The 57671-nt window shown below is 37.4% G+C and carries 47 protein-coding genes and 2 pseudogenes (1 of these 49 running past the window's edge); 24 read left to right on the top strand and 25 right to left on the bottom strand.

Annotated elements, in window-relative coordinates:
* Window positions 1–90, top strand: partial view of a PTS fructose transporter subunit IIBC gene (gene fruA / locus H5084_RS01585; RefSeq protein ID WP_182689330.1) — the 3' portion only. Its footprint begins 1671 nt before the window's first position; 90 of the gene's 1761 nt are visible here — the last part of the coding sequence; its start codon lies beyond the left edge, outside the window; it ends in the stop codon at window positions 88–90.
* 130 nt (window positions 91–220) lie between these two features.
* On the opposite strand, the gene proB is transcribed toward fruA, so the two are convergent.
* Window positions 221–1324 (bottom strand): glutamate 5-kinase, encoded by a 1104-nt coding sequence (gene proB / locus H5084_RS01580; RefSeq protein WP_028867545.1) that lies wholly within the window; start codon window positions 1322–1324, stop codon window positions 221–223.
* Between the two features lie 664 nt (window positions 1325–1988).
* Between proB and ahpC the strand changes: the two genes are divergently transcribed.
* The 4 genes from ahpC to H5084_RS01560 all read left to right on the top strand — a co-directional run bounded on the left by ahpC (window position 1989) and on the right by H5084_RS01560 (window position 5154).
* Window positions 1989–2546 carry an alkyl hydroperoxide reductase subunit C gene (gene ahpC / locus H5084_RS01575; protein WP_028867546.1) on the top strand — a complete coding sequence of 186 codons (558 nt, stop codon included), beginning with the start codon at window positions 1989–1991 and terminating at the stop codon, window positions 2544–2546.
* A gap of 205 nt (window positions 2547–2751) precedes the next feature.
* A complete protein-coding gene (gene ahpF / locus H5084_RS01570; RefSeq protein ID WP_182689329.1) occupies window positions 2752–4347 on the top strand; it encodes an alkyl hydroperoxide reductase subunit F in 1596 nt (531 codons plus the stop codon).
* A gap of 326 nt (window positions 4348–4673) precedes the next feature.
* Entirely contained in the window at window positions 4674–4919 is a 246-nt protein-coding gene (locus tag H5084_RS01565) for a hypothetical protein (protein WP_028867548.1), read from the top strand.
* A 76-nt stretch (window positions 4920–4995) separates the two neighbouring features.
* Window positions 4996–5154 (top strand): YqaE/Pmp3 family membrane protein, encoded by a 159-nt coding sequence (locus H5084_RS01560; RefSeq protein WP_037070811.1) that lies wholly within the window; start codon window positions 4996–4998, stop codon window positions 5152–5154.
* 84 nt (window positions 5155–5238) lie between these two features.
* Here H5084_RS01560 and H5084_RS01555 read toward each other — a convergent pair whose 3' ends face one another.
* Together H5084_RS01555 and H5084_RS01550 are read right to left on the bottom strand one after the other, a co-directional pair.
* Entirely contained in the window at window positions 5239–5934 is a 696-nt protein-coding gene (locus H5084_RS01555; RefSeq protein WP_051368947.1) for a hypothetical protein, read from the bottom strand.
* Between the two features lie 353 nt (window positions 5935–6287).
* Window positions 6288–6701 carry a hypothetical protein gene (locus tag H5084_RS01550; protein WP_028867550.1) on the bottom strand — a complete coding sequence of 138 codons (414 nt, stop codon included), beginning with the start codon at window positions 6699–6701 and terminating at the stop codon, window positions 6288–6290.
* Window positions 6702–7233: 532 nt separating this feature from the next.
* Here H5084_RS01550 and H5084_RS19615 point away from each other — a divergent pair.
* Both H5084_RS19615 and H5084_RS01540 read left to right on the top strand, forming a co-directional pair.
* Window positions 7234–7371, top strand: a pseudogene (locus tag H5084_RS19615) (excalibur calcium-binding domain-containing protein); the annotation flags it as partial.
* Window positions 7372–7446: 75 nt separating this feature from the next.
* The gene (locus H5084_RS01540; protein WP_245600357.1) at window positions 7447–7923 is read left to right on the top strand and encodes a DUF3465 domain-containing protein; all 477 of its coding nucleotides are present in this window, start codon (window positions 7447–7449) and stop codon (window positions 7921–7923) included.
* A 104-nt stretch (window positions 7924–8027) separates the two neighbouring features.
* On the opposite strand, the gene H5084_RS01535 is transcribed toward H5084_RS01540, so the two are convergent.
* On the bottom strand, window positions 8028–9242 hold the full coding sequence (locus H5084_RS01535) for a DEAD/DEAH box helicase (protein WP_182689327.1): 1215 nt from the start codon (window positions 9240–9242) through the stop codon (window positions 8028–8030).
* Window positions 9243–9481: 239 nt separating this feature from the next.
* A complete protein-coding gene (locus tag H5084_RS01530) occupies window positions 9482–11098 on the bottom strand; it encodes an ABC-F family ATPase (protein ID WP_182689326.1) in 1617 nt (538 codons plus the stop codon).
* A gap of 805 nt (window positions 11099–11903) precedes the next feature.
* On the opposite strand from H5084_RS01530, the gene H5084_RS01525 reads away from it, so the two are divergent.
* Window positions 11904–12311 carry a DUF2513 domain-containing protein gene (locus tag H5084_RS01525; protein WP_259396660.1) on the top strand — a complete coding sequence of 136 codons (408 nt, stop codon included), beginning with the start codon at window positions 11904–11906 and terminating at the stop codon, window positions 12309–12311.
* Between the two features lie 438 nt (window positions 12312–12749).
* Here H5084_RS01525 and H5084_RS01520 read toward each other — a convergent pair whose 3' ends face one another.
* Window positions 12750–14993 (bottom strand): peptidase U32 family protein, encoded by a 2244-nt coding sequence (locus H5084_RS01520; protein ID WP_182689324.1) that lies wholly within the window; start codon window positions 14991–14993, stop codon window positions 12750–12752.
* 295 nt (window positions 14994–15288) lie between these two features.
* On the opposite strand from H5084_RS01520, the gene H5084_RS01515 reads away from it, so the two are divergent.
* On the top strand, window positions 15289–15762 hold the full coding sequence (locus H5084_RS01515) for a peroxiredoxin (RefSeq protein WP_182689323.1): 474 nt from the start codon (window positions 15289–15291) through the stop codon (window positions 15760–15762).
* A gap of 95 nt (window positions 15763–15857) precedes the next feature.
* On the opposite strand, the pseudogene H5084_RS19485 reads toward H5084_RS01515, so the two are convergent.
* The 3 genes and pseudogenes from H5084_RS19485 to sfsA form a co-directional block, all read right to left on the bottom strand.
* A pseudogene (locus H5084_RS19485) lies at window positions 15858–16373 on the bottom strand (fumarylacetoacetate hydrolase family protein); the annotation flags it as partial.
* A 24-nt stretch (window positions 16374–16397) separates the two neighbouring features.
* A complete protein-coding gene (locus H5084_RS19480; RefSeq protein WP_220485874.1) occupies window positions 16398–16676 on the bottom strand; it encodes a DUF2437 domain-containing protein in 279 nt (92 codons plus the stop codon).
* A gap of 100 nt (window positions 16677–16776) precedes the next feature.
* Window positions 16777–17472: a DNA/RNA nuclease SfsA gene (sfsA, locus tag H5084_RS01505; RefSeq protein WP_182689322.1), complete on the bottom strand. Its 696-nt coding sequence runs from the start codon at window positions 17470–17472 to the stop codon at window positions 16777–16779.
* A 281-nt stretch (window positions 17473–17753) separates the two neighbouring features.
* On the opposite strand from sfsA, the gene H5084_RS01500 reads away from it, so the two are divergent.
* Both H5084_RS01500 and H5084_RS01495 read left to right on the top strand, forming a co-directional pair.
* On the top strand, window positions 17754–17951 hold the full coding sequence (locus H5084_RS01500) for a hypothetical protein (protein ID WP_028867559.1): 198 nt from the start codon (window positions 17754–17756) through the stop codon (window positions 17949–17951).
* A gap of 291 nt (window positions 17952–18242) precedes the next feature.
* On the top strand, window positions 18243–19871 hold the full coding sequence (locus H5084_RS01495) for an NAD(P)/FAD-dependent oxidoreductase (RefSeq protein WP_182689321.1): 1629 nt from the start codon (window positions 18243–18245) through the stop codon (window positions 19869–19871).
* Window positions 19872–20061: 190 nt separating this feature from the next.
* On the opposite strand, the gene H5084_RS01490 is transcribed toward H5084_RS01495, so the two are convergent.
* Window positions 20062–21657, bottom strand: coding sequence for a B12-binding domain-containing radical SAM protein (locus H5084_RS01490; protein WP_182689320.1), 1596 nt, complete (start codon window positions 21655–21657; stop codon window positions 20062–20064).
* A gap of 213 nt (window positions 21658–21870) precedes the next feature.
* Between H5084_RS01490 and H5084_RS01485 the strand changes: the two genes are divergently transcribed.
* Complete coding sequence (locus tag H5084_RS01485; RefSeq protein ID WP_182689319.1) at window positions 21871–22803, top strand: D-2-hydroxyacid dehydrogenase; 933 nt, start codon at window positions 21871–21873, stop codon at window positions 22801–22803.
* 140 nt (window positions 22804–22943) lie between these two features.
* On the opposite strand, the gene H5084_RS01480 is transcribed toward H5084_RS01485, so the two are convergent.
* The 7 genes from H5084_RS01480 to queF all read right to left on the bottom strand — a co-directional run bounded on the left by H5084_RS01480 (window position 22944) and on the right by queF (window position 33893).
* Complete coding sequence (locus H5084_RS01480; protein ID WP_182689318.1) at window positions 22944–24239, bottom strand: NCS2 family permease; 1296 nt, start codon at window positions 24237–24239, stop codon at window positions 22944–22946.
* A 411-nt stretch (window positions 24240–24650) separates the two neighbouring features.
* Complete coding sequence (locus H5084_RS01475; protein WP_182689317.1) at window positions 24651–26387, bottom strand: hypothetical protein; 1737 nt, start codon at window positions 26385–26387, stop codon at window positions 24651–24653.
* A 435-nt stretch (window positions 26388–26822) separates the two neighbouring features.
* Window positions 26823–27611, bottom strand: coding sequence for a flap endonuclease Xni (gene xni, locus H5084_RS01470; RefSeq protein WP_182689316.1), 789 nt, complete (start codon window positions 27609–27611; stop codon window positions 26823–26825).
* 1 nt (window position 27612) lies between these two features.
* Window positions 27613–28965, bottom strand: a complete 1353-nt coding sequence (gene ppnN, locus H5084_RS01465; RefSeq protein ID WP_028867566.1) for a nucleotide 5'-monophosphate nucleosidase PpnN — start codon at window positions 28963–28965, stop codon at window positions 27613–27615.
* Between the two features lie 209 nt (window positions 28966–29174).
* On the bottom strand, window positions 29175–30644 hold the full coding sequence (locus H5084_RS01460) for a GGDEF domain-containing protein (protein WP_182689315.1): 1470 nt from the start codon (window positions 30642–30644) through the stop codon (window positions 29175–29177).
* 71 nt (window positions 30645–30715) lie between these two features.
* Window positions 30716–32746, bottom strand: a complete 2031-nt coding sequence (locus tag H5084_RS01455; protein ID WP_182689314.1) for a lipopolysaccharide assembly protein LapB — start codon at window positions 32744–32746, stop codon at window positions 30716–30718.
* Window positions 32747–33035: 289 nt separating this feature from the next.
* A complete protein-coding gene (gene queF, locus H5084_RS01450; RefSeq protein ID WP_028867569.1) occupies window positions 33036–33893 on the bottom strand; it encodes an NADPH-dependent 7-cyano-7-deazaguanine reductase QueF in 858 nt (285 codons plus the stop codon).
* 104 nt (window positions 33894–33997) lie between these two features.
* Here queF and syd point away from each other — a divergent pair, with 104 nt between their 5' ends.
* Complete coding sequence (gene syd / locus H5084_RS01445; protein ID WP_028867570.1) at window positions 33998–34561, top strand: SecY-interacting protein; 564 nt, start codon at window positions 33998–34000, stop codon at window positions 34559–34561.
* A gap of 171 nt (window positions 34562–34732) precedes the next feature.
* Here the strand turns inward: syd and H5084_RS01440 are convergent, their stop codons facing one another.
* Window positions 34733–35587 (bottom strand): delta-class carbonic anhydrase, encoded by an 855-nt coding sequence (locus H5084_RS01440; RefSeq protein WP_028867571.1) that lies wholly within the window; start codon window positions 35585–35587, stop codon window positions 34733–34735.
* Between the two features lie 258 nt (window positions 35588–35845).
* Between H5084_RS01440 and H5084_RS01435 the strand changes: the two genes are divergently transcribed.
* The 5 genes from H5084_RS01435 (at window position 35846) to H5084_RS01415 (ending at window position 41006) form a co-directional block, all read left to right on the top strand.
* A complete protein-coding gene (locus tag H5084_RS01435; protein ID WP_028867572.1) occupies window positions 35846–36730 on the top strand; it encodes a DMT family transporter in 885 nt (294 codons plus the stop codon).
* 450 nt (window positions 36731–37180) lie between these two features.
* On the top strand, window positions 37181–38029 hold the full coding sequence (locus H5084_RS01430; protein ID WP_028867573.1) for a PA4780 family RIO1-like protein kinase: 849 nt from the start codon (window positions 37181–37183) through the stop codon (window positions 38027–38029).
* 304 nt (window positions 38030–38333) lie between these two features.
* Window positions 38334–38768, top strand: a complete 435-nt coding sequence (locus H5084_RS01425) for a TerB family tellurite resistance protein (RefSeq protein ID WP_182689313.1) — start codon at window positions 38334–38336, stop codon at window positions 38766–38768.
* A 68-nt stretch (window positions 38769–38836) separates the two neighbouring features.
* Window positions 38837–40579, top strand: a complete 1743-nt coding sequence (locus H5084_RS01420) for a SagB/ThcOx family dehydrogenase (RefSeq protein ID WP_182689312.1) — start codon at window positions 38837–38839, stop codon at window positions 40577–40579.
* A 43-nt stretch (window positions 40580–40622) separates the two neighbouring features.
* On the top strand, window positions 40623–41006 hold the full coding sequence (locus H5084_RS01415; protein WP_259396659.1) for a 4a-hydroxytetrahydrobiopterin dehydratase: 384 nt from the start codon (window positions 40623–40625) through the stop codon (window positions 41004–41006).
* A gap of 256 nt (window positions 41007–41262) precedes the next feature.
* Here H5084_RS01415 and H5084_RS01410 read toward each other — a convergent pair whose 3' ends face one another.
* The gene (locus H5084_RS01410) at window positions 41263–41790 is read right to left on the bottom strand and encodes an N-acetyltransferase (protein ID WP_182689311.1); all 528 of its coding nucleotides are present in this window, start codon (window positions 41788–41790) and stop codon (window positions 41263–41265) included.
* Between the two features lie 158 nt (window positions 41791–41948).
* Here H5084_RS01410 and H5084_RS01405 point away from each other — a divergent pair, with 158 nt between their 5' ends.
* On the top strand, window positions 41949–42578 hold the full coding sequence (locus H5084_RS01405; protein WP_182689310.1) for an alpha/beta family hydrolase: 630 nt from the start codon (window positions 41949–41951) through the stop codon (window positions 42576–42578).
* Between the two features lie 213 nt (window positions 42579–42791).
* Complete coding sequence (locus tag H5084_RS01400) at window positions 42792–43859, top strand: branched-chain amino acid aminotransferase (RefSeq protein ID WP_182689309.1); 1068 nt, start codon at window positions 42792–42794, stop codon at window positions 43857–43859.
* Window positions 43860–44105: 246 nt separating this feature from the next.
* Here the strand turns inward: H5084_RS01400 and H5084_RS01395 are convergent, their stop codons facing one another.
* Complete coding sequence (locus H5084_RS01395) at window positions 44106–45065, bottom strand: LysR family transcriptional regulator (RefSeq protein WP_182689308.1); 960 nt, start codon at window positions 45063–45065, stop codon at window positions 44106–44108.
* 190 nt (window positions 45066–45255) lie between these two features.
* Between H5084_RS01395 and H5084_RS01390 the strand changes: the two genes are divergently transcribed.
* From H5084_RS01390 to H5084_RS19475, 3 genes are all read left to right on the top strand, one after another.
* Window positions 45256–46461 (top strand): multidrug effflux MFS transporter, encoded by a 1206-nt coding sequence (locus H5084_RS01390; RefSeq protein ID WP_182689307.1) that lies wholly within the window; start codon window positions 45256–45258, stop codon window positions 46459–46461.
* Window positions 46462–46633: 172 nt separating this feature from the next.
* Entirely contained in the window at window positions 46634–47422 is a 789-nt protein-coding gene (locus H5084_RS01385) for a M48 family metallopeptidase (protein ID WP_028867761.1), read from the top strand.
* A 410-nt stretch (window positions 47423–47832) separates the two neighbouring features.
* Entirely contained in the window at window positions 47833–48081 is a 249-nt protein-coding gene (locus H5084_RS19475) for a hypothetical protein (protein WP_211235619.1), read from the top strand.
* Between the two features lie 327 nt (window positions 48082–48408).
* Here H5084_RS19475 and H5084_RS01375 read toward each other — a convergent pair whose 3' ends face one another.
* The gene (locus tag H5084_RS01375) at window positions 48409–49392 is read right to left on the bottom strand and encodes a hypothetical protein (protein WP_028867760.1); all 984 of its coding nucleotides are present in this window, start codon (window positions 49390–49392) and stop codon (window positions 48409–48411) included.
* Window positions 49393–49859: 467 nt separating this feature from the next.
* On the opposite strand from H5084_RS01375, the gene H5084_RS19470 reads away from it, so the two are divergent.
* Complete coding sequence (locus H5084_RS19470) at window positions 49860–50126, top strand: Lrp/AsnC family transcriptional regulator (protein WP_211235618.1); 267 nt, start codon at window positions 49860–49862, stop codon at window positions 50124–50126.
* 133 nt (window positions 50127–50259) lie between these two features.
* Here H5084_RS19470 and pntB read toward each other — a convergent pair whose 3' ends face one another.
* From pntB to rapA, 4 genes are all read right to left on the bottom strand, one after another.
* Window positions 50260–51630: a Re/Si-specific NAD(P)(+) transhydrogenase subunit beta gene (pntB, locus tag H5084_RS01365; protein ID WP_028867759.1), complete on the bottom strand. Its 1371-nt coding sequence runs from the start codon at window positions 51628–51630 to the stop codon at window positions 50260–50262.
* A 2-nt stretch (window positions 51631–51632) separates the two neighbouring features.
* Window positions 51633–53177, bottom strand: coding sequence for a Re/Si-specific NAD(P)(+) transhydrogenase subunit alpha (locus H5084_RS01360; RefSeq protein ID WP_028867758.1), 1545 nt, complete (start codon window positions 53175–53177; stop codon window positions 51633–51635).
* Between the two features lie 358 nt (window positions 53178–53535).
* Window positions 53536–54198 (bottom strand): RluA family pseudouridine synthase, encoded by a 663-nt coding sequence (locus tag H5084_RS01355; protein WP_182689306.1) that lies wholly within the window; start codon window positions 54196–54198, stop codon window positions 53536–53538.
* A 78-nt stretch (window positions 54199–54276) separates the two neighbouring features.
* On the bottom strand, window positions 54277–57189 hold the full coding sequence (gene rapA, locus H5084_RS01350; RefSeq protein ID WP_182689305.1) for an RNA polymerase-associated protein RapA: 2913 nt from the start codon (window positions 57187–57189) through the stop codon (window positions 54277–54279).
* Window positions 57190–57671: the final 482 nt, after the last annotated feature.

Genomic DNA, 57671 nt, shown 5'->3' with positions numbered 1-57671 from the left:
GTGGCAATCGCAGCGGGTACAGCTGTAACAGGTTTCACCTATGCTTTCTTGAAAAATAAAGAAGAAGTAAAACAAGCTGTTGTAGTTTAAAACAAGCTTAAAAAATATAAGTGAGTTTTTAAATCACTCAATAAAAAAAGGGAGCTTACGATATTAGTCGTAAGCTCCCTTTTTATTTACAGGGGCTTTTATGATGAGTTTTAGCCCTAAACTTATCGCTTTATTGGTCTAGTATTGCAATATTCTTATCTGATACTAACGGACCCGTTTGATGCAGATATTCATTCTCATCATCTTGATTGTCATGTTCTGAAATGAAGTTAAGTAAACAGCTGCTGTAGTTCGCTTCAGCTTTAGCCAAGTGTTTACCATCATCACTACGAATTAAAATAGTATCTCCGGCTGAGAATTCGCCGACCACTTCAACTATTTCATTACTCGTTAGCTGGTCACTATTTTCATGTAGAGGGTATTCAAATCCATCTCCAATAACAACTTCACCCTGTGCTCTTGATGTATGAGTCATCCAATGTAAATCTTCTTCCATTGGTTTTGCATAAGGTGCAAAAACAGTACCGGGGTTATTACCCAGTATTAACTGCTCAAAGGAGCTTTCTTTAAAGCCATTGATTATATAGGTAGTAAGACCATGTGATGTTGCTTTTTCAGCTGCTTCTATTTTAGTTTGCATACCACCAGTACCAACGCTGCTATGTGCGCCACCGGCCATATCGTAAATGCTTTGATCGATAGCACTCACGTTTTTAATCATCACCGCATCGTCATTAGTATGTGGGTTTTTATTATATAAGCCGTCAATGTCAGAACATATGATTAATGCGTCTGCATCTGCCGCCGCTGCAACCATTGCTGATAAATTATCGTTATCACCCACTTTTAATGCATCTGTTGTTACTACGTCATTTTCATTAACAACGGGTAAAATGCCATGTTCGAGCAATGCGAAGATAGTTTCACGCACACTGTCATATCTCTCTCTATCTTGGAAATCACCATGCGTTAAAAGAATTTGTGCTGAAGGGAAATCAAAGAAACGATCCCATGCTGCCATCATTTCATTTTGACCTGCTGCGGCCATTGCTTTTTTTATTGGGAGAGATGGGTTTTCTATTTCACCGAAAAAGTGTGCGCCAGCTGCAACTGAACCTGAAGAGACAAGAATAACTTCAATGCCCATATCTCTGCACTGTAATATAAATTTGGCGATATGTAATAAGTAGCGTGAACTACAACCTTTTCTCTCTGGTGCAATGAGTGCGCTACCGACTTTAAGTACAATTCGATTCCATTTATGATTTTTCATATTTTCTCTTTTAACTTTACTGCATTACTCTTTTTATAAATGTGCAACATCAATCGCAAGAGTAAGAAGCGATTTGTCGCATTGAAAATTTTATAGTTATTTTTAGTTTGGAAAAGTGCTGGATCTTGGTGGGGGAAGCGTGGTTGATATATTATAACTTCTCAATAGAGTCATTATTCTATGTCCTGCCTTACTAAGTTGATTTAAAGGTTACTCAGATGAAGTAATTCCATATGATTTGTGTAGTATATCACAAAATTATGCTTATATTTTGTTTGATTTTTGTTTGAATTAAATACGTTTATTCCTAAATATGCTGCTTTTACACTAATCATGGGCCTGTGAGGCTATTTTTGTATTTTAAAAATCATTCTAAATTTTATTTTTTATTGATATAACTCAAAACATTTTTATCTCTAAAATCATCTACCTGTAATAATCTTTTTAAGTCCCCACTTTATTCGCTATCTGTGTTTTAACTACCCCTCTTTCTAGCTAGCAGCTTTATCTTACGTTCTATCGATGTTACTTTGATTTGCTTTGGCTATTAATTTAATTGAAATTAACAATTTTACCTATCAATCGATTTGCTACACAATGCTTTCCATGGACTCGCAGAACGAGCCCAATTAATGTAACTAACTCACTTAATAGGAATAATAAAATGATCAATTCTAAACTTAAACCATTTAACGCGACTGCATTTAAACAAGGTGAATTCGTAGAGATTTCTGAGAAAGACGTACTAGGTAAATGGTCTATCTTTTTCTTCTACCCAGCTGACTTTACGTTTGTTTGCCCTACTGAGTTAGGCGATGTTGCTGACCATTACGAAGAATTACAAAAACGTGGTGTAGAAGTTTTCTCTGTATCAACTGATACGCACTTCACCCACAAAGCATGGCACGATAGTTCAGACACCATTGGTAAAATTAACTACTTCATGGTTGGTGACCAATCAGGCGCTATCACAAATAACTTCGGTATGATGCGTGAAGGTCAAGGCCTTGCAAACCGTGGTACGTTCTTGATGGATCCAGAAGGTGTTGTGCAAGCACTAGAAGTTACTGCTGAAGGTGTTGGTCGTGATGCTGAAGACCTAATGCGCAAAGTGAAAGCGGCGCAATATGTTGCTGCACACCCAGGTGAAGTATGTCCTGCTAAATGGAAAGAAGGTGAAGCAACGTTAGCACCTTCATTAGACCTAGTAGGTAAAATCTAAGTCTACAGAGCTAAACCTAAAAGCTAAGTAACCTATACGTTGCTTAGTAATAATAGACCTTAGTCCTATCGACTGAGGTCATTTAAAAATAGATTTTTATAAAGCCTTGTTGACCAGAGAGTCGATTTTTAAATTAACCAAAATTGCTCATTACGTTTTTAACTAAGCGTAAATAAATACAGCCCCAAAATATAAAGGTGACATTATGTTAGATCAAAATATGAAAACCCAGCTTAAAGCTTACCTAGAAAACTTAAAAACAGACGTACAATTAGTATTAAGCCTTGATGACAGTGAAACGGCAACAAAATTACACTCGTTAGCAACTGATATTGCTTCATTACACGATAAAATTACTGTGATTGAAGATGCCGCTGCAAGTGAACGTAAACCTATTATGCAAGTGGTTAATCCAGCTAAAAACACCGCTATCGGTTTTGCTGGTTTACCAATGGGTCATGAATTCACATCATTAGTGCTGGCTCTGTTACATAGCGGTGGTCACCCTATGAAAATTGACTCAGAAGTGATCGAGCAAGTAAGAAACTTAGAAGGTGAGTTCAACTTTGAAGTGTTTATTTCTTTAAGCTGTCAAAACTGTCCTGATGTTGTACAAGCATTAAATATGATGGCTGCGATTAATCCAAAGATTAGCACAACCATGATTGACGGTGGAGCCTTCCAAGCTGAAGTCGCTGAACGTAATATTATGGCAGTACCCAGTGTATTTTTAAACGGTGAAGTTTTTACCCAAGGCCGTATTACATTAAGCGAAATATTAAGCAAAGTTGATACAGGAGCAGCTAAGAAAAAAGCCGCGGTATTGAATGAGAAACAACCCTATGAAATATTAGTTGTAGGCGGTGGACCTGCGGGTGCATCAGCTGCCATTTATGCCGCACGTAAAGGTATTCGTACTGGCGTCGTTGCTGAACGTTTTGGCGGACAAGTCATGGATACAATGGCGATTGAGAACTTCATCTCAGTAAAAGAGACACAAGGCCCTAAATTAGCTGCTGCACTTGAAGAGCATGTAAAAGAATACGACGTTGATATTATGAATGAGCAACGTGCCAGTGCAGTTGTTGCTGCTGAAAAAACAGAAGATGGTTACATTCATGTCGAGCTGGAAAGCGGTGCAATATTGAAAAGCCGAAGTGTCATTTTATCGACTGGTGCGCGCTGGAGAAAAATGAACGTACCCGGTGAAGAGCAATACAGTAATAAAGGCGTTGCTTACTGCCCACACTGTGACGGCCCATTATTTAAAGGCAAAAAAGTAGCGGTAATTGGTGGCGGTAACTCAGGTATTGAAGCAGCTATCGATTTAGCAGGGTTAGTTGAGCATGTAACAGTATTAGAGTTTGCAGATACACTACGAGCAGATCAGGTACTTGTAAACAAAGCAAACAGTCTGGCTAACGTGACTATTATTAAAAGTGCACAAACAACAGAGGTCATTGGAGATGGTACTCGTGTGACTGCTCTCAACTATGTCGACCGTGTGAGTGGTGAAGAAAACCAAATTGAGCTTGCTGGGATCTTTGTGCAAATCGGTTTAGTACCAAATAGTGATTTCTTAAAAGACAGCGGTGTTGCTTTATCTGCTCGTGGTGAAATTGAAGTGAATGCTAAAGGGGAAACATCGTTACCGGGTGTATTTGCTGCAGGTGATGTAACAACCGTACCTTATAAGCAAATTATTATTGCGATGGGCGAGGGTTCAAAAGCGAGCTTAAGTGCCTTTGACCACTTAATTAGAACACCTGCGCCTTTTTCAAAATCGGAACAAGTTGCTTAAGTTATGTTTTATGATTAAGTTAAAGTTATTAGATAATTTTAACTATAAATAATTAAAATCAAGTGAGTGTGTCTCCTGTTATTGTGCAGGTTACACGCTCTTTTTTTGTTTATTCACCTTTGAATTTAAGTTACTCATTAATACGCTCAATCATCATTTACATAAACAGATATAAGTTCTACTACTAATTTTTCTACTGGTAATTGGTATGATTTTTTATAATAAATTGGTATGTATTAATATTTAATATTGGCTATTAATCATCATTTGGTTATTCTTTTGATAAGCTTATTATAAAAAGAGTCTCATCTTTTTGAGGTAATTATATGTTAATCTTAAATAAATTAGGGGTACCTTTTGCCTTCTTGTTCTTATCTCATGTTGTCTTTGCGGGAGATAATGAAAAAATTAATGCCCACTCATGTGCGCAGATTGATAATAAAATTGCTAAAGTTAAAACTGCAATGGAAAATCGTTATAGTGAAAAAAGAGGGCAGTCTTTAAGAGCAAAGTTAAAAGGCTTACAAAAACAAAAAACGTATTGTAAAAGGAAAAATTTTTCTACATCTTAAATGAATATAGATTATGGGTAATCTACATAACTTATTTTTATTTTATTAAGCCATTATATTTAATTAGGAGAGTATTTTGAATCAATTACTAAATATTATCATCTGTATCTTATTACCACCTTTGGCTGTTTTTCTAAAATTTGGACTAGGGAAAGATTTTATTATTAATCTTGTTCTTAGTATTTTCTTTTTTGTACCCGGCATTATTCATGCGTTATGGCTTACAACCAGATAAAGTGTTTTTAGGTAATAAAAGAAGTGCAAAAAAGCCATAAATAGGACCATTTATGGCTTTTTTATAGTACTTTTTTGATGCTTTCTAATCAGAACAGACAATGTGTTCTGAATATAATTGTTGTTCATCTGCTGTTTTAGTTGTCGCTTGCCGTCCAGCTAAAAAACTCTTTAAATATCCCATAGCAGCATAAAATATGACGGTATAGCCTAATACCTCCAACCCTTCCTCTACCACGCGTTTTATAAGGCGCTCATAATCGGGACCTAAAATGCCTTGCCATAATTCACCCATTCCAAAAATACGTGAAAAGACCAGTAATAATGTCATGCCAATGCTTAAACTAATAAAGTGTCGACTTTGTACGAATCTAGCGAAGGCGCTTAATGTCTTTTCAGGGGCTTTTAAAGCATGGATAATCGACAATAAAGCAACCAACGTAGCAGGGTAAACCCAAAAGCCGTGTTGAATAGTATCCAGTAAACCATCAAGTTCCCGAATTAACATACAGGCAAAAAAGCCTGCAATAAGCACACTGAAATGTCTGACTGAAGGGTCTTTATAAGCGGTATAGGTAAAAGATAAGGTGGTACAAAATAATAAAGTTTCCTGTAAAAGCTCTGTTGCTGAATACTCAGAGATACCTTGATCTAAGTTGATCACACCGTGCTGCATATAAATAAGATCAAAGGCAAGAGCTAAAATAGGTAAGGTCACTAAAAGAGATAACAGCAAAAATTGTTGAAAGCCTTTTAGGATGATGCGTAAATCAGATGACATAGTTACTCCGCTAAAATAAAGTATGGTGTATTGTCCTTAATGCGAGATTCCGTTCTACTTTATTAATGAGACGCAATATTATATCTTCACAAACAAAAAATCACACCATTTAAATGATGAAAAAGTAAAGAAAAATAATCGTAACATGTGATTTTTGTTGTGTTTTTTTGTGTTTTTTTTGTGTGTCTTTTATTGTTAACTGTATTAGTTTTTGTTGGATTATTTGCTTGGATTTATTGTTTAGTCTCAAACGGTAATATCTAATTACTTTAAAAATAACTTACAACAATCGCTAACCCATTATAGATCATTGAGTTAGCGATCAATTGATAAGATTAACTTAGGTGTAAAAACTACTTAACCGTTAGTTTTACATCTGCATCTCTTAGTAGATAAAGCGCAATACAAGCCGCAAGCATAGGCCACGCAGCAAAAAATAATAGGTTATTGAAACCGTCAATGTAGCGAGGGAATGAAGAAAAAGTGGATGCAGCGTGCATTAATAAAATAATACCGTAAGTAAGGCGTTTTTTGATGCCAGCAACAAATGCAAGAACTAACAACAGTTGTAGTGCGCCAAGAATATAAAAGATGGTATCACTTACTCCATTGATACCATAAAATGCTTTCATAACCAGCGCACTGTGTGCTGGATTGATAAATTTATCTAATGTCCACATAAAGAAAACGATAAAAATACCTAAGCGTAATGAAAAAAGTGACCACTGAAGGCGGTTTTGTAGGTTTGCTGAAACAGGTTGTGACATAGGGAAATCCTTAAAAATGTTAAACGGTTTAATACAGAACATATCAAGACCGTTGCCTATGTTGTTTTATTTCACAAATTTACAATTAATTTTAAAATAATGACGCGTTAGTTCATAAGTATCATTCGTGATGCTTTACAAAAAGCATTAATTTAGACCCTTCTTGTGTTGCTTATCGTCATTAACTTCATACTAGTAGCCAAAGAATCAGGATAAATTAAAGAGACTTTCAATGATCAAAATGTTCACAATATTAATACTACTTATTGCTGGTGGATACGCTTACTTTTTATATTCAAATAATGAATTGCCTTTTATTACTGCTAACACAGCAAGTGTTTCCATTGATGACAAAATAAAATGTACGACTAAAGAAGGCCGAATTTTATACGGGAAAGTTCCTGATGGTGTGATTTGTGAGCGCCTTGAGTCAGTAAAAGGATCGATTATTATTTTGCCAAGTGAAACTAAAAGTGAACGTAAAGCTTCTATTAATTTATTTAATAAAAAAAGTGAACTAGCAAATTCAAAATACCGATGTGATGGTCGAACCTATTGCAGTGAAATGCGTTCAAAAGCGGAAGCGATCTTTTTCATAGAGAACTGCCCAAATACCAAAATGGACGGTGACCACGACGGCGAGCCCTGTGAAAGTGATTCTCGTTTTTAAATTCATTTATAGTCATTAACGAAGAGGAGGATTAATAGCTATAAATAATCTCAACTCGGATAAGGAAAAGTATTGATGAAAAATAGCATGCTTATGCTGTTAGCGCTGTTGCTTGCTGCGTGTGATAACCAAAGCCAACCTAATGGGGTTACTTCAGAGCCATTAGCCAAATATGAGCAGATAAAAGAAGCAGCTTACACAATCAGCATTTCGGCTAATAGCGAACAACGCCTGAGTGATGCTTTTAAAGATAAGCGTTCAGATTTACAGATTGCTGGTAAAGGAACAGTGGTGAAACTACTTACTGATGACCTAAAAGGTTCTCAGCATCAACGTTTTATTATAAAAACGAATACTGGGCAAACATTACTGGTCGCACATAATATAGATTTAGCGCCAAGAATAAACACTCTAAAAGTCGGTGATAGCATTGAATTTTATGGTGAATATGAATGGAATAAACATGGTGGTGTGATGCATTGGACACATAAAGATCCTAAGCAACGTCATATCGATGGGTGGTTAAGGCATGCTGGTCTAGTTTATCAATAACAACAAAAGTGCCGTTAAACTTAAAATGAGCTCAGCATTCGAGCTCATTAATTTGCCTTAAAAGTTGTTTATCACTGTTAAGGCAAGTGATCACTAATATTAGTTTAGCGTTTGATCGATGATTGGCGACGACGGCCTTTTTGCGCTTTTTTCGGTGCGTGTGCAGCGTTTGAATCAGGCACAACCAACTTCGCTTCAAAGCCTTCAATCACTTCACGGTTAATGAAGTAACCTAAATGACGTTCGATAGCACATAGGTTTCTAAAGTCATCACGCGATACCAATGAAATAGCTTCACCTTCAGCGCCAGCACGACCAGTACGACCAATACGATGTACATAATCTTCGGCTTCATCAGGTAAGTCGTAGTTAATTACACGCTCTAAATCATCAATATCAATACCACGAGCAGCGATACCCGTTGCTACTAAGAACTGAATTTTTCCCTCTTTAAAGTCTGCCATTAACTGCTCACGCACCGCTTGGCTTCGTCCACTATGGAATGATTCTGCTGCAATCTCTCGCTTTTCTAACTGACTGACTAGTTTAGCGGCACCACGTTTAGTTTCGATGAATATCAAGGCTTGTTGCCATTTATTCTCATGGATCAAATGGCTTAATAATGCCGATTTAAACTCTTTATCGACAGTGATCAAACGCTGGGCAATTTTAGGAACAGTAACATTTTCTGGTGCAATTGATATCTCTACCGCATCGGTCACAGCTGTTCTTGCTAAAAAGCGTACTTGCTTTGATAAAGTCGCTGAAAATAACAGGTTTTGACGTTGTTCAGGCAACTTCTCAACGATTTTATTAATATCTGCGATGAAACCCATGTCTAACATGCGATCCGCTTCATCAATCACTAGAATAGAGGTTTCATCAAAGTGAATGGCACGACGTGTGTACATATCTAACAAACGACCAGGGGTCGCTACTAAAATATCAACACCTTCAATCAAGCTTTGCTTTTGTGGTTCAACATCCACGCCACCATACATAGCCATCGAAGTAATATTAAGGTGCTTGGCATAAAGTTGAATATTGGCTTCCACTTGAATAGCTAGCTCACGCGTCGGTGTTAAAATCATAGCGTGAACACGTTTAGGGCGAACTAAAGGCGCATCAATTAATTTTTGTAATATCGGTAAAACAAAACTCGCTGTTTTGCCGGTACCTGTTTGAGCGGCAGCAATTAGGTTTTTGCCTTTTAATACAACAGGGATTGCTTTTTCTTGGATAGGAGTTGGCGTTGTATAACCTTGTTCAGTTACGGCTTGTACAATTGGATCACTTAATCCAAGGTATGAAAATGTCATTTTTTGTCTCTACTTATCAAGTTAAAATGGTATAAAACGGCCACATTTTTACATAAGCAAAGTATCAAGCGTATCTCACTGTCGCTAACGCTAAACGGTGATGTGCATAACAAAGATGGAAAAGTGACAGGTTTTATGAATTATTCGGTTTTATTTGTTGTTTCTTTCTTTATTTCTTTTTTTATTACAACCTCAAATCAGAAGCGCTGAATACAACGGCTGATTTGAGGTTTTATCTTCTATTGCAGGTTTAAGCTTAATTTTTTAGCTTCTGCCTGACTTGCTAGGTATTCATTATAAGTACCTTGGAAATCAATTACTTTTTGATCTTTAATATCAAGAATACGCGTCGCTAATGAAGATACAAATTCACGGTCATGGCTGACAAAAATCAACGTGCCTTTAAAGTCTTTTAATGCGTTATTTAATGCATCAATTGCTTCTAAATCCATGTGATTAGTGGGTTCATCCATTACTAAAACGTTAACATCTTGCATCATTAACTTGCCGAATAATAAACGGTTTTTCTCTCCACCAGAACAGTTACGTGCTTTTTTATTCGCATCATCATCGGTAAATAATAAACGACCTAACATACCGCGTACGATTAAATCGCTGTGTTTGCTAGTGCGCCATTGACCCATCCAATCCATCAAGGTTAAATCATTATCAAAATCGTCAGTGCTGTCTTGTGGGCAGTAGCCGATAGACGCATTTTCAGACCATTTAACAACACCTTCGTTATGTTCAAGGTCATTCACTAAACAACGCATAAAGGTTGTTTTACCCACACCATTTTCGCCGATAATAGCCAGTTTAGCACCGGCTTCTAAAATAAGGTCACCACCGCTAAATAATGGACCTTCATCAAATCCATGACCTAAACCTTCCAATACTAACGCTTGGCGATGCATTTTTTTACCTTCATCAAAAGATAAAGAAGGGTGCATACGGCTTGTAGATTTTACTTCATCAAGTTTGATTTTATCCATCTTTTTAGCGCGTGAACTTGCTTGTTTTGCTTTAGAAGCATTAGCACCAAAACGGTTTACAAAGTCTTGTAATTCGTCGATTTCTGCACTTTTCTTAGCATTTTCAGATAATAACTGTTCACGGATCAATGAAGATGCTTCAAGGAAGTATTCGTAGTTACCTGGGTAAATACGTAATTCACCGTAATCGATATCAGCCATGTGCGTACACACAGAGTTTAAGAAATGACGGTCATGTGAGATGATAACCATAGTACAACGGCGTTTATTCAACTCTTCAGACAACCAGTTAATGGTATTAATGTCCAAGTTATTGGTTGGCTCATCTAATAACAATAAATCTGGGTTTGCGAATAGGGCTTGTGCTAATAGAACACGTAGCTTCCAGCCCGGTGCCACTTGTTTCATTAAACCAAAGTGAAACTCTTCTTCGATACCAGCGGCTAATAAAATATCACCGGCACGGCTTTCAGCAGTGTAACCATCCATTTCAGCAAACTCACTTTCAAGTTCACCTACTTTCATGCCATCTTCTTCTGTCATTTCTGGTAAGTTATAAATACGGTCACGCTCTTGCTTGATTTTCCACAGCGGTTTGTCACCCATAATAACGGCGTCAATTACTGTGTATTCTTCAAAAGCAAACTGGTCTTGGCTCAAAGTACCGACTTTAACACCCGGATCTAATGATACATTACCTGAGCTAGGTTCTTGAGCACCAGTCAGAATCTTCATAAACGTTGATTTTCCGCAACCATTGGCACCAATCAAACCGTAGCGGTTGTAGTGTCCAAATTTGGCTGAAATATTTTCAAATAAAGGCTCGGCGCCAAATTGCATTGTAATGTTTGCGGTAGATATCAAAGTCAAGATTCCATCAGTTTAGAGCAGCACTTATTCACCTAAAAGTGATTAACAGCGTTGCAGAAATAATAAGGTCGCGAAGTATACAGATTAAGCAATTAAAATGTCGAATTATGTGAGTAAAAGCAGGTTATTTTTTGTTTTATTTTTAATCACATTGAGATGGTAGTTGGATAGAGTGAGATTGGTCTAAGCAAACTAAGTGTGAAGTACCGTAAATAAAGGGGGAGTTTTGTTTAATGATTGGTTAAGTACTTTTGTGCTTTCATAGCTAGAAGTTCGGCTTTGTAAGTGTTTTGTTGTTTTATAAGTGTATTTAGAATTTTGTAAGTGGTTCCTTTCAAAAATATGTGGATAGCGGTTAACAAACTTATCTAAGCTACTTTATACCTATATTACTTTCCATTTTTTATTTATTAATAATTTAACTGACATCTCGAATATTAAGTTAGATATCATTACATCAATTGACATTTAGTGGTGATGGGAAAGTGTTAAAAGCTAAACGAAGCTATATTTCTCTCATATCGATCAAAAGCTATCTCTGTTAAATAAGATTATAACATTTCAAACTTAGTTGATTATATATCCACTAAGCTAAGCCATCCTCATTATGAATTAAATATATTGCTGACTATAAATATTTGATTAGAAACATTGAAGTTAGATTTATAGCTAGCTAAGCGATTAATTAGTAATGTAATGTTCTCTTTTGTGTTAATAAATCAACTTGGTCATATAAGCCATTGTAACTTTGTTCTAATATAAACTTTAGAGGGTCACAATAATATGAGGATAGATAACTATGCGACAAGATAATGAATACTTAAGAACTCTTATGTTAGAACTAGAAGGGGTCCCTGATTATGACTTTAATATTAGAGACATTAAGAAATTGGGGTACGATATTGAAGAGCCAAAATTTATTCTTCATTTCAGGTTGCTATGCGATAGCAGTTTAATTGTTCCATCTGGCAAAGATGGTTATGGGTTTGGCTATGATGGCGCTAATAATTTTTCTTGGGAAAGTATTGTTCCTTTGAGGTTATCTGCTACAGGTCATGATTTTCTTGCTGCAGTCAAACAATCTGAGGTGTGGGATAAGTTAAAAAAAGAGTTTTCTGATGCAAGCATTAAAACATTGGTAGCTGCTGGGCTTAAATTAACAGAAGCGTATGCAAAAAAGAAGGTTAATGAGATGCTTGAAAATTAGTAGAAAACTGTGAAAAGTAATGGACTTTATCCTTACTTTTCTTATGTAGAATAAACGATATTACAGAAAATTATTAGCATAACTCCAGTTAACTACAAGCTTAAAACATTAATCAATGTGACTACTTCATTGTCCCGTCAAGTTTCCCCAAGGTAACGATTCATTTTAGCAACAGCAAACAGGACGTTTGCTGTAATTTCAGAATGGCCATGGACGGCCATCCTGAAATGGTGCGTTTAAAATGAATAGTTAGCTTGGATTAGGAAACGTCACGGGTGGTCTTTCTTTTGGTTCTGTTTTCTTTGGCCATTTAAAGAAAATGAACCCGCCGCAAGGGCGGAATACCAAGCTCAGTCGTAATATAAAAGCCCCGATGAGCGCAGACGAATCTATTAAGCCGGCAGTCAAATTAAACACCAGATTGATCAATTATCTAATTTACAACCCTTGTTGGTATTGTGCGTTAGTTGACACGGTTACCATACCTGTCACAGTTGCAGCTGCTTGTTGATCACCTGCTAAGAAATCCTCAAAATGCTTAATTAATTGCGCTTTATCCTGCTTCTCTTTTGAACCTGAACCAATATCCGTTAGGTCGATAAAGAACTCATCAAATAAGTCCGAAAAGTCTCTTACTGCATCAAAATTCAAGAACTGCTCGTGGTTGTAAATACTTGGATAACCACCTAGTTGCTTATCAACGGCAAATGAAATGCCTTTGACATTAGTGATGGTAGTTGCTTTTTGACACTTCAACATACAGCCATCTTCAATGCTTGGTTTGTTACAACCTACTGTTTGCTGGAAGAAACATTGGCGACTTGTCATCATTAAAATAGGATGGTAAATACTGTACAACATTTTAAAATTGGCAGGACGTTTGATATTTTTGATTTGGTTACGGTTGATCTCATTAGAAATAAACGCACCTGCACAGTTAAGCTCTTCTTGCATGGTTAACAATGCATAAGAGTTGGTGGTGTTTAAAAATGGACCTGCGATCCACTCTATTCCCATTTCAAACGCTTTATAAGCGATGCCCGTATTGTTGGTTACGATACGTTCAGGTTTTAATTCTTCTAAAATACGCACCGCTTCAATGTAATCTTTACCAATTAATACCGCTGGAAACCAAGGAATAAAGCGCGGATTACGCACTAAAATATCACGTTGTTTGTTACAGCGTTTTTTAAAACTTTCCGGTAATTTGAAGTAGATATCTGCGTCGGTTAAGTCACCTAAGTGTGCATCTTTCTCATCGCTGATTAATATTGATAACGTTGGTTTTTCGTTTAATTTAGGGTGAGAAGCTAATGGCGGTAAAGTGACTGCGGGGATCACGTTTTTTTCACCATTAAGGTAGTAAGCGACTTTGTTTTTAACTTCAGTTAGCTCTTTAAATGGAATCGTTAAGCTATCAGCAAGTTGTGAAAAATCAAATTCAGCCACATTATAACGGCTGTTTTTAAAGCTTTTAAAACGTTTTGCAATTGCGTCTGATGTGACGGCTGATTGCTCTGAAGCAATCATTTTTGAGTTAGATTCTACAATAAAGGTTTTTTCATCAATCACGATAGTCACGGTGAACGGAGTATCTAATTGCCCTGAAAAGCTTAATGATAAATCACTTTTATCAATATTTAAGGTGGCTACTTTAGCTGCCACTTCATCAACGATTTTATTTTTATCATCGCGTAAGTCTTGTTGTACTTCTTGAATTTGTACTACTGAAATTGCATTATTTTTTTCATTAGCATGGGTAAAACTGTTATCGCGTGGATTGTCGATAAACATATCTTTAGTCAGGTTGCCTTTCAAAAACGAGTTAGTGAAATCACGGTTAAATACTTTGTATAAAGCAGAGTCATCGGCTAATAATTTACCTGTATCCACAAAAGTATTAATCTGCTGACGCCAGCTATCCACAACCGTATGCACGTATTGTGCACCTTTAATACGACCTTCAATTTTTAATGAGTCAACACCTGCTTCTACCAAATCAGGTAAATCAAACCACGCAGAGTTATCTTTTAAATTAAGTGGGAATTTATTACCTGCAGCAGTGACTTCATATTCATCACGGCAAGCTTGACTACAGCGACCACGGTTACCTGAGTTACCGACACTCACTGAGCTTGAATAACACTGACCTGAAAATGCGATACATAATGCACCGTGTACAAACACTTCGGTTAATACTTCATTATCATGTGCTAAAGCAGTAAGCAGTTTGATTTCAGTTAAATTTAATTCACGTGATAAATTAGCGCGGGTTGCACCAATTTTAGCAAGGAATAAAATTTGTCCTTCATTGTGCGTTGTCAGCTGTGTTGATGCATGGATATGTAAGCTTGGGAAAAACTTTTTAACCAAGTTAAATAACCCTAAGTCCTGCACGATGATGCCATCGATACCGGTATTAACTAACTGGTTTAATAGTTTAGTGAGCGTTGGGATTTCATGCTCTAGGATTACGACATTAAGCGTTAAAAATACTTCACATTCATATTCATGTGCTAGCTTGATGATGCCGACTAAATCATCAAAGGATAGATTAGCGGCACGGTTACGAGCGTTAAAAATATCTAAACCGCAATAAATCGCGTTAGCACCTGCAATTATCGCCGCTTTAATTGCGTCAACATCACCACCAGGGGCTAATAATTCGATTTTTCTACTCATAACTTGTCACCATCTATTTAATTCATTTTTATTTTGAGGCGCGAGTTTACCCTTATCCATAGTGTTTTGCTATCGTGCAACGGGGGATAATAACTAAGCGTTTATTTTGTTGAATATTTAAAACCGCTTGCGATTGAAAGTAATTGAATAGGCACTTTATTATTCAGTGTTTGTTCAGTAGGTTTAGGGATAGACTGTTATACCGTAACAGCCTGTTATTTATTATATTAAGAGACACGATTGTTATATTTTAAATTAATAGCGAAAAGTAACTTAAACGAAAAAGGATAATAAAATGATTGAAGTAGGCCAAAAATTACCAACTGCAACACTAAGCCAATTAACGTCTGAAGGTATGGTTCATCATGATGTTGCTGAATTATTTGCCGGTAAAAAAGTAGTGTTATTTGCTGTACCAGGCGCATTCACGCCAACTTGTTCTGAAGAGCATTTACCTGGTTATGTAGTACTTGCTGATAAATTCCAAGCAAAAGGGGTTGATTTAATTGCATGTGTTGCTGTGAATGACGCCTTTGTAATGAAAGCATGGGGTGAAGTACATAACGCATCTGAATTATTAATGTTAGGTGACGGCGATGCAAGTTTTTCTAAAGCATTGGGGTTAACGATGGACACTGCAGCTTTCGGTGGCGTTCGTTCACAACGTTACGCAATGGTGATTGAAGATGGCGTGGTTACGTTATTAAACGTTGAAGCTGCGGGTGAATTCGAAGCAAGTAAAGCTGAAACATTATTAGCTGCACTGTAAACCTATCTATTTATTGGCTTTATCCATGAGCTAATTAAAAATCCCTTGCAAGGTTTGTGGCAAGGGATTTATTACTGACTAATTCTAATCCTTGTTCATCTCTTAATTTGATTTTCCACGGTACCCACCTGATCTATCGTGACTGAAACAACATCTCCATCATTCAGTGCTTTGGTACGTCCAGGCGTACCCATAAAAATTAAATCACCGGGCATTAATGTAAAGTATTGGCTTAAATAACTGACCACTTTGGCTGGTTTGTGGATCATATGCTTGGTATTTTCTTGTTGTACTATTTTGCCGTTTAATTTAGTGGTTAAGAGTAGGTTGTTATAATCAACACCGACGGTAATCATTGAACTGATAGGGCCGAATCCATCACTGGCTTTTGCGCGCATCCATTGTAGATCTGAGCCTTGCCAGCTGCGCTCTGTTAAGTCATTGCCTGCTAATACGCCAAAAATCACACTATCTGCTTGCGACTCGTTAATGCTTTTGGCTTGTTTACCGATCACTAATACTAATTCGCCTTCAAAATGTACGTTCTTTGCATCTTCTGGTAAGTGAATGGCTTGTCCTGAGGCAATTAATGAAGTAGGGAGTTTAAGAAATAATGGCGGTGGTGCATTTGAGGGCTATGACAGGTGACTATCAAAGTTCATTCCAACAGCAAATACCTTTTGTGGGGCAGTTGGTAGTAATAAAGTGACATCTGCTAATGCAATGGTATTGCCTGTGGCACTTAATTGAGTAAATAATTCACCGCTGAGTGGTTGAATGGAGTCTCCATTAATCTCGCCATAACTGATGATTTGGTTATGCTCAAAACGTACAATATGCTTAACCTCTGCACTAGCTATGGAAGGAAGTATTAATCCCATTATTCCGCCAAAAATAATTATAAAATATTTCATTAGGTGACTCCTGTCTTGGTAATAAAAATGAATTTAATTGGCATTTAAAGTGTTATTTAAAAGGCACTATTTAAAACATGTGCTTTTAGATACGTACCAGTTAGGGCAATGGATTAATAACATCGCTTAAATCTGGAAAATAACAAATGATTTCCACGCCTGCTTGTTTTGCTTTTGTAAATAAATCAGCATATTTTTTATCAATAAAGTCTGCGGGCTGCACACGCTTTATGCCTGAATGTAATACTGCAAATAATAAAACACTGCGATAACCTTGTTGTTTCATCTCTATCAGTTCGCGTAAATGTTTTTGGCCGCGTGTTGTTACCGCATCAGGAAAATAGCCATCGCCAGCTTGCTTGCGTTCGTCTAATAGGGTGCAGCTCTTCACTTCTACGTAGCAATCAACTTTATTGTCATCGGTTAATAAAAAATCGATACGGCTATTCTCTTCACCGTATTTTACTTCTGCTTTACAGCCTTGGTAGTTGAGCAATGCTGGGATCTGTTTTTGTTCAATAGCATCTGCAATGAGTGCATTCGCTTTTGCTGTATTAACGTAGATCCAATGACCTGCTTGCGTAAGTGTAAATTCCCAAGTGTATTGGTATTTACGTTTTTTATTATTCGAGGTGCTATATAAAACAGTATCGCCCTCGGTGGCGCAACCTGTCATCGCGCCCGTGTTGGCACAATAAATGGTTGTTTCACTGCCATCTTCTAAAATTACATCGGCTAAAAAACGCTTATAACGTTTTATTAAGGTGGCTTTTTTAAGGGGAGTTTCAAATATCATATTTATTCATATCTCTACTGTTGTTGGTTTTATCGCGTAAGTCTATTCAGGTGATTTTATGGCATCAGCTTATTTAATCGTATTTTATTGTTTATTAGTCGCAGAATTAAGGTGTTATTAATTTTTATTTAACAATTTACTAACAATGCAGATATTCACTCTTTACTATTTAAATGATAATCATTATCATAAATATATTGTTTATTAATCTATCTGCATAATCGTCAGCCGAGGAGTGTTAACCGCTATCTTGAAACTACATTAACAGGGAGCAACCTAAAATGACTATTCAAATCGAAATTGATAAAGATAAATTGCTATATTTGTTTGAGCAAGGCGTGTTGTGTGCCGCTGATTTTCGTTGTTTAAACGGTGAGTCCAAACAGGCAGTGTCTCAGTTATGCCTAACAAATTGTGCAAAACGATTACAGATAAAGACCTGTACAATTCCTATTTCTGTTTATAAACAAACACATTAATACAGTGGTTCAGTCATTTAACTGCTTTTATCTATGAGAAAGGCTGAGGGGAGTTAATATGACACCATATTAATAACTGGCGTCTTGCCGCTAGGTGAATATTAATAGGTGAGCTTCAATTGAGGGGATCATTTGTTCCTAGTTTATGCCTAAAGGAACCGTATGATGACTTTGCCTACAACACGGTGTCAGCATAGCGGACGGTTATTTTTACTGATAATGCGTATTACATTTCACAAACAGATCACGTAAACTACGCGCTTATTTTTTAAGCCAATTATCAGGTGAATCATGATACGTCTCAACCAAGTTAAATTACCGCTCGACCATAATGAACAAGCGTTGCAGCAGTTTGTATTAACAAAGCTAAATATCAGTGCACAGCAATTGGTTAATATTCATGTATTTAAGCGTGGCTACGATGCGCGTAAAAAAAATCAAATCACCCTTATTTATACCCTAGATATCACTTTAGTGGATGTTGATGAAGCTAAGTTATTAGCTAGCTTTGAGAAAGATCAAAATGTCCGCGTTTCACCAAATACCGATTATCAATATGTTGCGACTGCCCCTGCTCATTTAACTGAGCGTCCAATTGTGATTGGTATGGGACCTTGTGGATTATTTGTTGCGTTGATTTTAGCGCAAATGGGATTTAAGCCAATTGTTTTAGAGCGTGGTAAATCAGTACATGAACGTGCTAAAGATACGTTTCGTTTTTGGCGTACTAGTGAGTTAAACACTGAATCAAATGTACAGTTTGGTGAGGGGGGAGCAGGTACCTTCTCCGATGGTAAGTTATACAGCCAAGTAAAAGATCCGGGTTTCAAAGGCTTAAAAGTCAAACAAGAATTTGTTGCTGCGGGCGCACCGGCTGAAATTATCTATGTCAGTAAACCGCATATTGGTACTTACAAGCTTGTGACGATGGTCGAGAAAATGCGCCGTAAAATCATCGAGCTGGGCGGTGAAATCCGTTTTGAAACACGTGTTGAAGAACTAAATGTCGAAGAAGTTGACGGTAAAAAGCAAGTGACTGGCGTGACCTTAAAGGGCGGAGAAGTGATCAACTCTCGTTATGTCACTGCTGCTATTGGGCACAGTGCGCGTGATACTTTTCAAATGTTGCACGATAAAGGTGTCCATATGGATGCACAGTCGTTTTCGATTGGCTTCCGTATTGAGCATAAACAAGAGATGATTGACCAAGCTCGTTTTGGCATTAATGCTGGACACCCAATATTGGGTGCTGCGGATTATAAGCTAGTACATCACTGTAAAAACGGCCGTAGCGTTTATAGTTTCTGTATGTGTCCGGGTGGTGTTGTTGTTGCGGCAACATCGGAAGAGCATGCGGTTGTGACTAATGGTATGAGTCAATATTCTCGTAGTGAACGTAATGCAAATAGTGCGATTGTAGTAGGAATTTCCCCTGAAGACTTTAATAACGATCCGTTGCAAGGGGTCGCACTGCAGCGCAAATTAGAACGTCATGCTTATGTGATGGGTGGCAGTAATTATGATGCTCCTGCACAAATGGTCGGTGACTTCCTTGCTGCTGGCAAAGGTAAACCGTTTGAAAACGTTGAGCCTTCTTACAAACCGAATGTGAAAATGACCGATTTAAGTGACGCATTACCAGCATTTGCAATTGATGCGATTCGTGAAGCCTTACCTGCTTTTGCTAAGAAGATCCGTGGTTTTGATAGTAAAGATGCAATGTTAACAGGTGTTGAAACACGCACCTCATCTCCGATCCAAATTAAACGTGGCGATGACTTCCAAAGCATTAATACACAAGGGTTATATCCAGGTGGTGAAGGTGCTGGTTATGCTGGTGGTATTTTATCGGCTGGTATTGATGGCATTAAAATCGCTGAAGCAGTGGCATTGAAAATGTTAGCGGATTTAGACACGTAACTTTTCCTTTTTTCGTTTTACTTATTAGGTTATTTAAATAAGCTTCTTTTATCCTAAACGTTTCTTATTTGCTGATAAAAAAGCACTGCGACAACGGTTATTAATCACTGTCGCAGTGTTTTTATTTCACGCTTCTTATCTTGCTCGCATCTAGCATCCATTAACTGACCGCAATTAATGCCGCCGTATTTTATTGGCTATGCTGTTTTTGGCGTTGTAATAATTTACTTGGCCCGGTTGTGGACTGTTTTTTCTGTCCTGCATAAAGGTTGAGAGTATTAAATGCGCCTTTTAATCTTGAGGCGCTGTAATCTAGTTCAATGAGAGGCAGAACGGCTTGATGCATTTCAGGAAATAATGATTCTACAGATTGAGAAATCAGTTCAAATAAACGTTTAAGGTTAATTTTGTGTGTTTGCCCTGTTTGCTCAAATAACCAGTCAGTGATCGCCATAAAGTGCTCAAAAGGGTTGCCCGCTAAAATATGGTCTAATGAATGTTTAAAGCGTCCCGAATTACCAATCATATCCCAATATCTTGCAAAGCGATTGACCAGTTGCATCGTCGCAAAGTCGACTCTGTCTGTGCTTAATATATTAAAAGGTGGCAAGGGATTAAAACGCAGGTCAAAGGTGTCAGTATGCCTAATAATAGGGCTGCCTTTGAGGCGTTTCAAAATACCCATTTGAATTTCATGAGGATGGCATTCATAAAGCTGATTAAAGCTATCTTTAAAGCTTTCAAAGGTTTCGCCTGGTAAACCAAAAATAAGATCCGCATGGATATGTGCGGTAGTATTTTCTTTTAACCAAATTAAGTTTTGTTTTGATTTGGCATTGTTTTGCTTACGGCTAATATTCGCTTGTACTTCTTGGTTAAAGGTTTGAATACCTACTTCAAACTGCAAGCTACCTTCAGGGAATTGCGCCAACATCTCTTTTAATTTTCGCGGAAGGTGGTCAGGCACCACTTCAAAGTGTAAGTATAAATCATCGGTCATTCTATCTAAGAAAAATTGCATTATTTGCAAGGATGTATTGATGTCTAAATTGAAGGTTCTATCAATAAACTTAAAGTTACGTGCACCACGTTGATACAAGGTTTCCATTTGCTTTAAGAAGACGGTTAACTCGTAAGGATTTGATTTAGTGTCTAAAGATGATAAACAAAACTCACACTTAAAAGGGCAACCGCGAGAGGCTTCTACATACAATAAACGATTCTTTAAATCCTCGTCACTGTAATATTGATAAGGCATTTCAAGGTCTTTTAAATCCACAGGTTTAGACTTCAAAATTTTATTGTCTGGCGGGTTATTATTGATTAGGTCCTGACATAATTCATAGAAACTGATATCTGCTTCACCGGTTAATACATAATCTGACGCTTGTACTATCGCTTGTTGCTCTGATTCATAACTGACTTCAGGGCCGCCTAATACCACTTTGACTTCCGGTGCGATCACTTTTAATAGGCTGACGACATTAGTGGTTTCGACGATATTCCAAATATACACACCAAAGCCAACAATAGTCGGTTTGGAAGCTAAAATTTGTTCCACAATATCAATTGGCCAAGTTTGAATAACAAACTCTTTTATTTCAGCGATAGGCTGTAGATCTTTTAAATTGGCGTATAAATAACGCAAACCTAAACTGGAATGAATATATTTAGCATTGATGGTCGCTAATACTATTTTCGGGGACGCTGACCCGCTACTGGCAGGGGGCTTAGCTTCACTTAGCGTTGTACGCATAATGGTTAGGTCATGGTCGAATTGTTGCATAGCAGTTGAAGCTCTTAAGTATTTAGGGAATATGTGCGAATAATACAGTAATCAATAGGTTTATTCAGCGCTTGATTTATTACGTTGAGAAAAGTGAGGTTTTGATTGTTGCTAGAAAGTTTGTGTATTTTGTATCTGGAATGGTAACGAGTATCAAAATCCTGTATATCTAAGACTCTCAATTTATTGGCTTTTTCGTATTAAGGAACAGAAATGAATATAGTTTTATTAGATGCATTAACATTAGGTGGCAGTGATTTATCTGTTTTCAATAATCTAGGTGAGTTGACTGTTTTCCAAACTACAGATGCACAGCAGACATCTGAACGGTTAGCAGGGCAGGAAGTTGCCATTACTAATAAAGTAGTGATCACTGCGCAACACATGGCGGATAATCCACAGCTAAAACTTATTTGTATTTCCGCAACAGGCACTAATAATGTCGATTTAGTCGCTGCTGAACAAGCTGGCATTGAAGTTAAAAATGTATCAGGTTATTCAACTGAAAGTGTTAGTCAATCTACCTTCTCTCTATTGTTTCAGTTAATTCATCAAAGTCGTTACTACGACCAATATATTGCAGACAAACAATGGTGTGATAGTCCTGTATTTACTCATATTGAACGTCCTTTTTATGAATTAAAAGGTAAGCGTTGGGGGATTGTTGCAATGGGCTCTATCGGACAACGTGTTGCTGAACTTGCTACTGCATTTGGTTGTGATGTTTGTTATTACTCAACGTCAGGTAAAAATACACAGCAAAGTATTCCAAAAGTGAGCTTAGAAACGTTATTAAGTGAATGCGACGTTATTTCTATTCATGCGCCATTTAATGCTCAAACTGAAAACTTAATTGGTGCGAAGCAGCTAAAACAGTTAAAAGCCGGTGCAGTGATCATGAATTTAGGGCGTGGTGGAATCATTGATGAAGAAGCGATGGCCGAAGCGTTAGAGACGCAAGATATCTATCATGCGACGGATGTACTCGCGGTTGAGCCGATGTTATCAAATCACCCTTACTTATCCTTAAAAGCATCGCATCGTTTAGTAGTGACGCCGCATACCGCTTGGGCAAGTGTAGAAGCTCGTCAATGTTTGTTAGAGAAAGTGGTTGAGAACATCAACGGTTACGTGGCTGTAAATTAGTAACTGTATGTAACAGTATAAAAAGACATCAAACTTAGGTTTGAACTTCTAGTATAAAAAGCATAAAAAATGCCGCGCTTTAATCATTTGGACTCAAATAATAAGCGCGGCATTTTATATTTCATCTTATTGGTTATCTGTTAACCAGGAAAGAAAACCAGTTTAAGGAAGAATAAAACAGCAAGGAACCAAACGCTTGCGCTTAACTCTTTCATTTTACCACTAGCCACTTTGATCGCCGCGTAAGCAATGAAACCAATCGCAATACCGTTAGCGATAGAGAATGTTAATGGCATCATGATTGCTACAATAACCACGGGCGCGGCTTCTGTAATATCATCCCAATTAATACTTTTTAAACCGCCAACCATTAATACTGCAACGTATAATAATGCGCCCGCAGTTGCATATGCTGGAACCATGCCGGCTAATGGCGCAAAGAATAGAGAAAGTAGGAATAAAATACCGACTACGACTGCTGTTAAACCAGTACGGCCACCTTCAGCAACACCCGAAACACTTTCGATATAACTTGTTGTTGTCGATGTGCCTAACATTGAACCCGCGATAGAAGCGCCACTATCCGCTAATAACGCACGGCTTAAACGGGGTAAGTTACCGTCTTTATCAAGTAGTTTTGCTTTATCCGCTACGGCAATTAATGTACCTGATGTATCAAATAAATCGACGAATAGGAATGCAAAGATAACGCTGATCATACCTACGTTTAATGCGCCGGCTACATCCATTTGCATGAAAGTAGGCGCAATGCTTGGTGGCATAGAAACAATACCAGCATATTGAATATCACCCATTAATAGGCCGATAACAGTAACGCCTAAAATAGCTAACATCACGCCACCCTTAACACGGTAATGTGCTAGTGCGATAATGGCGATAAATCCTAAACAAGCTAATGCCGCTGGTAATGCGGTTAAATCACCTAAGCTAACTAGTGTTGCTGGGTTTGCAACAACAATGCCGGCATTTTTTAAGGCAATTAAACCCAAGAATAAACCAATACCTGCTGCAATGCCTTTGCGCATAGGCAGTGGAATTGAGTTAATGATCCATTCTCGAATTTTGAATAAACTTAATAAGGTAAAACAAACACCTGAAAGGAATACCGCACCTAAGGCAACTTGCCAGCTGTAACCCATATGCAATACCACTGTGTATGAGAAGAAAGCATTTAATCCCATACCCGGTGCTAAAGCGACAGGGTAGTTTGCATATAAACCCATAATGAAACAACCAATTGCAGCGGCTAAACATGTTGCTACGAATACAGCACCCGAGTCCATACCCGTGGCAGATAACATTGATGGGTTAACAAAAATGATATATGCCATGGTTAAAAAAGTGGTAAAGCCTGCAACAATTTCTGTTTTCACATTACTGTTGTGTTCGCTTAGTTTAAATAATTTTTCTAACATAATTTTTCCATTACTCGCGCGTGTGGAGGTCTATTTCCTTCCGACCTATTAATATCCACGATAATAATTAAGTGATCTATATTATTGGTCAAAATCACTTATTTAATACAATCGATATAAGATGAATAAATTCTCTGTGTGAATTTCGCGCAATTATAAAAGAACTGATTTTATTAGCTAGTCTAAAAAGTCAATTAATCTGATTGATACTTAGATCTGGCTTGGCTTAGAACAAAAAACAAGCTACTTTTTGTGAGCTGAAAAAAACTGACCTTAGTCAGCTTTTTGTTTGATATCTCATTGTTGTTAGCTTGAGATAATTGATGATATTGATCACTTTAGGAGAGTTATTTGCCCGTTACCATTTAAGTGCATGTTCATAGAAGCATGTTCAATAGTAACGGGTAAAGCCTACTTTTCTTGTTGAGGTGATTTATTATTCACCGTTGAATCAAAACGAATACCTTGCTCGTTAATATCCAAATTGATATTCATACGTGCGTCATAATCCATTAAGAACTGCATTTCATCAGCGATTGATTCCCCAGACATTAACTGTGTTGCACTAACAAAAGGTGTAAGCATTTTATTTACGTCAAATGATAATTGGTAAAGCCCATTAGCAGATAATGGTTTCTGCCCAAGTTTTTCAGCGGCTTGCTCACTTTTAGTCCCATTATAAATCACTAAATGTTTACCTTTGATGGCAATTTTAGGATTGATGTTTAAAGCAACCGGTACAGGGAATAAGTCTTTTAATGAAATCGCTTTGCCATCATCACTTAAATTAACTTGCTGCAGCTCTGGGCTAAACATTCTAATGGAGTTAAAAATAGCTAATGGGTTATCAGCATGTACTGCTAATAACGCGTCAAAACTATCTAATTGTGTTGATTCTGTTTTACTCATACTGTAATTAAACAGTGCACCACTCAGACCTTTTAGGCCAGCTGCCATATTCGCACTCATGCCGACCATTGCGATAGATTGCCCATTCGCAGCAATTTTTGATTGTACTTCAGCTAAAGGCTGACATTGATAGGTAGGTTTTTGTAAATCCCCCCAAATAGTAGTTAATGAATTAGATAACTCGCTAACATTTAAGCCGATTGCCGATGCGACAATACTTTCATTAAAGTTTTGCGTGTAACTTGGGATAAAGCCTCGCATTGTGCTCAGTGCTTTTAAAATCACGGCATTTTTACTTTCTATGACCGCTGAAAAGCCGAGTGTTGATTCTGTTTCACTGATATCCATTTGAGTATAACCAAAGGCTGTGCGTGGCCAATTTTTTGCAATGCTCATAAATTCTTGATGACAAACAGGCGTTTGCAGCTTAGCAAATGGGTTATCATTTTCTATTTTAGTGATTTCTGTTAGTTGTTTAGCCAGTTGGTTGCCATCAGTTGTTGTTAAGCCTTTAATAATTTCAACATGATCGATGTAACCTACGCTTGAGTCAGAGAATTGATGCTGTTTGATGATGCCGTCTAAAATAGTTGACTCTGCTAATGGCGCTGTTGCTTTTTCTAAGCCCAATGCTGTTGCTAATAATGGTTCTGAAACAAATCTTGTTTTTGCCGTGATAGTTAGGATGCCATTTGACTGTGCAACAATCACTTCAACAACTTCGTCTTCATCGGGAGGTGTAACGGTGTAGATGCGGTATGAAAGATCTTGGATTTTACCTTGTTTATGTACAAATCCCGTTTCTTGTTCATTTTTGTCTAATAAATCCCAGATTGCTTGTGGGTTAGCAACCTCTAGTTTTATCACTGGCAGCCATCCTAATGTATAAGCGTAAGCTCGGATTTGATCGTTTAAACCAAAGGTTTTAACTAACAAATCAGCATCTTTTAATCCATCTTGGTAGGCTTTTAATAAATTAGCAACAAAGTGTAAACCTGGTTCATCTGATTCATACAATGCCTCTAATTTTGCTTGGTCACTTGGTGTGACAAGTTTTGGTGCTGATGCAATGTAATCTTTAATTGGGAATGGAGTTAGCTGGCCTACAAAAAAAGGTGTGTCTGACGGGACATAATTTAAGACATTATAGGCAGCAGCTGCTGGTTGTTGAGATAAGTAAACGCCTGCACCAAATGCGCCAATAGCTACCACAGCGGCAGGGATTAATAATTTTTTCACAGTTTAAACTCCAAAATTTATTTGTTAGGATGTTATTAATATTAACGATACAAGTGTTAGGTGCATACTGTACATCGCTTATTATCAACAATAGCAATATTATTGATTGTTTTTAACGCGATTATTTCAGCTGACTACATTATTATTCGAGCACCACATCATTCAAGTACTAAACCGTTCAAGTGCTACATCATTTAAGAGGCTGCTTTGCAGGATTACGGGCATTTGCAGCGATATAACTATTTGCATTAGCAGTTATATCACTATCTATTTTTCTAATAATATAATCAATTGCATTGTTTATTATCTTGCGACTTAAATTAACCATTAAATTAACGGTCACTGTATCGCGTTGTCAGGGTAAGTTTATTGGTCACCTTATTTAGTAATTTGTTCATTAAATTTTTATCTTATCGACATTAAAAATTAAGGAATTTATTTTTGTTGATAACGTAAGTCTTTTAAATTAAAGCCTAATACAATATCTGTTTTTAAGGCGACTAATTGTTTTGATAACTGGGCGGCCATTTCATTTACTTTTACTTTTTGTAGACGTTTATCTCCACTGATAATTTGTTCGTCTTGCTGCAGCATATTATCTAAACCTTGGTATTGTTGTAATAAGGCTAATGCGCCTTTATTACCAACTCCCTCAACACCTTTGATATGGCTACTGCTGATCCCGGTTATCGCCCAATAATCAGCTAATTGGTTTATTTTTAGGCCTACTTTATGTTCGACGTAATAACTATCCATGTGTAGCGATTGAAAATAATCGTAAATACTGGTGTAAGCATTCAGTATTTGGTAAAAACCTTTATCCGTGGACACTATGATACAGCGCTGTTGTCTCTCTGTTACTTTAGTTGCCAAGGTTGCAATTAAATCATCCGCTTCGTCTTGTTCTGTGACTAAAGACTCAATACCCATTTCGTAAAATGCGTCTTGAATTTGTGGTAAATAGGCTTTTAAAGCCTCGGGGATCGGTTTTCTACCTTCTTTATATTCAGGTAGTAACTGATGACGCCAGCTTTGCTGGTGGCTATCAAACACGCAAATGACATGGCTTGGCTGATGTGCCCTTAACATCTTTTGCAGTGCATTACAGGCAGTATTGTTGGTTGCACTTAATGCAAAGTCGATACTTTTATTTTGCTTTTCTTGTACTGCATAGATACGACGAATTAGGTTCATCGCATCTATAATTAATAAACAAGCACTCATATTAGGTTTTAATCTTATAGCAAGGGGTGTAAACCGTTCCTGGTAGTTTCATTCGCCCTTGTTCAATGAAACTCTTTAATAATTTGTCTACGCGCTGCATTAGATCTTTTTCGCCAGTTAACAAAAATGGACCATTTTCTTCAATGGATTTTATGCCTTCATCTTTTACATTACCACCAACGATCCCAGAAAAAACACGACGTAGATTGGATGCAAGTTGATCTTTTGGCTGATCGCGATGCAAAACCAGGTTTGCCATATTTTCATGATTGGGAATAAAAGGGACTTGGAAGTCATGGTCGATTTTCAATGTCCAATTAAAGGAATAAGCATCACCAATCGCTTTGCGATACTCTTTAACACGGCGCATGGATTTTTTAATGAGCTTGGCGACTAATGGCGCATCGTCAATAATGATTTGATAATGCTGCTGTGCTTCCTGCCCTAATGTATTCACAATAAAGTCATCAATAGCTTTAAAGTAATCAACACTGCTGGCTGGCCCGGTTAACACGATAGGTAAGGGCTGACGTTTATTTTCAGGGTGCATCATAATACCTAGAATATAAAGCAACTCTTCCGCTGTTCCTGGGCCGCCAGGAAAAATAACGATGCTATGGGTAAAACGCACAAAAGCTTCTAAGCGCTTTTCAATATCAGGTAAAATAACTAGCTCATTAACAATCGGGTTCGGTGGCTCAGCGGCAATAATTCCAGGCTCGGTTAAACCAATATAACGACCATTATTAACACGTTGTTTTGCGTGTCCTACTGCGGCGCCTTTCATCGGACCTTCCATGGCTCCTGGGCCGCAACCAGTACAGATGTTAAGCTCACGTAACCCTAATTGATTGCCAACTTCTCGAGTATACGCAAATTCAATATCATTAATAGAATGTCCTCCCCAACAAACGACGACACTGGGTTCAACACCGGCTTTGAGTACATTAGCATTACGCAAAATTGAAAAAACTAAGCTGGTCGCTTGTTCACTGTTGAACGCTGATGGAGGGTTGGGCTGTAATTGTGTGTTGACATATAAAAGGTCACGTAAGACTGAAAACAGGTGATCTTGCATGCCTCTGATTAACTCTCCGTCTATGTAGGCATCTTCAGGTGGGTTTAATAGTTCTAATATGACGCCACGTTCCTGGTGGAGTACATTGATTTGAAAGTCTTTATGTTGTTCAAGGATCTCTTTACTGCTGTCGGTATGGCTACCTGACTTTAATACTGCTAAAGAGCAATTTCTAAATAATTGATAAACTTCGCAAGAGGCGCTGTATTTAAGTTGGTTTACTTCTAACTGAGATAATAGCGCCATGCTACCAACGGGACTGATATGTGAAATCATAGCTTCTCCTTTTGACTGTGCATTAAGACTAACTTAGTTAAGTAGAGATGCCATCAAAAAGTACCACTTATTTATTAAATAATTGAAATAGCTACAGACTTTACTAGGTGTACAGCTTAGATAACAGTCATTCTGTGTAAATAACAATATGTCGAAGGTGCTCTATATGCGCTGAGAAGTTTAGCTTTATGTCTACTATCTGTTGAATTTTATTCGTCATCAGTCGCTGTTTTTTCTATAAAGATGACGCGATCTTTGCCTTCTGCTTTTGCTTGATATAATGCAGCATCAGCACGTTCAAAGGCTTCATCTTGATCATCACTTGAAACTAAAGTGGTAAAACCAACTGAGATGGTGATGATTAAGTTTTCTTCTTTAAATCTGAAAGTGATTGCTTTAATACGATCTCGTAATTTATTTAATACAAACTGCGCTTTCTGTTGGCTTATTTCTGGTAATAATAAGGCAAATTCTTCACCACCAAATCGGGCGATATAACCCGTTTTACGAACTGATTTCTGTAATGTTTGCGCGATCGCATGTAGGACTTTATCACCTGCTAAATGGCCGAAATTATCATTAATGCTTTTAAAGTTATCGATATCGATTACTGCCATTTGTAGTGGATTTTCATAACGTTTTAAACGGGTTATTTCAATGTCTAGACGTTCGCTCCAAGCCGCTCTATTGGGGATTTTAGTTAAAAAGTCGACATGTAATTGTTTAGTCTGGTGTTTGAGTGTTTTTTGATAGCTCTGCGTTTCACTTTGTAGCTCTTTAATTTGTCTCACAATGCCTTGAAACTTATGGCGAAATTTTTGTTCTTTCTTTTTCTCTTGTTCAGCAATTACATTTTCCACTTCACTCACGTAGCTTGTAATGTAGTTACGTAAACTATCGATATCTTGTGCTTCTTCACTTTGCTGCTGTAGAGTTTTTGCACTCTTTTCTATCGACACAAAGGTATCTTTTTGTTGCGTAAAACCGGCTTCAGTTGCATTTAAGGTTTTTGCAAAATTTAGATAAAATTCGGTTAAGCTATCATTAAGCGTATATAAAAAGTGACGAGAAGAACTACGCTCCTCACGTGTACTATTAATGATTAGATTAATAACCTGTAAACAATGATGAGGCAATTGAAAAGGATCACTTTCGTTGTTAATACTAAGACGTAGCTTTTCAAGATCTTTTACATAAGCTTCACCGACATCTAACTCCAAGATTACTTGCTGCAGTTCTTCATTAATAAATTCTACATCACCCTTGTTATTATCGTCAGATTGCATCGAACGTTTACTCAGTTCTATCACTGCGCGTTGATAAATTTTGATCAGTTCTTTTAATTCAACTTGATGCTCAATAATAGTGTAAGGGATTTCTCCATTTTGTATTTCTAGGAGTCGACCTTTGATGGCATCTGATAAAGAATCTATTTGTTGCAATTGTGTGACCGAGTGACGAGAAATTAAGCGCCCCTCAGAGAGTTTGTCATCTAAATTATTTGGGAGCGTTGCTAATTGTACAACGCATTCATCGAATAGATCATTTTCGTTTTCGTCGGTGGACGTTGTTTGTAATTTTTTTAGGAATCGGATTTGATATTTATCAAAAGCTTTATCTTGGCGGTAAATTCGTTTGAATAATTGTTGTAATAAGCTTGTTAGCGCCAATGATGCCATGAATATAATCCTTTAATATTTACAGTTTTTTAATGTTAGCTTTTATTGTTTTTATTAAAAATTACAATGGCTTAACGACTAATTTCAGGCCACGTAATAGGGGTTTTAGGATGGCTGGTTTTCAATTTTACTATTCCTTTATCGATTCCTGCTTGACCTAATAGCCATAAATCTCCATCAAAGAATGCAGGTTGAATTTTTTCGATTGCATATAATTCTAACCAGCTACTTTCGTGGACTGTTTCTCTTATTTGACAAGCACCAAATAATGCTAAACAAGTGATGTTAAGCATGCGTTCCGGTGCTATTGCACGAGTAACATTGTTTAAAAAGGGAAAAGCCACGATGCCTGTTGAAACTCTCCCATCTAAATCATAATTTTCTGCAAATTTTTGAAAGAAATATTCAATATCTTGTGCAAATTTTTTCGCTTCACCATGATGTTCTTGTTCAGCAATAAATAGTAGTTGATTATCTCTGACTTGACTAATTTGTGTATGCTGAGAAAAGTTGTTTTTTAATTCTTGTCCTAAGGCGAACTCTATTTTCTCTGCACTGAACAAACCTTTTGAACCGTTTAAATTGCTTAAAAATGGAATATGAACCAAAGCATAAAACAGAGGACGTCCTTGATATTGTTGATCATATTCCTGTGCTTGTTGCGATATTAAACGTGTTCTAGGGTGATGTAACCATTTTTTTCGCGTTATTTGTTCTCTAATCACGAGTTTTTTATGGCGGATAAATATGAATAATGTAAATAATACTGTAACACCTAATAACGCCAGTACAATGTATGCAATATTTTTAAAGCGATTATTTTTGAGTAATAACTCATTATTTTTGGTTTCTAGTTGGATTTGTTGCTGTGTTTGCTCAATGAGTTGAAATTGTTCATTAATTTTTAATTGCTGCAGCGCAAATAGTTTTTCTTTAATTGCATTTTGCAAAGAGTGAAAGTTTTTAAAGTGAAAATTGGCTTGCTGATGATCACCGGATAATTCATAGCTTAGAGCGAGCATTTCAAAAGCCTTTACGCGTAGTTCTGGAAATCTATCCTTGGCCAAGGTTAATACACTTTCTAATTGTAGAATTGCCAAGCCGGTATCTTGACTACGAATGTTTAATTGCGCCAATAATAAAGTGCTTTCTGTTTCTTGTTCAAGACGGTGTAATTTTTGAAAATGATGACGTGCATTTTGCAAATATTTTTGTGCTAATTCGGCATTCTTTTTTAAGTCGTAAGGCATTGAAGCATAAGTTCTTCCAAGCTCTAAATAGGTGTAAGCAAGTAACATTTTATGCTTTTTTTCTACTAGTTCAAACGCATTAAATAAGTAGATGATCGCTTGATTATATTCTTTGTTTTGGCGCTTTAAAATTGCAAATTTTAATAGGCTATCTGCCTGTTGCACATAATTGTCTGTGGGTAATAAAAGCTCTACACGCTGACTAGCAAAATCCATTGCTTGTGTGTAACGATGTTTTTGTTGATAAAGATTGGATAAACTTTCTTTCACTAAACTGCTTAATTTAATCAGTTTAAGTTGGTCAGCCATTTCGTTCGCTGTTCGAAAGTTGGAAATAGCTAATTGTTGCTGATTTATTTGATCGTAATAATGACCATAATAATAAGCTAACCAGGCAACTAACTCTTTATGCTTGGTATTTTTTATGTTCTTTTTGACTTGACTTAATGACTCATTCGCTAGTTGATATTGGTGCGTCGCTAACGCGAGTTTAGCGATAGTTAAATGAATAATATCGACTAGATTTGACTTGTTTGCATGCTTTTTATCTTTCATGAACTCAAGTGAGTTAAACATCATTTTTATCAGCGCTTCATTACTCAGTTGTGGGCGCTCAGACTCTGGTATTTCGCTCGCAATGATATTTAAAGTTCTGATTTCATCAGGGGTGACACTTGGCGTTTTTAGCAAAGGGATCAGTAACGCTAAGCTATTTTCGTAGTCTGCAAGTTCTGCATAACAAGAGGCTAATAATTGTGAAGGTGCGTGATTAGGAATGCGTTTGGTAGAGGTCAACCTATTCTTAGGCATAGTGCCTTCAGCATAAGTGGGCAGTACTTCTACCTTATTCATAAATTTATTTACGGAGCTAATGCATTTTAAAGGTTCAAGTTGACGCGTTTTATAACTTTCTTTGATTGAAGCAGGGATAAGCGCCCCCGATAATTCAAGGGACCATAGGGGGTGGCTAACAGAAAGTAAAAGGCAGCTAAACAATACTCTTGAAAACAAACGCATTAATAATTAAAACCTCATTATAAAATAGTGGCGGTACAACTAAATAATTTAAGTAAGTGCAACATAACATGTAAAAACGTGAACAGTTGCACTTCTGCTCATAATACTGACTTTATTAATAAAACTACTGGCGTATTAAGCGTATATTATTAATCGGAAATTCCATTGATGTACTACGTAAAGGGTTAATATCTAAACCACCTCTACGTGTATATCTCGCATAAACGGTTAACGATGTTAACGAACCATACTTCATTAAATCACAGAAAATACGCTCTACACATTGCTCATGGAATTCATTATGTTGGCGAAATGAAATTAAATATCGCAACAACTTTTCATGGTCGAGTGATTTACCCGTATAGCTTATTTCAACACTTGCCCAATCTGGTTGGCTTGTGATTAAACAGTTTGATTTTAATAAGTGTGAGTAGAGTGTTTCCGTTACCGTGGTATCTGAACTAATACCTGTTAATAATGACGGTAACAGTTGATACTGGTCAACTTCAATATCTAACTCATCTAGGTTAACGCCGCTAAAAGTACCCAGTGATTCGTTAATAATATCTAGTTTCGCATTAAGGTTGACGCTAACAGGGGAGTTGGCGCAGGCTGATAAGTCTGCTGTTAATATTGCTTGTACCGCCGCAACGGACTCAAATTTACTTTGATTAAAGCTGTTTAAGTATAATTTAAAGGATTTTGATTCTATCAAAAATTCACTATCAAAAGGGACTTTAACAACTCCCGTTGCCACCATCGGTTTGCCTTTGCTATTTAACCAGGAAAGTTCGTAAATATTCCATAGGTCAAAGCCATGAAAGGGTAGCGAAGAAGCATCTAAGTTAAGCTCATTGCGATTTAAACTACGTGGTACTCCTTGTAACAAGGATTGATCGTAGTGGCATTTATACTCTGTGACTTTACCTAAAGATAAGTTTTGTAATGCTTCATCTTGGTTATAAAGTGTTGAATTTGGCATGGAACATCCCATTTAGAGGAAAGCGTTGTCAGAAAAACAAGACAAGACTGCCCGAATAGTTACAATATGCCGTATTGTAACTAAAAAGAAGAATTATTCGAGCTATGAATACAGATACACAACAGCAGTTATTCGCATTATATCAACGCCATCGACAATTATGGCAATCAACAGAGCAGACTTTACCGACTCAATTTTTTGACCCTGAGTGGTCGTCACCTTGTCAGGTCGGTAACGTTGAGGATGATAAAATCACATGGCAAGCAGTGCCGAGAGAGCAAAAAGCTAACCTGAATAATATTGAGCAAGCACTGGAAGTGACTTTACATCCTTCTATTGAAGATCTTTTTTGCAGTGCTTATAGCGACCATATCAGTTGCGAGTTTGAAGGGCATCCTGTTGAACTTATTCAAGTGTGGAATGATCAAGACTTTAATCTGTTGCAAGAGAATATGATTGCCCACTTTATGATGCAAAAACGTTTAAAAAAACCGGCATCCATGTTTATTGCAACCTGTAGCGATGAGATGCAAGTCATTTCTATTTTAAATGAAACAGGGCAAGTGCAATTAGAAACCTTAGGTAAAAAACAAGAAGCAGTTTTAGCGGAATCGCTAGCCGAGTTTTTAGAAAAATTAACCCCTGTATTGACTGAACAGCAAGATTAAAGGTGAGTAGGTGGCTTTAAGCTAATTGCTTTTTCTGTTCGCCAACAGCACTTAATGTACAGTAACAGAGTTAACAGCTAGTAGTGAAAAAGTGCAGTACTAAAGGTGCATGAATAAAAAAGCGCTTAGCGTATAGTACGCTAAGCGACCATGAACAGTAACGCCATTAACTTATTGAACGTTAGATAATAGCTTAGGGTTAATCACTAGGTTTCTTACTCCATGCGCATGATCTTCTTGATACACGTTGCTTTGTAACCAGGTGCCGACAGTATTGATATCAACTTTGAGTACGTTAGGGCGAACACTCCAAGTCACTTGAAAAGGAGACCCTATTTCGTTATAACCGGGACCGGTTGTTGAACCAAGGTACTCTATTGGATCGCCAGTATTGGTTGGAATGTTTAGTGCTTGTTGGTAATTGCCTGATTTAGCATCTTCTGTTAATTGCACAAAGTTAAGTGCTTGTTTATCGTTTACTAAGACAAATACTTGTGTTTCAACACGTAATTGCGGATTTTTTGTTGGGCTTGCTAAACATGCGCCTAATGTTGGGCCAGGGTTAACTTTTGCTGTTGAATAAACATAATGGACTTCAATTGTATCACCTGAAACTAAGTGGCCATGTGCATTTTTACCAATCTCTGTCTTGATTGGTAATAATTCACTCTCTGTCAATGATCCTGAAAATTTGTAACCACTATTATTGCCTTCGCCATCTCCATTACCGGCATACTCAGTGAACTCCCCACCTTTATGTTCCGCATTTCTATGAAAATGAATATTACATAAGTTCATTTCAGTATATGCGGGGGCTTTTGTAAAAAGTTGCTGGTTGCTGCCGTTTAAATGGTCTATATCTCGAGGGGATTGTGGACCAAAACCTTTGTCCGAGGTGTTTTTCTCAAGTGCAATACGTTGCTCTTTAATAACGTTATCTGTTACTGAGTGATGATGATTTTGTTCTGCAACGACAGAAAAAGGTAACGTTGCAGCTGCATAGGCGATAAATAAATAGGCTTTCATTAGTATGTTTCCAGTATTGATAGGAGCTGTTTTCCAGTGGTCAACTGAAAAAGGCTTTGAATGTGGTGTTGGTAATATTCACTGACCGTTGTATTCATTTAATATCACCATTCTTTGCTATAAATTAACCTGTATTGGCTGTCATGTTGTTGGTTAATGCGCTGTATAATATGAAAATTAAACACCCAAATAAATAACTAGGCGCCTGAAAATACGATAAACTAGACTTCTATTGTTATTAATCAAGTTAGTGCCTTTATGTTACGAAATTTTTTCTTGTCGATCCCGATTAGCTTACGGTTTATGTTGCTGTCAGCTTTCTCTTTTGCATTGATGACCGCATGTGTGAAGCTGGTAAGCACTCATAATATCCCTGTCTTTGAAATCGTTGCTGCTCGCGGCATTATTTCATTGTTGATTAGTTATGTTGATATTAAACGTAAGAAAATCCCTGTGTGGGGGAATAACAAAACGCTGCTTATCGCTCGTGGGGGTGTGGGGACGTTAGCGCTAATTTGCGTCTATTATGCGGTCACGACTTTACCTCTAGCTGAAGCCACATTATTGCAATATTTGTATCCTGTATTTACTGCTTTGTTAGCTTTTTTCTTTCTGAAAGAAAGGATCCAGCGTTCAACATTAATTTGTATTGTGCTTTGTTTATTTGGGCTATTGGCCATGGTGATGCCGAATTTATCGGTCACAGGGGAAGCTGTTTTACCTTGGTTTAGTGTTTGTGCTGCATTATTAGGTGCATTAGGCAGTGGTACCGCTTATGTATTAGTTAAACGCTTAAGTCAATCCGAAGACAGCTCCGTGATCATCTTTTATTTTCCCCTGATTGCCTTACCATTATCCATTATCTTATTAGGCGATAATTTTGTTATGCCCAATACTGAAGCGTTGATTTTATTATTGTTTGTAGGCATTTTTACACAAATTGGGCAGGTCGGCTTAACTAAAGCTATGCAAAGTGAAGTTGCTGCTAAAGTCAGTGCTTTTTCTTATGTGCAAGTTGTATTCTCCGCTATCCTTGGGGTCATCGTTTTCAATGAAGTACCTTCTATTTGGACTTTAATTGGAGGCTCTTTAATTGTGTTAGGTGCATTAGTGAATGTTTTTGGTAAGAAGACAAAATCATAAATAATCACCCATTTAAAATTTATTTTAGAGCGAGATTAAGCTTCTACTCCTAATTATTCAGTACGTTATATGCTGTAAAAGTAAAATTAAGCGGATTTTTATTTTACATGTCATGAATTGAACAAAAAGAAACAAAGAAACGATTGTTTTTATAGTACTATGAACGGTTATACCTTTTGATATAAGCACTGATTATTGTTTTATTAATACACTACTTAGTTAAAAGGCACTATAAGTGAGGCGCTATAGATGTAGCCGTTATTCGTTTGATGAATTGCCTGGGCATATATTCAATACTAATGAGTGTATGCTTCTATCTCACTATTACTCAGTGTAACTATTATCTATGAAGGTGATGACTGGGTAATACTGTTTCTGCTTTTTAGCTCTTTATTTAATTAAATGGCATTTAGCTCAATCAATTAAAATATTAGAAAACAAATTATATAAATGAAAATACCTAAAAGAATTCAACCATTAGTTGACGATGGCATCGTCGATAATGTATTACGCCAGTTAATGAGCGGCAAAGAAGCAACGGTTTATGTTGTTCAATGTGGTGATCAAGTTCGTTGTGCAAAGGTTTATAAAGAAGCGAGCAAACGTAGTTTTAAAAATGCGGTTTTGTACAATGAAGGGCGAAAAGTCCGAAATGGTCGAAATGCACGTGCAATGCAAAAAGGCTCTAAATTTGGGCGTGAACAACAAGAAGAAATTTGGCAGAGTACTGAAGTTGATGCGTTGTATAAATTCGCCGATGCAGGGATTCGTGTGCCTACGCCTTATGGGTGTTTTGGTGGCGTGTTGATCATGGAACTGATCACAGATGCCGAGGGTTATGCTGCTCCACGCTTAAATGATGTCACCTTGTCTCAAGAGAAGGCAATGATTGATCACGCTAAAGTGATGGACTATGTGGTTCGTATGCTCAGTGTGGGAGTGATCCATGGTGATTTATCTGAGTTTAATGTGTTGGTGGATGCAGAAGGCCCCGTGATTATTGACCTACCACAGGCTGTAGATGCGGCTGGTAATAATAATGCTAAGAAAATGTTGTTACGTGATGTCAATAACATGACACAGTATTATTCTCAATTCGCACCAGAACTAGCCCAAACACGCTATGGCGAAGAAATTTGGTCTATTTTTGAAACGGGCGAATTATCACCTAAAACAATATTAACAGGGCGATTTGTTGACTCTGATATTAATGCTGACGTTGATGGCGTACTGCATGAAATTAATGCCGCTCGAGAAGAAGAACTAGATCGTTTAGACCGTATTTCTGACGTTGATTAACATTTTATTGATTAGCGTAAACCTCGTAATATAAATAGTGGGTTACGCTACTTGATTGGAACCACTTCAGTAACAGGCCCACTGCGGCGATTTATTCGTCATTTCAAACATAACCTGAACTCAAACCTCAACTCAAACTTCGACCTCTAATATACTTAGTATTTTGTTATACAGCGTGACAACTAAGTCGCTTTGATTTCTATTTTGATTGAGGCTAGGATGGCTAATTGATACTGGATTAGTCTTTACACTCAAAAGCCCAGTATTAAATCACCTCCGTTTTTTTATTCCTATAGGTTGAAATATGATCGCAACAGTTAAACACTTTATAAGTTCCCTAATACCTAATGAACACCCTGAGTTCGATAATACCCTCGCCATTGCTTCTCTATTGTGTGAGGTTTGTATTGCAGATCATCACTTAAGCGCGGATGAGAAAATAGTTGCTACTCGTTCGCTTGAAAAAGTACTTGATGTTAATGCCGAGAAAGCGGCGGAATTATTAAACGTAGGTATGCAGGAAGCTAAAAGTAGCCAATCTGTGTTTGATTTTACTTCTCAGCTTGGAGATTTAGAGCGCGAGCAACGTATCGGCTTGATTAAGGCCATGTGGCAAGTCGCTTATGCTGATGGGTATCTAGATGAGCTGGAAGAGGCCTTAATCCGTAAAGTCGCTAAGCTAATTTATGTTAATCATAGTGATTTTATTCGTACTAAACTCGCTGTTATGCCACAGTAGCTCGAATTTTTTAAGATTGAATTCTTGATTGTTAGTTAATTTGATTTAAATTTTTATGGGGAATGATTATGTCTCAATCAACGTTGCAAATGGTTAAAAATTACCATCAGCAAACAAAACATAGGCCAGGCGCTTATGCTCGCTCAGCGGGATATATGGATTGGGCAAATCAACCCTTGCCTTATCGTTTATACGAAGGGACAGAGAAAATATATCTTCCTTTAAATCAAGAGGTTGCTAGCTCCCCCATTGAGTATATCTTTCAAGTATCACCTGCTTCACCTGCGCCTATTTCAGTAAGCAGCATTGCGTCACTATTGCAAAACAGTTTAGGTTTATCTGCGTGGAAGTCTTATAACGGAACGGAGTGGGCATTACGTATTAACCCTTCAAGCGGTAATCTGCATCCCACTGAATGCTATTTATTATTACCTGAATCACAAGAGTTACCTGAATTATCTGATTCGCAAGAGCTAAAAAAGAAAACCGTACATAGCCTACATTACAATCCTTATATTAATTGTTTAGAGAAACGTGCGCGACTCGCAGATGTTAAGGCTGACTTTTTACAGGATACGACCGGTTTTGCGATTGTTTTAACTAGTATTGCATGGCGCGAAGCTTGGAAATACGGTGAGCGGGCTTATCGGTATTGCCAACATGATTTAGGTCATGCGTTGGCTGCTTTGAATATTGCCGCCAACTTAAATGGTTGGAAAATTGAAGTGTTAGATGAGTTGTCGAACTCTGCTATATCAGCATTGTTAGGCCTTAATCAGTCTCCTCATGCAGCGCAAGAAACTGAATATGTCGATTGTGTTTGTTGGGTAAGCGCACAACCTAGCGATTTACAGAAAGTAAAAGAATGGATAAATGCACTCTCTGACTTTGATTATATGCATCAAAGTAACCAGTTAAGTCATTCGTATCAAGAATGGCCGGTTATTGAAGATGTTTTTAAAGCAAGCCATCAGCAAAATATTTCATTTATTAAAGAAGATCCTGCAACGTTATCTTCACCTGTTTTAAATCCAGATGTTGCGATTCTCAATGCTAATGTTGCTACTGTCAATTCGAATCTTACTGCTAGCAATAAAAGCTCTGAGTCAGTAGAGCAAAGTGCTGAACACTTAATTTTACAACGTCGAAGTGCTCAAAGTTTTGATCGCGAAGCTAGCTTTATATCCAGTGAACTATTTTTAAAGCAATTACACAATACATTACCGACCCAAAGTGTTCCATTCTCTGTCTTGCCACAAACGGCTCAAGTTCATTTACTGTTATTTGTTCATCATGTGCAAGGTCTTGATGCTGGATTATATATTTGGGTGCGTAACCCAATGCATTTACAGGATCTAAAGTCAGCAATGAAGCCGGAGTTTCTATGGCAACCCTGTTTTATAGAACAACCGTTATATGTGCTGAAAAAAGGCGACTTTAGACGCATTGCTAAAGCCCTTAGTTGTGAGCAAAATATTGCCGCAGATGGTGCCTATAGCCTTGGTATGCTAGCGCGTTTTGAAACAAGCTTAAGTCATTCAGCTAGCCAGTACCCATTATTATTTTGGGAAACTGGGTTGATTGGTCAAGTACTGTATTTAGCCGCTGAAAGAGAGGGATTAAGAGGAACAGGAATTGGATGTTTTTTTGATGATCAAGTCCATGACTTAGTTGGATTAAAAGATCAACAATGGCAAAGTTTGTATCATTTTACTGTGGGTAAAGCGATTGACGATAAACGTATTTCAACCAAACCTGCCTATTTTCATTTGCAAGCTAAAGCAGATGGCGAGTCTTATAGCAGTAAATAATCGACTTATTTTTCAGACTAGCAATAAATTTTAAAAGGGGATTATGATGACTTTATTGAGCCAACAAACCTGCCAAGCATGTAATGCCAGTGCACTTTTACTACAAGATGAGCAGATCAAGGTGTTATTCACTGAATTACAAGCGCAATCAGCAAAGAGTCAACAATGGCAATTAGTTGAAGATCAAGGCGTGCTGAAGTTAGCTTGTGAATTCCCCACTAAACGTTATCAACATTCGATAGCCTTTGTTAACCAGATAGCTGAATTAGCCGAGTCAGTGAATCATCATCCTTTACTGGTGGTTGAGTATGGTGTGGTAACGGTGCAGTGGTGGAGTCATATCATCAAAGGTTTACACCGTAATGATTTTATTATGGCTGCTAAAACGAGTGAATTATTTTCTGCAATGACGTTAAATAGAAACTAAATATGGTTAATTAACCTCGTTAATTAATGTTGTTACAACATCCTATGCTCGTTATCTCCCGCGATAAAACGAGACGGCTTAAAGCAAGATGTGAGGCGGGAGAGATAATAAAGCCCCCTCAATTTGTGAAGTGACCCCGTTAAGTTGAGCGATGTTTAAATCGCTTTAATGAGTGTTCTAGCTTCAACTATTCATCCTTCTAAACAAGATGGTAATTCACCCTTATAGATAAGACGGTAATAAAAACCGGACTTTTTTATAACATTTTCTTAAATAACAGGTCGGTTTGAATATCTCCACCCATATCAAAACCATGTTCTCCAAATTGCTCAAATCCCATCTTTTTATAAAAGGTAAGTGCCGTATCATTATGTTCCCACACGCCTAACCAAAGATATTTTTTATCTTGTTGTTGAGCTCGTTCAATCGAAAAGTTGATCAACTGTTTACCTAAACCTTGTGATAAGAAGTTTTTTAGCAGGTAAATTTTTTCAACTTCTAATGCCTGTGGATCCAACACATCCGTTTGTGCATTATTTATATTCAATTTTAAAAAGCCTGCGGGGGTTGTTTTTTTATCGTTGGCATAAATGAAATAAAATTCAGAGTGCTGCTGTTGTAACTGTTCTGATAGTTTTTTTATATTTAACGATTGCTCAAAATATTTTTGTAGTAAAGCTTCACTGTTACTGTCAGTAAAGGTTTCATGGTAGGTCTTAATTGCTATTTCTTGTAACAGATGTACTTGTTGTAAAGTACATCTTTGTATGTTTTTGTATAACATGCTGAATATCTGCCTTTATTTGAACGTATAAATAGTTAGATAAATATTGTAACGAACAATTTAAGGTTTTACATAGGCTTATTTACTTGACGCTTTAATCGCTTACTCGCATTCTTACATAATACTATTTATTCTATTTTTATTTACTAGAGGCAATCATGACGCTTATTTTTGATGGACCTGAAGAGGGGCCTTTATTTGTTTTTTCACATGGTGCAGGAGCGCCATTAACGTCAGACTTTATGGAGAAAGTGAGTGTGGGTCTGGCTGAACAAGGCATTCGAGTTGCTCGCTTTAATTTTAATTATATGCAGCAGCGAGTTGAAACGGCGAGCCGACGCCCACCTGAGCGCGCCCCAATGTTAATAAAGCAGTTTGACGATGTCATCGCCTCATTGAAGCAACCGATGGTGATTGGCGGGAAGTCAATGGGGGGCCGAATGGCAACGTTAGTGGCTGCTGAACCGACTGGCGCCTATCTGCAACATGTTAAAGGCATTGCCTGTTTAGGTTATCCATTTCATCCGCAAGGTAAACCAGAAAAATTACGCGTGGAGCATTTAGCTGCGATTAAACAACCTGTTGCCATTATTCAGGGAACACGTGATAAGTTAGGCGGCCAAGAAGAAGTATTAAGTTATGGTTTGCCTGAGCGTTTTAATTGGTTATGGTTAGAAGATGGTGACCATGACTTCAAACCGAGAGTAAAAAGTGGTTTGACTCATCAACAGCACATTCAATCTTGTATCGACTTTCTTGCTGCTTATATTAAAGACTGTCTTAAGTAATCATTGCGTGTGTTATTTTACTTTTTAATACTAAAAAAATTAAAATATTCACGGTTAGCTCAATAAAGTTACTTAATCTTGTTTTTTTGTAAAAGAAGTGTGGATGTATGGTTGAATATTTTTTAGAATCTAGCTCCGGCCAACACCTAAGCAATAATGCTTATGCTTTTCATTCGTTGTTGCAGAAAGCATTTAGATACAGAAGGGATTTACATGTCAATTGATATCAAACCGTTAGCTGTTGCAGAACGTAACGCTTGCCCAGCAGAATTTAGTTTTGGCGAAGTATTTGCCGATCACATGTTTACACAGTCATTTGAACCTACTAATAAATGGTCAAATGCAGAAATTAAACCTTATCAAATGCTACAACTGGATCCTTCTGCTTCAGTTCTACATTACGGCCAAGAGATTTTTGAAGGTTTAAAAGCGTACCGTACTGAAAATGGCGAGATTAATTTATTCCGTCCGCGTGAAAACTTTAAACGTTTTAACCGTTCAGCTGCACGTATGGTCATGCCAGAAGTTGATGTTGAATTTCACTTAAAAGCAGTGACTGAATTATTAAAAATAGATAATCAATGGGTACCTGAAAAAAATGGTACTTCGCTATATATCCGCCCAACGATGGTAGCAACGGGAGCTAAATTAGGCTTAGGCGCAAGTGATAAATACCTACATTTTATTATCACTGGACCTGCAGGGGCTTATTTTAAAAATGGTTTCTCACCTGTTTCTGTGTATGTTGCAGATAAATATCGTCGCGCAGTTGTTGGTGGGGTTGGTGAAGCTAAAACCGGCGGTAATTACGCGGCTAGTTTGTACATGTCGGAAGATGTTGCAAAGCGCGGTTATTCACAAGTGCTTTGGTTAGATGCGGTACACGGTAGATATATTGAAGAAGTAGGCGCAATGAATATCTGTTTTGTTTACGGAGATCATATTGTGACCCCTAAACTAAGCGGTAGTATTTTACCGGGTATTACCCGTGACTCTATTTTACAGTTGGCACCTTCTCTAGGGTACACAGTATCTGAAGAGCAAATCGCCATTGAAGATATTCTAGCGGATATCAGAAGTGGTAAAATTACTGAAGCCTTTGGTTGTGGAACTGCAGCAGTTATTTCACCTGTTGGTCAATTATGTTGGAAAGACGAAGATTACTTTATCAATGATAATAAAGCAGGTACGGTTTCTCGTAATTTATACGATGAGCTAACGGGCATTCAATACGGTTTACGTGAAGATAAATTTGGTTGGATTGAAAAAGTTAACTACTAAACGTTAATGCCAATTTAAAATTAACTCCCCATCTAAAAAAGGCGCTCATTAGCGCCTTTTTTATTGATCAAAATAATACACACTGTGAAAATAGTGTAGTCATGTAGTTGTTTAAATAGTTGATTAATATATTTCTTTAGAGATAACCTTAGCTTGAGATTGAGCTTACTTTTTATCGATAAAGCTAAAGCTAAAGCTTAAACTAAAGCGACATTATTAATCTGATACTGATATGCATTCCAATAGCTACTTATCAATTGCATTCGCGACACTATTACAAATCATTTCTCTGATCCATTTATGACCGGGTTCATCGCTATTACGTTGATGCCATAACAATACATAGGCCATTTCTGAAAAAGAAAACGGTAATGGGATTTGCTTAAGTGGATATAACTTTTGGGCATGCGGCACAAAGCTTGAGGGTAGTGTAAAGATTAAGTCACTGTGAGCACAAACACTCGCCCCACCATAAAAGTCAGGTAACGTACTAATAATATTGCGTTGTTTACCTTGTTTCTCTAAAAAGTAATCGATTGCCCACCATTTATTGCCTTCACAAGAAACCTGTATGTGATTATATTGAAGGTAACTATCAATATCCCAATGTCCCTTTTTTATGCTCTCTAACACCGGATGATTTTCATTTACTAAACAAGTTTGCTGATCGTGAAACAAGATAGTATGCGCAATGCCATCGGGTAGGATTTCCGTTTTTAATCGCGGATCATCATAGAAGTCTATTCCAGTAATACCAAAATCAACTTTACCTTGTTGCAATGACTGCATTGAGTTTTCCATCCAACTTAAAATATCAAGGTGTACATGACTTGCTTGTTTTAATAATGGGCCAATAAAATAAGGTAACAATGTTGCATAAGCACTTTCCAGCATACTGATTGAAAAGTGTCTGTCGCTACTGGACGGATCAAAGCGAGGGGCTTGAGTTAACTGATATAAGTTTTGTAACAAACTAGGCAATTTTTGTTGTAGTTGTAATGCATGCGCTGTCGGTTTTAAGCCGTGTGCTGTTCTGCTAAATAAAGGATCTTGCAAGCTAATCCTTAATCGATTGAGGCTTTTGCTTAATGCAGATTGACTGAGGTTCAAGCGAACCGCTGCACGTGTAACACTTTCTTCTTCTAAAAGTACTTGTAAAACAACTAATAAATTTAGGTCAATACGCATTAACTTATCAATATTCATAGATATTCCCATAGAGAATGTAAGATCTGAAATAATATCATTTCTGTTCATATCATAGCTGATTTACACTGCGATTCGTATTACCTATTATTGATTTTAATATTTTAATTCTGCTACGTTAGCCATAGTAAGGCGAAGTTAGCTTATTAGATATTTTCCAGTTGGCCCATTTTTTATAAAAGAGATTGAGATGACCCGTAAGCTATTACCTATTCTAATGTTCATGGTGGTGTTAAGCCCACTGGCAATAGATATTTATTTACCTTCGATGCCACAAATGGCGCAAGAGTTTTCTGTGTCGGATACGCAGGTGCAATCTACTTTAGTACTGTTTATCTTTGCGATGGGAATAGGGCAGATCTTAATTGGTCCTTTAGCGGATCGCTTTGGTCGTCGTCCTATTGCTTTGTTTGGTATTTGTGCGTACATAGCAAGTAGCTTGTTAGCGGCTTTAGTCGTCGATTTTCAATATTTACAATTAGCCCGCGTATTACAAGGTGTTGCTGCTTGTGCAACTTCGATTGTTGTTTTTAGTGCAGTGAGAGACCGATTTAATGCACAACAAAGTGCACACTATTACAGTTATTTAAATGGTGTTATTTGTGTCATACCTGCATTAGCGCCTACCTTAGGTGGCTTACTTGCATTACAGTTTGGCTGGCGTTCAACGTTTATTTTTATGGCTTTATATGCGGTCGTTGTGTTATTGATAGTGGCTTTTAAATTACCTGAAACTCGTCCTGAACATAGTAATAATAGTGCTGCTTTATATCGTTGGGCGCGTTATCAACCTATTTTAGCGAATAGCCATTTTGTTTTTTATGCGCTAACTTGCATGATAGCAATGGCCAGTATTTTAACGTATGTATCTTACGCGCCAAGTTGGATCATTAACCATTTGGGCTTGGATGAGCTGACTTTTAGTTACTTATTTGGGTTTAACGCCATTGTTAATATTAGTGCGTGTTTTCTTGCGCCTAAAGTGATTAAAAAACTAGGTAATCATACAACCGTCACTGTTGCATTGTGGGTGATGGTCTTATCTGCTGTTTTACAGGTTGCGTTTCAGCAACTGCCTGTAACTACGGCTTTATTAGGTGGATTGTACTTTATGATCCCAATGCTTTTTTTATGTATTGGTTTCGCATTGTTATTAGGGCCTGCAACGTCAATGGCGTTGAGTGCTTTTGGAGAACGAGCGGGAACTGCCAGTGCTATCTTAGGTTGTATGCAAATGAGTGGAGCCGCTTTATTAACGGGCTTATTACAACAAACAAACCTGACTGCACCTTATGCAAATGCGGTAATGATCGGTGCTGGTAGCTTAGTTTTATTGATTACTATGTTTTTACCACAATATAAACATTGGCACCAAGAGCAAGTGAGTTATAGCTAAAAGGTTGCGCGAGTAGGTACATTGGGGCACTAATCCCTGACTACCAGGTTAGCTTGTCAGACTATCGGTAATGCCGATCAAATGCGGTGTGTTTGGCACTATAAAATACACTCGCATTATTACTTTTAGCCTGAGATAATAGTTTTATTACCTCTATTTAAATGGACTCAAAATGAAGCATTCAATATTTAAACTATCACTATTAAGCTCAGCTGTTTTATTAACTGCATGTGTAACGTCTTCACCTACTGGACGTAATCAAGTTTTATTGTTTGATGGCGCTGAAATGGCAGAGTTGGGTGCTAATTCATTTACCGAAATGAAAGCACAAGAAACAATTAACAAAGATCCAAAAGTAAATGCTTATGTACAATGTGTTAGTAAGCAAATTACCGATGCGTTAGGTAAACAACCTGATTTTGACCAATGGGAAGTGGTTGTTTTTGATAGCGAGCAAGTGAACGCGTTTGCTTTGCCTGGTGGTAAAATTGGTGTTTATACTGGATTATTACAAGTTGCAAAAAATCAGGATCAATTAGCGGCTGTTATTGGACATGAAATTGCCCATGTTCAAGCAAACCATTCTAATGAGCGTTTATCTTCTAGCCAAATCACTGGGTACGGCACTCAAATAACACAAGTTGCCATTGCTGGTACTGAGTATGCTGAAATGGGCATGGCTGCTTTAGGATTAGGAGTTCAATACGGTATTACGATGCCCTATGGTCGAGCTCAAGAATCTGAAGCTGACATTGTTGGTTTACATTTAATGAATGATGCAGGTTTTGATGCTCAGCAAAGTATTGAGCTTTGGAAGAATATGGCTGTGGCCTCTGGTGGCAGTGAACCAATGGAATTTTTATCGACGCATCCATCAAATGAAACACGTATTAATAACTTAAGTGATGAGTTAAATAAATTAAAAAAAAGCAGTAAAAAACATCCAACTTGCTCACTATAATCATTGAGTTCGGCTGATTACAATATAGTACGAAACAGTAAAATATAGCACTTAATGTGTTGCGAGCTAGTTAATCACTAGCTCGCTTATTTATTCCTCTCTGTATTTTCCATTTACTTATCTACTTACCCATTTACCTATCTACTTACCCATTTACCTCGTTATCTAAGCAGTCACTTTATAATTTATTCTTATGTATATCTTTTACACTTAACGCTACAACTTAGTTTTACTCTTCCTACATTTTTAATACAGGGGGAATGATGTTTTGGTTAATTTTTATATACCTCAATAGTTTTATGCTGTGCTGAAATCGAAGCTTCTCTGAATAATTAAGAGGTATAGCTGATGAGTTATAAATGTAAGCATTTTGATATTAAAGAGTTGGTTACTCCACAAATGTATTCAGAGTGGGGCAACGTTGTTGGACTTTATTTAATGATAGGTTGCTACGTTTAATTGATAGCTTGAGAGAGCAGCTTGGTTCCTGCGTGATCAATGATTGGTCATGGGGAGGGAAGTTTAAATATAGTGGAATTAGAGATGAATATTTTTATGGGACGACGGCTAAGTATTTAGCTAGTCGCTCACAGCATAAATATGGCCGTGCAGTGGATATGAAGTTTAAGCAGGTCTCCGCTCAAGTCGTCAGAAAATAGATCATTGAACACCAAGCACAGTTTGCAGATATTAAGTTTGTAGAGTGTGGCCCACTACAACATGGCGTTGACATGAACTGGGTTCATATTGATGTACGCAATGAAGATCAACTTTACTGCTGGTCTCCATTAGAAGGGTCATTGACCCACTAGAGGTGATTAGACGCCACCTTTAGTATTGCTTTAAATGGTTTCACTTTAAGTACTTTAAGGTAAGCATTATAAAACCTGTTTTTTTACATTATTGGTTTTATGGCTCAACTTGTCTTTTAGCATTGAACCTTTTAACATTATTCGATTGGCTTTTATCGTTTGTTTTTTTATTGGCTAGGTTGCTGATGGCATCTGATTTGATGCAACACTGCGATATAAATAACGCTCACAAAATACTGGTGATAGTTTTCTGATGATGGCTGCTAATGTGGCAATGACAATAAACGAAAACAGTAACCTTCCCCAGAAAATGGTATTAAAATCTGCCCCTATTAATAAAATCAATAACGTATCTTCAATTAAACTGTGTAATAAATTTAATAGCATGATCGATGTAAAAACATCACGAGCTGCAACATGTCCTTTTTGTGCTTCATTTATTAACAATCCGCCGCCAAAGGAAAGCCCTAAGGTAGCACCAATAATAGTAATATTAGTTGCTTCTTGGCTGATCCCTAACAACCTTAAAAAAGGCTTTAAGATGATCGCCATTAACTTTTCTATGCCTAATATTTTCAACATTTTTAACGTGAATAGCAAGGTTGAGATAACTAAGAAAACCATCACTAAATTTTGTAGCTGGTTGATTGCCCAGTCAAGATAACCACTCTCCACATTCACTTCAGGGGACCAAAGCATTTGCGCCGGTTGGTTAAGGCTATCCGTTAGCTGATACGTTTGGTGTAATATCCATGCTAACAATAGACTGCCGCCAATGCGAAAAACTAACGTGACCCATAAGCTCACTCCTGCTTTTTTAGCTATAGTCGCTTCAATTGGTAAAGAGTGTGCAAGTAACATCATGCTGCCTAATATTGATGCTTGAGCAACGGTTAGAGTATTGTCGATGCTGATTAATACAATTAAACCGCCATAGATGTTGGTGAGTATTGTTGTTGCCCAAACTAAGCTCATTGCATCTGGCAAGCCTACGGTCTGCATCAAAGGACCAAGTAACTGGCTTAATAGAATAATACCGCCGAATTCTTCAATAATTTTGATTGCAATTAAGATCGGGATCATGACTTTAAACAGAGTAAATGTAACATTAAAAATGTCTCTGCCTAGGGCAATGAAAAAATGTTTAATGGATTGCATGATACTGACCTTTATTGTGTTTATGTTTAAATTTAATAAGCTTATATACCCTTTACCATTCAACTTGCTGAATAAAGCGTCTCGATCGGTAACGCACATATGATACATAAGAAGGTTGAAGTTTAATTTTAAATGTTGTGATCTAGCTTTTTAATATTTTTTTTGTTCGCTTTAAGGAAATATTGTCATTAATAATGAGCCTAGAAAGAAATAATGTAATTAAAATAAAATGCCGGTATTAAGGTCAAGTTATAAGGTTCAGTTATAAAGCGAAGGTAAAATAATGAATATTGATAGAATTGACCATGTAATATGAATGCCGCCACAAAAAATAACCGTCTACCTAACATTGAATTCGCAGATAAAGTCGGGTTACCAGCGCCGCTTGTTTAAAGCGTGCTAAGCGTTTGCGGTGGGGTTATTATCTGTGATGTCTCAATCATTGATGCGCAGTTAGCAGAAAAAAAATGACCTTGATTGTTTCTATTGAGATGGAACGAGATAGAGCAGGTATTTATGAGAAATTTAAATACTCAATGATCCAATCGAATGAAATCATGCAGTGTTACCAAATATCAGGATCATATGATTTTGTAGTGATTGTTTGTGTACAGGATATTCAAGCTTATGAAACATTTGTTGACCGCGCATTACATGACGATTTGAATATTAGGAAGTTTGATACATCGGTCGCATCACGTACGGTAAAGCACAGTACTGCTATCCAACTTTAGCGAGTCATAGATCAGCTTAATCTGTAACAAGTTATTCTTAGTAAACAAAACAAACAAATAAAAAAGCCGAATCAATTGATTCGGCTTTTAGCGCAAATGTTATTACTTATTTAAGCATTTATAAGCTTGCTAATTATAGGCTAGCTAAAATCGCGTCTACAGATGCTTTTGCATCACCTAATAACATTTCTGAGTTATCTTTAAAGAACAGTGGATTTTGTACGCCAGCGTAACCAGCTCCCATCGAACGTTTAAACACAACTACCTTCTCAGCTTCCCAAACACTTAATACTGGCATACCTGAAATCGGTGTACCTGGTTCGTTTGCTGCCGGGTTAACCGTATCATTTGCACCAATAACTAATACAACATCTGTATCAGGGAAATCTTCATTGATTTCATCCATCTCTAATACGATGTCGTAAGGTACTTTTGATTCAGCAAGTAGCACGTTCATGTGGCCAGGTAGACGACCCGCAACAGGGTGAATACCAAAACGTACATTTTTACCTTTAGCACGTAAGCGCTTAGTAATTTCTGCCACTGGGTATTGTGCCTGTGCAACCGCCATACCGTATCCTGGTACAATGATGATGTTTTTTGCTGCATTTAATGACGCTGCAACTTCTTGTGCGGTTGTTTCATGATGCTCACCGTATTCTTGGTCACCTTGGTCGAATGTTTCTGTACCAAAACCACCTAAGATTACACTTACGAAAGAACGATTCATTGCTTTACACATAATGTAAGACAGAATCGCACCACTTGAACCTACTAATGCACCAGTGATGATTAGTAAGTCGTTTGCTAGCATGAAACCCGTTGCTGCAGCAGCCCAACCAGAGTAAGAATTAAGCATTGAAACTACTACTGGCATATCTGCGCCACCAATAGAAGCAACTAAGTGCCAACCAAAGGCTAATGCAATGATGGTCATAATGATTAATGCAGTTAAGCCTAAATCACCACTGACGAAAGCCACTAATAGGAATGCTGCAGAAGTTACAGCGGCAATGTTGATCCAGTTTTTACCTGGTAGCGCTAATGCAGAACTGTTGATTTTTCCGCTCAATTTACCATAAGCAACAATAGACCCTGTGAATGTTACAGCACCAATAAAGATACCTAAGAACACTTCAACATCATGAATTGTTTGAGCTGCAGAAGCTAAAACAGCATGATCTAAATAAGAGTTAAAGCCGATAAATGTTGCTGCTAAACCTACAAAACTGTGAAGAATAGCAATCAGTTCTGGCATGGAAGTCATTTCAACTTTTAATGCCAAACGTACACCAACACCCGCACCGACTGCCATTGCGATCGTAATGTAACCTAACCCAGAGACTTGAGAGCTAGCAATCGTTGCGATAACCGCAATGATCATACCGATAATACCGAATAAGTTACCTTTTCGTGCGCTCTCTTGGCTACTTAAACCGTTAAGGCTGGCGATAAATAGGATGGCTGCAATAACATAAGCAGCAGTAATTAATCCTTGAGACATGATTATTTATCCTTCTGGAACATTTTCAACATACGGTGTGTTACGGTAAATCCGCCCACGATGTTGATGGTTGCAATTAAAATTGCAATCGTTGATAGAACTGTAACAACATTATTGTCACTACCGACTTGTAGTAATGCGCCGATAATGATGATGCCACTTATAGCGTTTGTTACACTCATTAACGGTGTATGAAGAGAATGTGCAACATTCCAAACAACGCCGTAACCAACAATACATGCCAGCATAAATACAGTGAAGTGTGCTAAGAAATCAGCAGGAGCAACACTTGCTAACCAACCAAATAATCCAGCAGCTACAACGGCTACAGCCGGTTTTATCCATTTATTGGGTGCTTTTTCTTCAACAACAACGTCTTCTTTTACTTCCGCTTTAGCTGCGGGAGCTGCACTGACATTGATCGCTGGTGGTGGCCAAGAAATTTCACCTTCTTTAACAACCGTTGCACCACGGATAACTTCATCTTCAAAATCAATATCAATTTGACCATCTTTGTTTTTACAAAGCAGTTTCATTAAATTAACTAAGTTGGTTGCATATAGTTGACTTGATTGAGTCGGTAAACGACTTGGTAAGTCTGTGTAACCAATGATTTTAACGCCGTTTTCAGTTTCAAAGACTTCATCTTTAACTGTGAGTGCGGCATTACCGCCAGCTGCCGCCGCTAAATCGACAATCACACTGCCTGATTTCATTGATTTAATCATTGCTTCAGTGATGATTTTAGGAGCAGGTTTACCTGGGATAAGCGCTGTTGTAATAATGATATCAACATCTTTCGCTTGTTCTGCCATCATTTCAGCTTGTGCTTTTTGATAGCCTTCACTCATGGTTTTAGCATAACCTGTTGCGCTAACTTCAGTTTCTTCTTCTGTATAATTTACTTCAAGAAACTCTGCACCCATACTTTCGATTTGCTCTTTTACTTCAGGGCGAGTATCAAATGCACGAACAATCGCACCTAAGCTACCAGCTGCACCTAAAGCAGCAAGACCTGCAACACCAGCGCCAACAATCAGTACTTTTGCTGGTGGCACTTTACCTGCGGCAGTGATTTGCCCTGTAAAGAAACGACCAAATTGATTAGCGGCTTCGATAACTGCACGGTAACCTGCGATATTTGCCATTGAGCTTAAGGCATCTAATGCTTGTGCTCGAGAAGTACGAGGTACACTGTCCATTGCAATAACGCTGATTTTTTTAGCTTCTAATTGCTTTAACAGTTCAGGGTTTTGAGCTGGCCAAATAAAGCTAACTAATGTAGCGCCTTCTTTGATTAGCTTAATTTCTGCTTGGGTCGGTGCATTCACTTTAAAAATGATATCTGATTGCCAAACCGTCGCTGCTTCATCGCTGATTTCTGCGCCTGCATTTTGGTAAGTTAAATCAGAAAAGCTAGCCGCTGTTCCCGCGTTTTTTTCTACCAGAAAAGTGAAACCTTGTTTAATCAATAGCTCAACAGTATTAGGTGTTGCGGCTACGCGGTTTTCATTTTCTTGGATCTCTCTAGGTATACCTATCTGCATAGTAATTCCATGATCGCTTATTGTTATATTGAGTTATAAAAAGTGTATTTTATGTGTTGTTTAAAAAGGGGATTAGATGTGGATCATCGTTACCTTTTATTTATATTTACCACTGACATGCAAAAGCCTGACTATGTGCTAGTTTTTGTATGGTTTGTGGATTGTTGTTCACAATAAATTTTACCAAACTAAAGCTTAGTGAAAAAATGTGACTTAGGCTACCATTTTAAGCGGTTTTAGAGGGTTTTTATGCAACATTAAGGTTACTTAATATAACCATTAATCATAAGCAGTGTTTTTTGTTAACAGGGTGTTAATAAAACCTCATGGTTTTGATTTTATCTTGTTTATCTTCTGTTCACATAAAAGGAGGCGGGCATTCAAAAGTGATACGTTCTTCTGTTGATGGGTGGGTCAAAGTGATACTCGCGGCATGCAAAGCAAGACGTAGTGGTGATAATCTTTTGCCCCATTCACTCGCGTAAAACTCATCGCCAATAATTGGGTGACCGAGTTGTTGCATGTGCACGCGCAATTGATGGGTTCGACCTGTTAACGGGGTAAGTTTAACTAACGTTGTCTGCTTTCCTCGCTTGACCACTTGCCATTCGGTTTGTGAATTTTTACCTTGTTCAAAGTCTACAATTTGACGAGGTCTATTCTCCCAGTCACAACGTAAGGGTAAATCAATCAGACCTGATTCTTTTTCAATGATGCCTTCTACGTTAGCGAAGTAAGTTTTATCAATGACTTTTTGTTGGAATTGACGGCCCATATGGCTTTGTGCGGATTTTTTAAGTGCTAAAATAATAATCCCTGAAGTGGCCATGTCTAATCGATGTACTACACATGCATTGGGCCAAACACGAAGAATACGTAAAGCTAAACTGTCTTTATGCCAAGTATCGCGGCCTGGTACACTTAATAAGCCTGATGGTTTATTCAATACAACAATATCTTCATCTTGATGAATAATATCTAAGTACGGATGCATTGGTGGGTTATAAACAAAGTTTGGCATAATTAATTATCTGTATTGAAGCTTAAAGAGATAAGGCGATAAAGGAATTATTTATCGCCTATGCTTTATGGTGATGTATTACGAGTGAGTTGAAACGATGAAACGTACTGCATCAAGTTTGAGTTGTGTGTTATCTAAAATTTGCTCAAAACTTGTTTGCTGATCGCGTGAATGTTGAATTTCTTCTTCACGGATGTTCGGGTTTACCGCTTTTAACGCCAACAAACGTGATCTTTCTTGTTGCAACGTGCGTTGCATTGTTTGCTTCGCTTCATCAATTACATCAGACATTAACGCTTGCGCAGTTGGTAAAGACTGCTTAATCAATTGGTCTATTAATGCCTGAGATGCAGTAGCAACTTTACGGCTAATATGACGGTTAATAGGGGTTAGCTGACGATTAAAGCTATCAAACGTAACATTTTCACCCAAATTCTTCGCATTTTTATCTAACAGTAAACGAATAGGCGTAGTAGGTAAGAAGCGACTTAATTGTGCATTTTCGGTATTTAATGCTTCAACGACATAAATAAGCTCCAAGAAAGTAGAAGCAGCCGGTAAAGAATTATTCTTTAATATCGCGACAGAAGTTGTGCCGGTATCTGAACTCAATACCATATCCATTCCGTTACTGATGATAGGGTGTTCCCAAGTTAAATAAGAAACGTCATCACGACTTAAGGCTGTTTGGCGGTTAAAAGTAACCGTAACACCATCTTCAGGTAACCCTGGGTAATCAGATGCCAACATATGATCCGTAGGTTTTAAGATCAAACAATGCTCACTACTGTCTTCCTGTTGCACACCTAAAACATCGAACATTTGTAATGCAAAGCCAGTAAAGTGAGGTAGCTGATCTATTTCAGTAATATCATCTAACAAGTCACTCTTTTGTAAGACACCACTTGAATTAATTTCTAATAACTTATCTCGACCTTGTTCTAAATTCATTTTTAACTCGGCGTTCAACTTAGCAGTACGTTGAATCAATTGCTCTAATTGATTGTCGCTGTTATCACCCGTCGCGAGTAAGTTAATTAATTCATCTTTTACGGCTTCATAAACAGTATGGCCTGTTGGGGTCGTTTGCGTAAAGGCAGATAAACCTTGCTCATACCACTGTTGTAAAAAGGCTTGAGAAGTCTCTTTTAAGTACGGTGTGTAAATCTGTATATCACAACGCTGCCCAATTCTGTCTAAACGGCCAATACGTTGTTCTAATAAATCAGGGTTAATAGGTAGATCAAATAATACTAAATGGTGAGCAAACTGGAAGTTACGTCCTTCTGAACCAATTTCAGAACACACCATCACTTGCGCGCCATCTTCTACTTGTGCAAAGTAAGCTGCAGACTTATCGCGTTCAATCAATGATAAACCTTCGTGGAATACCGCAGCTTTAATGGCTTCTCTGGTGCGTAATGCTTCTTCAATGGCTAATGCTGTTTGTGCTTGCGCGGCAATGATTAAGATTTTTTCATTTTTATTCTGCTGAATAAGGTCGATTAACCAACTAATACGAGGGTCAAAAGCACACCATGAATTATCTGTAGAGGCTTCAAAAGCTTGATAGATCTGCTCTGGATATAACGCGGTAAAAGCTTGTTCTGCAATACTTCCCACTGGCATCATTTTTGATACTTTCATGGCCGTTTTATATTGGTCTGGTAAGGGTAATGCAACAGACTTAAGCAAACGCTTTGGAAAACCTTTAATTGCGGAGCGTGTATTTCTGAATAATAAGCGACCAGTGCCGTGTCTATCTAATAAACTACGGATTAATTCTTGTTGTGCAGCCTGTTGTTCATCTTCATCAATTGTAATATCTGTGATCACATTTAATAAAGGTTCAACATCTTGTTCGGATAATAATTCAGTAATACTATTCTTTGCTTCATTACTAAGAAACTTACCCTCTAACAATTGATTAACCGCATCTACAACAGGCTTATATCCTGCTTCTTCTTTAACAAATGTTTGATAATCATAGAAGCGATTAGGATCTAATAAGCGCAAACGAGCAAAGTGACTTTCATGCCCTAATTGATCGGGTGTAGCTGTTAAGAGTAAAACGCCGGGAATTGCATTGGCTAATTGTTCAATGGCTTTATATTGAGGGCTGGGTTTCTCTTTATCCCAAATAAGGTGATGAGCTTCATCAACAATCAATAAATCCCAAGTAGCGAGTAAAGCATTCTTTAAATGTTTTTGTTTACGAATTAAATCAATACTACACAGCACTAATTGTTCAGTATCAAACGGGTTAACGGCATCTAAATAAGCTTCTTCACAGCGAGTTTCATCAAAAATACTAAAATGCAGATTAAAACGGCGCAGCATTTCTACTAACCATTGATGTTGTAAGTTTTCAGGCAATACAATCAATACGCGCTTAGCGCGACCAGTAATTAACTGCTGGTGAATGATTAATCCTGCTTCAATCGTTTTACCTAACCCAACTTCGTCGGCTAATAAAATACGTGGGGCATGGCGTTGACCAACTTCTTCTGCGATATAAAACTGGTGAGGGATTAAGTCTACACGAGGTCCTAGTAAGCCACGTAAGTGAGAGCGTTGTTGTTGATGTTGATTTAATAATGATTTGTAACGAAGAATAAAACGATCGAACTTATCAATTTGTCCTGCAAATAGCTTATCTTGAGGTTTATTGAATTTAATAAAGTTATTAAGGAAGGTTTCTTTTAACTTAGTTTCTTCACCTGTATCAACACGAGTACCAATATAAGTAATAATATTATCGTTTTCTTCAATATCCGTTACTAATAAACTCCAATCGGCATGACTCAATACTTCATCCCCGATATTGAAGCGGACACGAGTTACCGGTGCTTCTTGAATCGAATAAAGACGTTGTTCACCAGACGCTGCAAATAGCAATGTCAACATACGTCCCTCTATTGCAATAATAGTACCTAAACCTAACTCTGATTCAGCGTCACTAATCCAACGCTGGCCTAACGAAAATGTCATAAAAACTCACTCATCATTTGTAACAAAACAAAACTTAATAGCAGAAAAGGCGCGTATGTTACCTAAATCCTGAACAAAGGTACTAATCAAAATAGAATAAATTACACAAAAATAAAAATAGCATATAAATAGCATATAAATGAAAGAAAATGGCACTTTGTTTGATATTTAAGCAAACGAAAATTAATCGTAATAAAACACTTGCCAATGTGATCTCAATCCCTATAATGCGACCCCACAGACACGGGACGGAACGCAAGTTACCCAGCGAGTTTGAGAATAGTTTTTAACGTATTAACGCTCCGTAGTTCGCTTCGGAATTAAGTTAAATTAAAACGTTGACAATGTTCGAAAGGCGCGTAATATACGCCGCCTAGCCGCAAGGCACGCTCTTTAACAATTTAATCAAACAATCTGTGTGAGCACTTGTTGTTGATGTGATTTCAAAAAAAATCAAAGTCCTACTAGTTAGGCAACATCAA

Source organism: Psychromonas sp. SR45-3 (assembly GCF_014163575.1).
Classification (GTDB): domain Bacteria; phylum Pseudomonadota; class Gammaproteobacteria; order Enterobacterales; family Psychromonadaceae; genus Psychromonas; species Psychromonas arctica.
Note: the sequence above shows the minus strand (reverse complement) of the source record. Positions and strands in the feature narration are given on the sequence as shown.

Bases quoted from the DNA above. Each gene is read 5' to 3' on its own strand.
- H5084_RS01555 (WP_051368947.1), bottom strand. From the start codon at position 5,934: ATGTCATCTGATTTACGCATCATCCTAAAAGGCTTTCAACAATTTTTG.
- H5084_RS01390 (WP_182689307.1), top strand. From the start codon at position 45,256: ATGACCCGTAAGCTATTACCTATTCTAATGTTCATGGTGGTGTTAAGC.
- H5084_RS19470 (WP_211235618.1), top strand. From the start codon at position 49,860: ATGACCTTGATTGTTTCTATTGAGATGGAACGAGATAGAGCAGGTATT.
- H5084_RS01385 (WP_028867761.1), top strand. From the start codon at position 46,634: ATGAAGCATTCAATATTTAAACTATCACTATTAAGCTCAGCTGTTTTA.
- H5084_RS01375 (WP_028867760.1), bottom strand. From the start codon at position 49,392: ATGCAATCCATTAAACATTTTTTCATTGCCCTAGGCAGAGACATTTTT.
- H5084_RS01455 (WP_182689314.1), bottom strand. From the start codon at position 32,746: ATGAATAAGGTAGAAGTACTGCCCACTTATGCTGAAGGCACTATGCCT.
- H5084_RS01495 (WP_182689321.1), top strand. From the start codon at position 18,243: ATGATACGTCTCAACCAAGTTAAATTACCGCTCGACCATAATGAACAA.
- xni (WP_182689316.1), bottom strand. From the start codon at position 27,611: ATGAGTGCTTGTTTATTAATTATAGATGCGATGAACCTAATTCGTCGT.
- H5084_RS01515 (WP_182689323.1), top strand. From the start codon at position 15,289: ATGATTGAAGTAGGCCAAAAATTACCAACTGCAACACTAAGCCAATTA.
- ahpC (WP_028867546.1), top strand. From the start codon at position 1,989: ATGATCAATTCTAAACTTAAACCATTTAACGCGACTGCATTTAAACAA.
- H5084_RS01395 (WP_182689308.1), bottom strand. From the start codon at position 45,065: ATGAATATTGATAAGTTAATGCGTATTGACCTAAATTTATTAGTTGTT.
- H5084_RS01355 (WP_182689306.1), bottom strand. From the start codon at position 54,198: ATGCCAAACTTTGTTTATAACCCACCAATGCATCCGTACTTAGATATT.
- H5084_RS01490 (WP_182689320.1), bottom strand. From the start codon at position 21,657: ATGCAACAATTCGACCATGACCTAACCATTATGCGTACAACGCTAAGT.
- pntB (WP_028867759.1), bottom strand. From the start codon at position 51,630: ATGTCTCAAGGATTAATTACTGCTGCTTATGTTATTGCAGCCATCCTA.
- H5084_RS01420 (WP_182689312.1), top strand. From the start codon at position 38,837: ATGTCTCAATCAACGTTGCAAATGGTTAAAAATTACCATCAGCAAACA.
- rapA (WP_182689305.1), bottom strand. From the start codon at position 57,189: ATGACATTTTCGTTAGGCCAGCGTTGGATTAGTGACGCTGAATCAGAG.
- H5084_RS01480 (WP_182689318.1), bottom strand. From the start codon at position 24,239: ATGTTAGAAAAATTATTTAAACTAAGCGAACACAACAGTAATGTGAAA.
- ahpF (WP_182689329.1), top strand. From the start codon at position 2,752: ATGTTAGATCAAAATATGAAAACCCAGCTTAAAGCTTACCTAGAAAAC.
- H5084_RS01400 (WP_182689309.1), top strand. From the start codon at position 42,792: ATGTCAATTGATATCAAACCGTTAGCTGTTGCAGAACGTAACGCTTGC.
- H5084_RS01430 (WP_028867573.1), top strand. From the start codon at position 37,181: ATGAAAATACCTAAAAGAATTCAACCATTAGTTGACGATGGCATCGTC.
- H5084_RS01500 (WP_028867559.1), top strand. From the start codon at position 17,754: ATGACTATTCAAATCGAAATTGATAAAGATAAATTGCTATATTTGTTT.
- syd (WP_028867570.1), top strand. From the start codon at position 33,998: ATGAATACAGATACACAACAGCAGTTATTCGCATTATATCAACGCCAT.
- H5084_RS01425 (WP_182689313.1), top strand. From the start codon at position 38,334: ATGATCGCAACAGTTAAACACTTTATAAGTTCCCTAATACCTAATGAA.
- H5084_RS01440 (WP_028867571.1), bottom strand. From the start codon at position 35,587: ATGAAAGCCTATTTATTTATCGCCTATGCAGCTGCAACGTTACCTTTT.
- H5084_RS01415 (WP_259396659.1), top strand. From the start codon at position 40,623: ATGATGACTTTATTGAGCCAACAAACCTGCCAAGCATGTAATGCCAGT.
- H5084_RS01520 (WP_182689324.1), bottom strand. From the start codon at position 14,993: ATGAGTAGAAAAATCGAATTATTAGCCCCTGGTGGTGATGTTGACGCA.
- H5084_RS01485 (WP_182689319.1), top strand. From the start codon at position 21,871: ATGAATATAGTTTTATTAGATGCATTAACATTAGGTGGCAGTGATTTA.
- H5084_RS01550 (WP_028867550.1), bottom strand. From the start codon at position 6,701: ATGTCACAACCTGTTTCAGCAAACCTACAAAACCGCCTTCAGTGGTCA.
- H5084_RS01435 (WP_028867572.1), top strand. From the start codon at position 35,846: ATGTTACGAAATTTTTTCTTGTCGATCCCGATTAGCTTACGGTTTATG.
- queF (WP_028867569.1), bottom strand. From the start codon at position 33,893: ATGCCAAATTCAACACTTTATAACCAAGATGAAGCATTACAAAACTTA.
- H5084_RS01540 (WP_245600357.1), top strand. From the start codon at position 7,447: ATGAAAAATAGCATGCTTATGCTGTTAGCGCTGTTGCTTGCTGCGTGT.
- proB (WP_028867545.1), bottom strand. From the start codon at position 1,324: ATGAAAAATCATAAATGGAATCGAATTGTACTTAAAGTCGGTAGCGCA.
- ppnN (WP_028867566.1), bottom strand. From the start codon at position 28,965: ATGATTTCACATATCAGTCCCGTTGGTAGCATGGCGCTATTATCTCAG.
- H5084_RS01535 (WP_182689327.1), bottom strand. From the start codon at position 9,242: ATGACATTTTCATACCTTGGATTAAGTGATCCAATTGTACAAGCCGTA.
- H5084_RS01360 (WP_028867758.1), bottom strand. From the start codon at position 53,177: ATGCAGATAGGTATACCTAGAGAGATCCAAGAAAATGAAAACCGCGTA.
- sfsA (WP_182689322.1), bottom strand. From the start codon at position 17,472: ATGATATTTGAAACTCCCCTTAAAAAAGCCACCTTAATAAAACGTTAT.
- H5084_RS01410 (WP_182689311.1), bottom strand. From the start codon at position 41,790: ATGTTATACAAAAACATACAAAGATGTACTTTACAACAAGTACATCTG.
- H5084_RS01405 (WP_182689310.1), top strand. From the start codon at position 41,949: ATGACGCTTATTTTTGATGGACCTGAAGAGGGGCCTTTATTTGTTTTT.
- H5084_RS01460 (WP_182689315.1), bottom strand. From the start codon at position 30,644: ATGGCATCATTGGCGCTAACAAGCTTATTACAACAATTATTCAAACGA.
- H5084_RS01565 (WP_028867548.1), top strand. From the start codon at position 4,674: ATGTTAATCTTAAATAAATTAGGGGTACCTTTTGCCTTCTTGTTCTTA.
- H5084_RS19480 (WP_220485874.1), bottom strand. From the start codon at position 16,676: ATGAAATATTTTATAATTATTTTTGGCGGAATAATGGGATTAATACTT.
- H5084_RS01525 (WP_259396660.1), top strand. From the start codon at position 11,904: ATGCGACAAGATAATGAATACTTAAGAACTCTTATGTTAGAACTAGAA.